28 protein-coding genes (1 of these 28 running past the window's edge) are annotated in these 57671 nt (G+C 73.5%); 19 read left to right on the top strand and 9 right to left on the bottom strand.

Annotation, left to right across the window (positions count from 1 at the left end; translation table 11 throughout):
• From ACIGO6_RS36805 to ACIGO6_RS36845, 9 genes are all read right to left on the bottom strand, one after another.
• The coding region (locus ACIGO6_RS36805) for an SDR family NAD(P)-dependent oxidoreductase (RefSeq protein ID WP_399884256.1) at nucleotides 1-8793 on the bottom strand (8793 nt) is incomplete at its 3' end.
• Nucleotides 8794-8931: 138 nt separating this feature from the next.
• Nucleotides 8932-13770, bottom strand: coding sequence for a type I polyketide synthase (locus ACIGO6_RS36810; protein WP_399884258.1), 4839 nt, complete (start codon nucleotides 13768-13770; stop codon nucleotides 8932-8934).
• 3 nt (nucleotides 13771-13773) lie between these two features.
• Nucleotides 13774-20814, bottom strand: coding sequence for an SDR family NAD(P)-dependent oxidoreductase (locus ACIGO6_RS36815; protein ID WP_399884260.1), 7041 nt, complete (start codon nucleotides 20812-20814; stop codon nucleotides 13774-13776).
• Between the two features lie 183 nt (nucleotides 20815-20997).
• Entirely contained in the window at nucleotides 20998-22410 is a 1413-nt protein-coding gene (locus ACIGO6_RS36820; protein ID WP_399884262.1) for an FAD-dependent oxidoreductase, read from the bottom strand.
• The gene (locus ACIGO6_RS36825) at nucleotides 22407-23612 is read right to left on the bottom strand and encodes a DUF993 family protein (RefSeq protein WP_399884264.1); all 1206 of its coding nucleotides are present in this window, start codon (nucleotides 23610-23612) and stop codon (nucleotides 22407-22409) included. The genes ACIGO6_RS36820 and ACIGO6_RS36825 overlap by 4 nt, the downstream gene beginning before the upstream one ends.
• A gap of 162 nt (nucleotides 23613-23774) precedes the next feature.
• Nucleotides 23775-26318, bottom strand: coding sequence for an FtsX-like permease family protein (locus ACIGO6_RS36830; protein WP_399884265.1), 2544 nt, complete (start codon nucleotides 26316-26318; stop codon nucleotides 23775-23777).
• Nucleotides 26318-27103 carry an ABC transporter ATP-binding protein gene (locus ACIGO6_RS36835; protein ID WP_399884267.1) on the bottom strand — a complete coding sequence of 262 codons (786 nt, stop codon included), beginning with the start codon at nucleotides 27101-27103 and terminating at the stop codon, nucleotides 26318-26320. The genes ACIGO6_RS36830 and ACIGO6_RS36835 overlap by 1 nt, the downstream gene beginning before the upstream one ends.
• Before the next feature lie 51 nt (nucleotides 27104-27154).
• Nucleotides 27155-28759: an MFS transporter gene (locus tag ACIGO6_RS36840; RefSeq protein WP_399884271.1), complete on the bottom strand. Its 1605-nt coding sequence runs from the start codon at nucleotides 28757-28759 to the stop codon at nucleotides 27155-27157.
• A gap of 286 nt (nucleotides 28760-29045) precedes the next feature.
• Nucleotides 29046-29894, bottom strand: coding sequence for a mycofactocin-coupled SDR family oxidoreductase (locus ACIGO6_RS36845; protein WP_399884273.1), 849 nt, complete (start codon nucleotides 29892-29894; stop codon nucleotides 29046-29048).
• 204 nt (nucleotides 29895-30098) lie between these two features.
• Here ACIGO6_RS36845 and mftA point away from each other — a divergent pair, with 204 nt between their 5' ends.
• From mftA to ACIGO6_RS36940, 19 genes are all read left to right on the top strand, one after another.
• The gene (mftA, locus tag ACIGO6_RS36850; protein ID WP_399884275.1) at nucleotides 30099-30221 is read left to right on the top strand and encodes a mycofactocin precursor MftA; all 123 of its coding nucleotides are present in this window, start codon (nucleotides 30099-30101) and stop codon (nucleotides 30219-30221) included.
• A 13-nt stretch (nucleotides 30222-30234) separates the two neighbouring features.
• Nucleotides 30235-30537 carry a mycofactocin biosynthesis chaperone MftB gene (gene mftB / locus ACIGO6_RS36855; RefSeq protein WP_399884278.1) on the top strand — a complete coding sequence of 101 codons (303 nt, stop codon included), beginning with the start codon at nucleotides 30235-30237 and terminating at the stop codon, nucleotides 30535-30537.
• Nucleotides 30534-31769: a mycofactocin radical SAM maturase gene (mftC, locus tag ACIGO6_RS36860; protein ID WP_399884280.1), complete on the top strand. Its 1236-nt coding sequence runs from the start codon at nucleotides 30534-30536 to the stop codon at nucleotides 31767-31769. The genes mftB and mftC overlap by 4 nt, the downstream gene beginning before the upstream one ends.
• A complete protein-coding gene (locus ACIGO6_RS36865) occupies nucleotides 31760-33655 on the top strand; it encodes a mycofactocin system FadH/OYE family oxidoreductase 1 (protein ID WP_399884282.1) in 1896 nt (631 codons plus the stop codon). Before mftC ends, ACIGO6_RS36865 begins: the two co-directional genes overlap by 10 nt.
• Complete coding sequence (locus ACIGO6_RS36870) at nucleotides 33652-35610, top strand: mycofactocin system FadH/OYE family oxidoreductase 2 (protein WP_399884284.1); 1959 nt, start codon at nucleotides 33652-33654, stop codon at nucleotides 35608-35610. Before ACIGO6_RS36865 ends, ACIGO6_RS36870 begins: the two co-directional genes overlap by 4 nt.
• Nucleotides 35607-36575 (top strand): mycofactocin-associated electron transfer flavoprotein alpha subunit, encoded by a 969-nt coding sequence (locus ACIGO6_RS36875; protein ID WP_399884286.1) that lies wholly within the window; start codon nucleotides 35607-35609, stop codon nucleotides 36573-36575. Before ACIGO6_RS36870 ends, ACIGO6_RS36875 begins: the two co-directional genes overlap by 4 nt.
• Nucleotides 36572-37891, top strand: a complete 1320-nt coding sequence (locus tag ACIGO6_RS36880) for an FAD-dependent oxidoreductase (protein ID WP_399884288.1) — start codon at nucleotides 36572-36574, stop codon at nucleotides 37889-37891. The genes ACIGO6_RS36875 and ACIGO6_RS36880 overlap by 4 nt, the downstream gene beginning before the upstream one ends.
• Nucleotides 37888-38205, top strand: coding sequence for a ferredoxin family protein (locus ACIGO6_RS36885; protein WP_399884290.1), 318 nt, complete (start codon nucleotides 37888-37890; stop codon nucleotides 38203-38205). Before ACIGO6_RS36880 ends, ACIGO6_RS36885 begins: the two co-directional genes overlap by 4 nt.
• On the top strand, nucleotides 38202-39035 hold the full coding sequence (locus ACIGO6_RS36890) for a mycofactocin-associated electron transfer flavoprotein beta subunit (protein ID WP_399884292.1): 834 nt from the start codon (nucleotides 38202-38204) through the stop codon (nucleotides 39033-39035). The genes ACIGO6_RS36885 and ACIGO6_RS36890 overlap by 4 nt, the downstream gene beginning before the upstream one ends.
• A complete protein-coding gene (locus ACIGO6_RS36895; protein ID WP_399884294.1) occupies nucleotides 39032-39811 on the top strand; it encodes a mycofactocin-coupled SDR family oxidoreductase in 780 nt (259 codons plus the stop codon). The genes ACIGO6_RS36890 and ACIGO6_RS36895 overlap by 4 nt, the downstream gene beginning before the upstream one ends.
• The gene (gene mftF, locus ACIGO6_RS36900; RefSeq protein WP_399884296.1) at nucleotides 39808-41265 is read left to right on the top strand and encodes a mycofactocin biosynthesis glycosyltransferase MftF; all 1458 of its coding nucleotides are present in this window, start codon (nucleotides 39808-39810) and stop codon (nucleotides 41263-41265) included. Before ACIGO6_RS36895 ends, mftF begins: the two co-directional genes overlap by 4 nt.
• Entirely contained in the window at nucleotides 41262-41993 is a 732-nt protein-coding gene (gene mftE, locus ACIGO6_RS36905; RefSeq protein WP_399884298.1) for a mycofactocin biosynthesis peptidyl-dipeptidase MftE, read from the top strand. The genes mftF and mftE overlap by 4 nt, the downstream gene beginning before the upstream one ends.
• A gap of 2 nt (nucleotides 41994-41995) precedes the next feature.
• The gene (locus ACIGO6_RS36910; RefSeq protein ID WP_399884300.1) at nucleotides 41996-45061 is read left to right on the top strand and encodes a BTAD domain-containing putative transcriptional regulator; all 3066 of its coding nucleotides are present in this window, start codon (nucleotides 41996-41998) and stop codon (nucleotides 45059-45061) included.
• Nucleotides 45062-45130: 69 nt separating this feature from the next.
• Nucleotides 45131-46369, top strand: coding sequence for an FAD-dependent monooxygenase (locus ACIGO6_RS36915; RefSeq protein ID WP_399884302.1), 1239 nt, complete (start codon nucleotides 45131-45133; stop codon nucleotides 46367-46369).
• A 298-nt stretch (nucleotides 46370-46667) separates the two neighbouring features.
• Nucleotides 46668-48197: an AMP-binding protein gene (locus ACIGO6_RS36920; protein ID WP_399884304.1), complete on the top strand. Its 1530-nt coding sequence runs from the start codon at nucleotides 46668-46670 to the stop codon at nucleotides 48195-48197.
• Complete coding sequence (locus ACIGO6_RS36925) at nucleotides 48194-49444, top strand: type III PLP-dependent enzyme (protein ID WP_399884306.1); 1251 nt, start codon at nucleotides 48194-48196, stop codon at nucleotides 49442-49444. The genes ACIGO6_RS36920 and ACIGO6_RS36925 overlap by 4 nt, the downstream gene beginning before the upstream one ends.
• Nucleotides 49437-49946: a cobalamin B12-binding domain-containing protein gene (locus ACIGO6_RS36930; protein ID WP_399884308.1), complete on the top strand. Its 510-nt coding sequence runs from the start codon at nucleotides 49437-49439 to the stop codon at nucleotides 49944-49946. The genes ACIGO6_RS36925 and ACIGO6_RS36930 overlap by 8 nt, the downstream gene beginning before the upstream one ends.
• Complete coding sequence (locus ACIGO6_RS36935; RefSeq protein WP_399884310.1) at nucleotides 49943-51304, top strand: methylaspartate mutase; 1362 nt, start codon at nucleotides 49943-49945, stop codon at nucleotides 51302-51304. The genes ACIGO6_RS36930 and ACIGO6_RS36935 overlap by 4 nt, the downstream gene beginning before the upstream one ends.
• 205 nt (nucleotides 51305-51509) lie before the next feature.
• Nucleotides 51510-57671, top strand: the beginning of a protein-coding gene (locus ACIGO6_RS36940; RefSeq protein WP_399884356.1) for an SDR family NAD(P)-dependent oxidoreductase. The gene runs 9873 nt beyond the window's last position; 6162 of the gene's 16035 nt are visible here — the first part of the coding sequence; the start codon lies at nucleotides 51510-51512; its stop codon lies beyond the right edge, outside the window.

The following is a 57671-nucleotide window of genomic DNA, read 5'->3' on the forward strand; positions in this document are numbered from 1 at the left end:
CAACCGGCCGTCCGCCGACTGCAACTCCGCCAGCACACCCTCCGTCGCCGACCGCACCGCAGCCGCGTCGGCGCCCGGCTCGGGAACGACGACCCGCGCCTCCGGCAGACCGCCGGCGCTCGCAGCGGGCAGCTTCACCCACTCCAGCTGGAACATCGACTCGTGGAAACCGGAACCGGCAACAGCGAGCTGGTCGACGGACACCGCTCGCAGCACGAGTGCGTCCACCGACGCCACCGCACGCCCTTGGTCGTCCGCGATCGCCAACGTAACGCCGTCGGTGCCCTTCCGGGACAGTCGCACACGCACGCGAGCGGCGCCCGTGGCGTGCAGCGAGACTCCGGTCCACGCGAACGGCAGGCGCGCCGAGTCGGCGCCCCCTTCCAGCAGACCGGTCGCGTGCAGGCAGGCGTCCAGCAGCGCGGGATGCACGCCGAAGCCCTCCACCTCCGTCCCCTCGGGCAACGACACCTCGGCATACACGTCGTCACCGGAACGCCAGGCGGCCGTCAGCCCCTGGAACACCGGCCCGTACTCCAGACCGGCCCCCGCCAGATCCTCGTAGAGGCCGGCCAGATCGACCGGCTCCGCACCGGACGGCGGCCACTGGGCCAGGTCGAAGGAAGCGCCGGGAGCACCGGCGGAGACGACGCCCGTGGCATGACGAGTCCAGGACTCCTCCATGTCGTCGGGACGCGCGTACACGTCGACCGGGCGTGTGCCGTCGTCGCCGACGGTGCCGACCACGACCTGTACGGCGACTCCGCCGCGCTCCGGCAGGACGAGCGGCACCTCGAGGGTGAGTTCCTCCAGCGTGCCGTGTCCGACCTGGTCGCCGGCGGCGATGGCCAGGTCCACCAGTCCGGTGCCGGGAAACAGGACCGTGCCGCCCACCGCGTGATCGGCCAGCCACGGCTGCGACGCCGTCGACAGCCGCCCCGTCAGCACCACCCCGTCCGAATCGGGCGACGCCACCACCGCACCCAGCAGCGGATGCTCCGCTCGGCCGAGGCCCACGGACGTGACACCACCGGTGTCCGCACCGGCCCAGGCCTCGGCCCAGTACTCCAGGGAGTCGAGCCAGTAGCGCTGCCGTTGGAAGGCGTAGGTGGGCAGGTCGACGCGGCGGGCGCCGGTGCCGGCGTAGTAGGCGGTCCAGTCGACGGGGGTGCCGGTGGTGTGCAGGTGGGCGAGGGCGGTGACGACCTCGGTGACCTCGCTGCGCTCCCGGCGCAGGGCCGGGACGAACTCGGCGCCCTCGGCGCTCTGGCGGCCCATCGCGGTCAGGACCGCGTCCGGGCCGAGTTCGAGGTACGTGGTGACGCCGGAGTCGGCCAGGGTCCGTACGGCGTCGGCGAAGCGGACGGCTTCGCGGACGTGCCGGACCCAGTAACCGGCGTCGGCCAGCTCTGCCGCGCCGACCACGGAACCGGTGAGGGTGGAGACGATGGGGATCTGGGGTTCGCCGTAGGTCAGGCCCTCCGCGACCGTGCGAAAGTCGGTGAGCATGGGCTCCATCAGCGGGGAGTGGAAGGCGTGGGAGACCTTCAGCCGACTCGTGCGCCGGCCCAGGTCCGCGAAGTGCGCCTTGACCCGCTCCACCTCGTCCTCGGCGCCGGAAACCACCACGGCGGTGGGCCCGTTGACGGCCGCGACACCGACCGCATCCGACAGCAGCGGTACGACCTCGTCCTCGGTCGCTTCCACGGCGGCCATCGCCCCACCGGAGGGGAGGGCCTGCATCAGCCGGCCCCGGGCCGCGACCAGCCTGGCCGCATCCTCCAGCGACAGCACACCCGCCACATGCGCGGCGGCGAACTCACCGATCGAATGCCCGGCCAGATAATCCGGCCGCACACCCCACGACTCCACCAGCCGGAACAGGGCGACCTCGACGGCGAACAGCGCAGGCTGCGTGAACTCCGTGCGGTTCAGCCGCTCCGCGTCCTCACCCCACACCACCTCCCGCAACGGCACGTCCAGCCCGGCCAGCACCTCCAGCACCGCGTCGAAGGCCCCGGCGAACACCGGGAACGCCTCATACAGCTCCCGGCCCATCCCCAGCCGCTGCGCCCCCTGACCCGTGAACAAGAACGCCGTACGTCCCGCACCCCGCGTACTGCCGCGCACCACACCCGCAGCAGGCCGACCGGCCACGAACGCCGACAGACCCGCCAGCAACTCCTCCCGATCCGCACCCACCACGGCAAGGCGGCGGTCCATGGCGGCCCGGTCCGTTGCCAGGGAGTAAGCGACATCAAGGGGGCGGAGGTCGGGGTGAGCCTCGACGCAGGACTTCATGCGCTCGGCCTGGCCACGCAGCGCCTCGTCGGTCTTCGCCGAGAGGAGCCACTGCACGAGAGGTGCGGCGCCGTCGGCCGGGGACTGCGGCGCGGGAGACTCGGGGGCCTGTTCGATGATGACGTGGGCGTTGGTGCCGCTGATGCCGAAGGAGGAGACACCCGCCCGACGCGGACGGCCCGTCTCCGGCCACGACCGCGACTCCGTCAGCAGACGGACGTCGCCTTCCGACCAGTCCACCTGGTGAGTCGGCTCGTCCACGTGCAGGGTCTTCGGCAGCACTCCGTTGCGGATCGCCTCGACCATCTTGATGATGCCGCCGACACCGGCCGCCGCCTGGGTGTGGCCCATGTTCGACTTCAGCGACCCCAGCCACAGCGGCTGGTCCTCGGGGCGGTCCTGGCCGTACGTCGCCAGCAGCGCCTGCGCCTCGATCGGGTCACCCAGCGTCGTCCCCGTACCGTGCGCCTCCACCGCGTCGACATCGGCGGTGGTCAGGCCCGCCGAGGCCAGGGCCTGGCGGATGACCCGGCGCTGCGAGGGACCGTTGGGCGCGGTCAGACCGTTGCTCGCACCGTCCTGGTTGAGGGCGGAGCCGCGCACCACGGCCAGTACCGGGTGTCCGTTGGCCCGGGCGTCCGACAGCCGCTCCACGAGCAGCATGCCCGCGCCCTCGCTCCAGGCGGTGCCGTCCGTGGAGGCCGCGAAGGACTTGCAGCGGCCGTCGGGGGCAAGCCCCCGCTGCCGGCTGAACTCGACGAACGCCTCCGGCGTCGCCATCACCGCCACACCACCGGCCAAGGCGAGGGAGCACTCACCCGACCGCAGCGCCTGCGCCGCAAGATGCAGCGCGACCAGCGACGACGAGCACGCCGTGTCGATGGTGACGGCGGGGCCCTCGAGACCGAAGACGTACGAGACGCGGCCCGAGGCGATGGCACCGGTTCCGCTGTTCCCCGCGTAGTCGTGGTACATCATCCCGGCGAACACGCCGGTGGCCGACCCCTTCAGCGTGGTCGGGTCGATGCCCGCCCGCTCGATCGCCTCCCACGCCGTCTCCAGCAACAGCCGCTGCTGCGGGTCCATGCCGAGGGCCTCGTTCGGTGCGATGCCGAAGAAGGCGGGATCGAAGTCGCCGGCGTCGTGCAGGAACCCGCCGTGCCGGACGTAACTGGTGTTCGGCCGCTCGGAGTCCGGGTCGTACAACTCCTCGATGTTCCAGCCGCGGTTGGTCGGGAACTCCGACACCGCGTCCACCCCGTCGGCCACCAGACGCCACAGGTCCTCCGGCGTCTCCACCCCACCCGGGAACCGGCAGCTCATCCCCACGATCACGATCGGATCGTCATCGGCGGCGACCGCGGTGGGCAGGATGACCGCCCCGTCCGTGTCACCGTCCGAGAGCTCCTCGAGCAGGTAGCGGGCCAGCGCGTCGGGCGTGGGGTAGTCGAAGACGAGTGTGGCGGGCAGCCGCAGTCCGGTGTCCTCGTTGAGGCCGTTGCGCAGTTCCACAGCCGCCAGGGAGTCGACGCCGAGGTCGCGGAAGGCGCGCTCGGCCTCGACCGCGCGTGCATCCGCGAAGCCGAGAACGACTGCCGCCCGGTTGACGACCACGTCGAGCAGCGTGGCGTGCTTCTCCTCGTCCGGCAGCGAAGCCAGCCGCTGTCGCAGCGCACCGGTCTCGACCTGGGGGGCATCGGCACTGCGACGGCGCCGTGCCGCCCCGGGGACCAGTCCTCGGAAGAGCACGGGCAGGTCCGCGCCCTGGGTCCGCAAGGCGGCCAGGTCGAACTTGGCGGGTACGAGAACGGGGTCGGCGCTTCCTTGTGCGGCGTCGAAGAGCGCGGTGCCCTCGTCGGGGGCGAGGGGGCGAACGCCTCCCTGGGACATACGGTCCCGGTCCGCCTCATCGAGGGTGCCGGCCATGCCGCCGGCCCACAGACCCCAGGCGAGGGACTGGGCGGGCAGACCGTTCGCCCGGCGGTGGACCGCCAGACCGTCGAGGAAGGCGTTGGCTGCCGCGTAGTTCCCCTGACCCGGCGCACCGAGCGTGCCGGATCCGGAGGAGAAGAGGACGAACGCGGAGAGGTCCTGCTCGGCGGTCAGTTCGTGCAGGTTCCAGGCGGCGTCCACCTTCGGACGCATCACCCGCTCCAGCCGCTCCGGCGTCAACGAACCGATGACCCCGTCGTCCAGAACACCCGCGACATGCACCACCGCCGACAGATCCACACCCGCCAGCAGCGCCGCCAACGCCTCACGGTCAGCCGCGTCACACGCGGCCACCCGCACCCGCGCACGCAGCCCCGACAACTCCGCCACCAGCTCGGACATCCCCGGAGCCTCATCGCCCCGACGACTGACCAACAGCAGACTGCGCACCCCATGCGCAGCCACCAGATGCCGCGCGAACAGACCACCCAACGTGCCCGACGCACCCGTCACCAACACCGTGCCATCCGCACCGAAACCCGACCCGCGCTGGACGTCCGCCACCGGAGTACGCACCAGACGCGCACCATGGACGACACCCTCACGGATCACGACCTGCGGCTCACCCGACGCCAACGCCGACGACACCGCCGCGGCCGTGTCCGCCGAGTCCGTGTCGACCAGAACGAACCGGCCCGGATCCTCCGACTGCGCCGAACGCACCAGACCCCACACCGCCGCACCCGCGAGATCCGCGACGTCCTCACCCGGCAACGCCACCGCACCCCGCGTCACGAACACCAACCGGCCGTCCGCCGACTGCAACTCCGCCAGCACCGCCGACGTCGCCGACCGCACCGAAGCCGCATCCATCCCCGGCTCCGGGACGGACACAGCCACCTGCGGCGACTCACCGGGCACCGGGGCCGCCGGAACGGGCGTCCACTCGACCCGGAACAGCGCGTCGTGGAAACCGGCGCGAGCCGCGGCAAGCTGGTCCTCCGAGATGGGCCGCAGGACCAGGGACTCGACCGTCGCCACCGGGCGTCCGGACGCGTCGGCGACCGCGAGGGCGACTCCCGACCCGGTGGGCGTCAGCCGCACCCGCACGGTGGCGGCTCCGGAGGCGTGCAGCGTCACCCCCGACCAGGCGAAGGGAAGCGCGGCCTGGCCGCCGGTGACGCCGGTGAAGCTGACGGCGTGCAGGGCGGCATCCAGCACGGCGGGGTGCAGACCCAGACGCTCGGCGTCCTTGTGTCCCCGGTCGGGAAGCGCCACCTCGGCGTACACCGTGTCGCCGGACCGCCACGCCGCCTTGAGTCCCTGGAACACCGGCCCGTACTGAAGACCGAGCCCGGCCAGGTCCGTGTAGAGGCCCTCCACGTCGAGGGCGTCGGCGCCGGCCGGCGGCCACTGGGTCAGGTCGAAGCGGCCCGGCTCGGCGCCCCGCGCCAGCACTCCGGCGGCGTGACGGGTCCAGGGCTCGTCCTGGGAGGCCCGGGAGTGCACGGTGAGCGTACGGGTGCCGGAGCTGTCGGCCGTGCCCACCGCGACCTGCACCTGTACCGCTCCGTGCTCGGGCAGGGCGAGCGGCGCCTCCAGGGTCAGCTCCTCCAGGACGTCGCAACCGACCTGGTCACCGGCACGGACCGCGAGTTCGACGAAGCCGGTGCCGGGGAACAGGACCGTGCCGCCCACCACATGGTCGGCCAGCCACGGCTGCGACGCCGTCGACAGCCGCCCCGTCAGCACCACACCGTCCGTGTCGGCCAGTGTGACTGCCGCACCGAGGAGCGGATGGTCGGCCGCGTCGAGGCCCGCCGATGCGACGTCTCCCGCGCCGTTCTCAGGGGTGATCCAGTAGTGCTCGCGCTGGAAGGCGTAGGTGGGCAGGTCGACCCGGCGGGCGTCACGCCCGGCGAAGACGGACTCCCAGTCCACGGCCACACCGTGTACGTGGAGCTGCCCGGCGGCGGTGAGCACCTCGGTGGCTTCCGCACGGTCGCGGCGCAGGGTGGGGACGAAGACGGCGTCCTCGTTGGTCTGGCGGCCCATCGCGGTCAGGACCGCGTCCGGGCCCAGCTCCAGGAACCGGCTCACCCCCTCCGCCGTCAGCGACTGCACGGCGTCGGCGAAGCGGACGGCCTCGCGGACGTGGCGGACCCAGTAGCCGGCGTCGGCCAGCTCTGCCGCGCCGACCACGGAACCGGTGAGGGTGGAGACGATGGGGATCTGGGGTTCGCCGTAGGTCAGGCCCTCCGCGACCGTGCGGAAGTCGGCGAGCATCGGCTCCATCAGCGGGGAGTGGAAGGCGTGGGAGACCTTCAGCCGGCTCGTGCGCCGGCCCAGGTCCCCGAAGTGCGCCTTGACCCGCTCCACCTCGTCCTCGGCGCCGGAAACCACCACGGCGGTGGGCCCGTTGACGGCCGCGACACCGACCGCATCCGACAGCAGCGGTACGACCTCGTCCTCGGTCGCTTCCACGGCGGCCATCGCCCCACCGGAGGGGAGGGCCTGCATCAGCCGGCCCCGGGCCGCGACCAGCCTGGCCGCATCCTCCAGCGACAGCACACCCGCCACATGCGCGGCGGCGAACTCGCCGATGGAGTGCCCGGCCAGGTAGTCGGGCCGGATGCCCCACGACTCGACCAGTCGGTACAGGGCGACCTCGACGGCGAACAGCGCGGTCTGGGTGAACTCGGTGCGGTTCAGCCGCTCCGCGTCCTCACCCCACACCACCTCCCGCAGCGGCACGTCCAGCGCGGCCAGCACCTCCAGGACCGCGTCGAAGGCCTCCGCGAACACCGGGAACGCCTCGTACAGCTCCCGGCCCATCCCCAGCCGCTGCGCCCCCTGACCCGTGAACAAGAACGCCGTCAGGCCGTCCGAGACGAGACCGCGCAGGACACCGGTGTGGGGCTCGTTGCGGACCAGGGCGTCGAAGGCGGTGGCCGCCGACCGGTGGTCCTCCGCGAGCACCAGGGCACGGTGCTCCAATGCGGCACGGGTGGTCGCCAGAGAATGGCTCAGGTCGAGGGGGCGCAGGTCGGCGTGCTCGCCGACGAACGCGCCGACGCGCTCTGCCTGGGCGCGCAGGCCATCGGCGCTGCGGGCGGAGATCAACCACGGCAGGGGCGTGCCGGCGGGCCAGGGCAACGGGGCGGGTCGGTCCTCGTCGGACTCGCCGGGTTCCGGCGCGGGGGCCTGCTCCAGGATCAGGTGGGCGTTGGTGCCGCTGACGCCGAAGGCGGAGACGGCGGCGCGGCGCGGGTGGCCGCCCTCGGGCCAGGGGCGGGCCTCGGTGAGGAGTTCGACCTGTCCGGCGGACCAGTCGACATGGGTACTGGGCCGGTCGACGTGCAGGGTCTTCGGCATGGTCTCGTGGCGCATCGCCATGACCATCTTGATGATGCCGCCGACACCGGCCGCCGCCTGGGCGTGCCCGATGTTCGACTTCAGCGACCCCAGCCACAGCGGCCGGTCCTCCGGACGGCCCTGCCCGTACGTCGCCAGCAGCGCCTGCGCCTCGATCGGGTCACCCAGCGTCGTCCCCGTACCGTGCCCCTCGACGACGTCGACCTGGGTGGCGGAGATCCGGGCGCTGCCGAGTGCCTCGCGGACGACACGCTGCTGGGAGGGGCCGTTGGGCGCGGTCAGACCGTTGCTGGCACCGTCCTGGTTGATCGCCGAGCCCTTGATGACGGCCAGGACGGGGTGGCCCTTGGCCCGGGCGTCCGACAGGCGTTCCAGGACGAGTACACCGGCGCCCTCGGCCCAGCCGGTGCCGTCGGCCGCGTCGGCGTACGCCTTGGCACGTCCGTCGGCGGCCAGGCCTCCCTGGAGGGCCATGCCGAGGAAGGGACCGGGGGTCGACATCACCATGACGCCGCCGGCCAGGGCGAGCGAGCACTCCCGTTCCCGCAGGGCCTGCGCCGCCAGGTGGACGGCCACCAGCGAGGAGGAGCAGGCGGTGTCCACGGTCACGGACGGGCCTTCGAGGCCGAGCGCGTACGACACACGGCCGGCGATGACGGCGGCCACCGCTGCCGTGCCCATGAACGGGCCGGCCGCCTCGGGCGCGGCGTTGAGCAGGTCGCCGTAGTCCTGGAACCCGGATCCGGCGAAGACGGCGACCTGACCGCCGCGCACCTTGTCGGCGGGGATTCCGGCCCGCTCGAGCGCTTCCCAGGACAGTTCCAGCATCAGCCGCTGCTGCGGGTCCATGGCCACCGCTTCACGCGGCGATATGCCGAAGAACGCGGGGTCGAACTCCCCGGCCCCGTCGATGAAGCCGCCGACGCGCGCGAAGTCGGCGTCGCCGAAGGCGTCCAGGTTCCAGCCGCGGTCGGCCGGGAAGGGGGACACCGCGTCGCGGCCCTCGGCCACCAGGTTCCACAGGCCCTCGGGGGAGCGGACGCCTCCGGGATAGCGGCAGCTCATGGCCACGATCGCGATCGGGTCCTGCTCCCTTGTCTCGTACTCCTGAAGTCGGCGGCGCGTGCGTGCCAAGTCCGCAGTGACCCGCTTGAGGTAGTCAAGGAGCTTCTGATCGTCAGCCATTCCCCGCCTCGCAACGTCCTGTGGAATACGCATGGTTCTGTGGTCTGGGTGCTTCGAGTGGTACTGGTGCCCGGTGGTGCCAGTGCCGGGTGCTACTCGTGTTTCGCTGGTGCTGGTGCTGGTGGGTGCGCGGGACCTTCAGGTCAGGCCCAGTTCCTTGTCGATGAAGTCGAAGACGTCGTCGGCGGTCGCGTCCTCGACGAGCGAACCGGTCGTACCGCCGAGCCGTACCGTCAGGGCCTCGAGGCGGCCGGGGATCCGGTGGCGTTCGAGGTCATCGGTGGGCAGGGCCGCCAGTGCCTCCTCCAGCCGGTCGAGTTCGGCCAGTACGGACATCACCTGGCCACCGCCGTCGGTGTCCGGGCACAGTTCGTCACGCAGATGGGCGGCGAGCGCCTCCGGCGTCGCGTGGTCGAAGACCAGGGTCGCCGGGAGCTTTCGGCCGGTGGCGGCCGACAGGGCGTTCCTCAGGTCGGTGGCGGCCACGGAGTCGAAGCCGAGGTCGGTGAAGGCCCGGGCGGGATCGAGCGTGGCCGGGTCGTCGTAGCCGAGCAGGGCGGCCACGTGGCCCCGGACGAGGTCGAGCAGGGTCCGGCCGCGCTGGGCGGGTGTGAGGTCCTTCAGCCGCCGGGTGAACTCCTCGCCGTCCGCCGTCGGTTCACCGCTGTCCTCGTCGGTGCCGTCGAGAGCCGTGCGCGCTTCCGGTACGGCGTCGAGGAGGGGCCGGGGGCGGGCCAGTGCGTAGACGGGTGCGAAGCGGGACCAGTCGATGTCGGCGACGACGATCCGGTGCTCGTCGTGGTCGAGGATGCGTCCCAGGGTGCCGACGGCGAGCCGCGGCTCCATCGGCGGGGTGCCGATCCGGCTGAGGGCAGCGCCCAGTTCCGCGTCGACCATGCCGCTGTCCCAGGAGCCCCAGGCGACGGAGGTCGCGGTGGCGCCCCGGGCCCGGCGCCGGTCGGCCAGCGCGTCGAGGAAGGCGTTCGCACTGCCGTAGGCGGCCTGGCCGGCACTGCCCCAGACCGCGGATCCGGAGGAGAAGAGCACGAAGGCGTCCAGCGGACGGTCGCCGAGCAGTGCGTCGAGGTGCAGGGCGCCGCCGACCTTCGCGTCGGCGACGGTTCCGAACTCCTGGAGGGTCAGCTCGGACAGCGGTGCGATCCGCTGCATCACGCCGGCGGCGTGCACGACGGCGGTCAGCGGGCGGTCCTCGGGGATCGCGTCGAGCAGCGCGCGCACCGCGTCGCGGTCGGCGACGTCGCACGCCTCGACGCTGACCGTGGTGCCCCGGGCGGCGAGCTCGGCGACCAGGTCGGCGACGCCGTCGGCGTCGGGTCCGCGGCGGCTGGTCAGCAGCAGGTGTTCGGCACCCCGGTCGGCGAGCAGGCGGGCCACATGGGCGCCGAGCCCCCCGGTGCCACCGGTGATCAGGGTCGTACCGCGCGGCCGCCACTCACGGACCGGCGGCTCGGCACCCAAGGGGGCGCGCACCATGCGGCGGCCGAGCACCCGGTCGCCGCGCAGCGCGATCTCGTTCTCGTCACCGGGGGCGGCCAGCACGGCGCAGAGCCTGCGGACCGTCTCGTCGTCGATCGTGCCGGGCAGGTCGATCAGGCCGCCCCAGCGCTCGGGAAGGTCCAGCGCGAGTCCCGAACCCAGGCCCCAGACGGCGGCCTGGAGCGGCGCGGGGACCCCGTCGGTGGGGTCCGCGGTGACCGCCTCGCTGGTGAGGCACCACAGAGGAGCGGTGAGTCCGGCGTCTCCGAGGGCCTGAACCAGGGTCACGGTGGCGGCGGTGCCCCGGGACAGCGCCGGATGGCGGGGGTGCGGGCGGTCGTCGAGGGCGAGCAGCGACAGGGCACCGGCCAGCGCGGTGTGCCCGCGCAGTTCCTCGGTGAGCGCGGCCCGGTCGTGGTCGCCGACTTCGAGGCGTACGGTCCACAGGCCCTGGGCGGCGAGGCCGTCGGCGAGGGCACGGACCCGGGGGTCGTCGGCGCTTCCCTCGGGCACGGCCAGCAGCCAGGTCCCGTCCGGGATGGTGCGGTCCCCGGCGGCGGTCCGAGGACCGACCGGGTGCCAGGCGACGCGGTAGCGCCACGCGTCCGTCCGCGCCTGCTCACGCACGCGCAGCCGCCAGTCCTTCAGCGCGGGCAGTACGTCGTCGAGGGCCTGCGCGGGCGCGCCCGTCCGGGCGGCGAGGGCCGCCCCGTCCTCGCGCTCGATGATCTCCCAGGTGACGGTGTCGGCGGCGTCCGGGGTGACCGGCGCCCCGGCGGTCCCGGGCGTCTCGGGGTCGCGCCAGAACCAGCGGCGCTGGAAGGCGTAGGTGGGCAGGTCGACGCGGCGGGCGCCGCGTCCGGCGAAGTACGCCCGCCAGTCCACGGCGGTGCCACGGCAGTACGCCAGCGCCACCGCGGCCACCAGCTCCCGCTCCTCGCCACGCTCCCGGCGCAGCGACGACACGAATTCGGCGTCCTCGGTATACTGCCGGCCCATCGCCGTCAGCACCGCGTCCGGCCCCAGCTCCAGGAAGGTGATCACACCCTTGTCCTCGAGCGTCCGCACCGCGTCGGCGAAGCGGACGGCTTCGCGGACGTGGCGGACCCAGTAGCCGGCGTCGGCGAGTTCCGTCGCGCCGACCACGGAACCGGTGAGGGTGGAGACGATGGGGATCTGGGGTTCGCCGTAGGTCAGGCCTTCCGCGACCGTGCGGAAGTCGGTGAGCATGGGCTCCATCAGCGGGGAGTGGAAGGCGTGGGAGACCTTCAGCCGGCTCGTGCGCCGGCCCAGGTCCCCGAAGTGCGCCTTGATCCGCTCCACCTCGTCCGCCGTGCCGGAGACGACGACGGCGGTGGGCCCGTTGACGGCGGCGACACCGACCGCATCCGACAGCAGCGGCACGACCTCGTCCTCGGTCGCTTCCACGGCGGCCATCGCCCCACCCTCGGGCAGGGCCTGCATCAGCCGGCCCCGCGCCGCGACCAGCCTGGCCGCGTCCGCGAGTGACAGCACACCCGCCACATGCGCGGCGGCGAACTCCCCGATCGAGTGCCCGGCCAGGTAGTCGGGCCGCACCCCCCACGACTCCACCAGCCGGAACAGCGCAACCTCGACGGCGAACAGCGCAGGCTGCGTGAACTCGGTGCGGTTCAACCGCTCCGCGTCCTCGCCCCACACCACCTCCCGCAGCGGCACGTCCAGCCCGGCCAGCACCTCCAGCACCGCGTCGAAAGCCTCCGCGAACACCGGGAACGCCTCGTACAGCTCCCGGCCCATCCCCAGCCGCTGCGCCCCCTGACCCGTGAACAGGAACGCCGTCAGACCGTTGTCGCGGGCGGTTCCCCTCGCGAGGCCGGGCACGGGCTCCCCTTCGGCCAGCCCTTCGAGCCGGCGGACCAGTTCGGCGTGCCCGTCCGCCACCACCACGGCGCGGTCCGGGAGCGCCGTACGGGTGGTGGCCAGCGAGTAGCCGAGGTCGAGCAGGCTCGGCGCGTCCGCGGACCCGGCGAGCGAGAGCAGGCGTCGGGCCTGGGCGCGCAGGGCGTCCGTTCCCTTGCCGGACAGCGCCAGCGGAACGACCGTTGCGTTTCCGGCCGACGGCCCGGACTCCTCCGGCCGCTCGGCCGGGGGCGCTTCCTCGATGATCACGTGGCCGTTGGTGCCGCTGAAGCCGAAGGAGGAGACACCCGCCCGGCGTGGTTGACCCGTCTGCGGCCACGGCTGCGACTCCGTCAGCAGCCGCACGTTCCCGGCCGTCCAGTCCACCTTGGAAGAGGGCTCGTCGACGTGCAGGGTCTTGGGCAGTACTCCGTTGCGGATCGCCTCGACCATCTTGATGATGCCGCCGACACCGGCCGCCGCCTGGGCGTGCCCGATGTTCGACTTCAGCGACCCCAGCCACAGCGGCCGGTCCTCCGGACGGCCCTGGCCGTACGTGGCCAGCAGCGCCTGCGCCTCGATCGGGTCGCCCAGCGTCGTCCCCGTACCGTGCGCCTCCACCGCGTCGACCTGGTCGGCGGTCAGCTGGGCGCTGACCAGCGCCTGTTCGATCACCCGCTGCTGGGAGGGGCCGTTGGGCGCGGAGATGCCGTTGCTGGCACCGTCCTGGTTCACCGCCGATCCCCTGACGACCGCCAGGACGGGGTGCCCGTTCGCGAGCGCGTCCGACAGCCGCTCCACCAGCAGCATCCCGACGCCTTCCCCCCACCCGGTGCCGTCCGCGGCCGAGGCGAAGGACTTGCAGCGGCCGTCGGGGGACAGACCGCGGTCCTGGCTGAAGCCGACGAAGGAGTGGGGGTGGGCCATGACGGTCGCGCCGCCCGCGAGGGCCAGGGTGCACTCGCCGGAGCGCAGCGCCTGGATCGCCAGGTGCAGCGCCACCAGCGACGAGGAGCACGCGGTGTCCACCGTGACGGCCGGGCCCTCCAGGCCCAGCGTGTAGGCGATGCGTCCGGACGCGACGCTGGCCAGGCTGCCCGTGCCGCCGCCCACGAGGTAGTCGTGGTACACGACGCCGGCGAAGACTCCGGTCCTGGACTTCTTCAGCGAGCCGGGGTCGATGCCCGCTCGTTCCAGGACCTCCCAGGAGGTCTCCAGCAGCAGGCGCTGCTGAGGGTCGGTCTCCCTCGCCTCCTTGGGACTGATCTTGAAGAAGTCGGCGTCGAACTCCCCCGCGTCGTGGAGGAATCCGCCCTCGCGGGCGTAGGTCTTGCCGGGCGTGGCGGGCTTCGGGTCGTAGAGCGCCTCGATGTCCCATCCCCGGTTCTCGGGGAACGACGAGATGGCGTCACGACCGGACTCGACCAGGTTCCACAGCTCCTCCGGGGAGCCGACGCCGCCCGGGAAGCGGCAGCTCATGGCCACGATGGCGATGGGCTCGTGGTTCCTGGCCTCGGCTTCGCGCAACCGCCGCTTCGTCTGCTGGAGATCGGCCGTCGCGCGTTTGAGGTAGTCGCGGAGCTTGTCGTCGTTCCCCATCGCTCATGAACCAATCTCGAGGTTGTCCAGTGCCTGGAAGAGCTCGTCGTCGGTGGCGGAGGCGAAGTCGTCCGACTCGTCGGCGCCCGCACCGTCCCGGGCGTCACGCCAGGAACGCAGGACGGCCTCGAGCCGGGCCGTGATCCTGGAGGTGTCGCCGTTCAGCGCCGGAGCCGCGGCCAGGACGGCTTCGAGCCGGTCGAGCTCGGTGAGAACGGACTGTGCCGGACCGGTGCTGTTCCGCTCCTCTGCGACGAGCAGCAGTTCCGTCACCGCTGACGCGTTGGGATGATCGAACGCGAGGGTGGCGGGCAGCTCCGCGCCGGTGGCCGCCATGAGCCGCTTGCGCAGTTCTCCGGCGGCCACGGAGTCGAAGCCGAGTTCGGTGAAGGCCCGCTCGGGCTCCACCTCGTCGAGGGTTTCGTGGCCCAGTACGGAGGCCACATGCCGGCGGACGAGGGTCAGTGCGGCACGCTCGCGTTCGCCGTTCGGCAGAGCGAGGATCTCCTGCCAGCGCGCGGTGTCCGGTGCGTCCTGCTGGTCGGTGAGCGGTCGGCCGCCCCCGATCACGACCGTCTCACCGGTGACTTCGGCGAGCCAGTAGGAGCGGCGCTGGAAGGCGTAGGTGGGCAGGTCGACGCGGCGGGCGCCGCGTCCGGCGAAGTACGCCCGCCAGTCCACGGCGGCGCCACGGCAGTACGCCAGCGCCACCGCGGCCACCAGCTCCCGCTCCTCGCCGCGCTCCCGGCGCAGCGACGACACGAACTCGGCGTCCTCGGCACACTGCCGGCCCATCGCCGTCAGCACCGCGTCCGGGCCCAGCTCCAGGAAGGTGATCACACCCTTGTCCTCGAGCGTCCGCACCGCGTCGGCGAAGCGGACCGTCGCGCAGACGTGGCGGACCCAGTACTCGGGTGTTCCGATCTCGTCGGCCGGGACCGGCGCAGCGGTGACGGTGGAGACGATGGGGATCTGGGGTTCGCCGTAGGTCAGGCCCTCCGCGACCGTGCGGAAGTCGGCGAGCATCGGCTCCATCAGCGGCGAATGGAAGGCGTGGGAGACCTTCAGCCGGCTCGTGCGCCGGCCCAGGTCCGCGAAGTGCGCCGCGACCCGGTCCACCTCGTCCTCGGCGCCGGAAACCACCACGGCGGTGGGACCGTTGACCGCCGCGACACCGACCGCATCCGACAGCAGGGGTACGACCTCGTCCTCGGTCGCTTCCACCGCCACCATCGCCCCACCGGAGGGGAGGGCCTGCATCAGCCGGCCCCGGGCCGCGACCAGCCTGGCCGCATCCTCCAGCGACAGCACACCCGCCACATGCGCGGCGGCGAACTCCCCGATGGAGTGCCCGGCCAGATAGTCGGGCCGCACACCCCACGACTCCACCAGCCGGAACAGCGCAACCTCGACGGCGAACAGGGCGGGCTGGGTGAACTCGGTGCGGTTCAGCCGCTCCGCGTCCTCGCCCCACACCACGTCCCGCAGCGGCACGTCCAGCGCGGCCAGCACGTCCAGGACCGCGTCGAAGGCCTCCGCGAACACCGGGAACGCCTCGTACAGCTCCCGGCCCATCCCCAGCCGCTGCGCCCCCTGACCCGTGAACAGGAACGCCGACCGGGCGTCCGGCTTGTCCGCGCTGCCGTGCACGGCCGTGGCGGGCCATTCGCCGTCGGCGACGGCCGTGAGCGCGCGAAGCGCCTGGTCGTGGCCGTCCGCGACGATCGCCGTACGGTGCTCGAAAGCGGTACGGACGGTGGCCAGGGAGTACGCGAGGTCCAGGGGCGTGTCCTGTGCCCCGCCGCGCAGATGTGCCGCGAGCTTCGCCGCCTGGGCGCGCAGGGCCTGCGGAGTGCGTGCGGACAGCAGCAGGGGCAGTACGGGAGCGGCGTCCTGGACCGCGGACTGCTCGACCTCGGTGTCGGGGGCCTGCTCGATGACGACGTGGGCGTTGGTGCCGCTGATGCCGAAGGAGGACACACCCGCCCGGCGCGGGCGTCCGGTCTCCGGCCACGGCCGCGACTGCGTCAGCAGGCGGACGTTTCCGGCGGTCCAGTCGACCTGGGGGGAGGGCTCGTCGGCGTGGAGCGTGCCGGGCAGGGTCCCGTGGCGGATCGCCTCGATCATCTTGATGACGCCGGCGACGCCCGCGGCGGCCTGGGTGTGCCCGATGTTCGACTTGATGGAGCCGAGCCACAGCGGCTGGTCCTCGGGGCGGTCCTGGCCGTACGTCGCCAGCAGCGCCTGCGCCTCGATCGGGTCGCCCAGCGTCGTCCCCGTACCGTGCGCCTCCACCGCGTCGACGTCAGCGGCGGTCAGGCCGGCGTTGGCGAGCGCCTGCCGGACGACCCGCTGCTGGGAGGGGCCGTTGGGCGCGGAGAAGCCGTTGCTGGCGCCGTCCTGGTTCACCGCCGAGCCCCTGACGACCGCCAGGACGGGGTGCCCGTTCGCGAGCGCGTCCGAGAGGCGTTCCACCAGCAGCAGGCCCACGCCCTCCGAGAAGCCCGTGCCGTCGGCCCCGGCGCCGAAGGAGCGGCAGCGGCCGTCCGGGGACAGTCCCTGCTGGAGCCCGAACTCGACGAGTACTTCAGGGGTGGCCATGACGGTGACGCCGCCCGCGAGGGCCAGGGTGCACTCGCCGGAGCGCAGCGCCTGTGCCGCCAGGTGCAGCGCCACCAGCGACGACGAGCACGCCGTGTCCACCGTGACGGCCGGGCCCTCCAGTCCGTAGGTGTACGACAGGCGTCCGGAGGCGATGGAGCCGGTGGCGCGGGAGCGGGCGTAGTCGTGGTACATCGCGCCGGTGAAGACGCCGGTGGGGGTGCCCTTGAGGGTCGCGGGGTCGATGCCGGCCCGTTCGAAGACCTCCCAGGAGGTCTCCAGCAGCAGCCGCTGCTGGGGGTCCATGGTGAGGGCCTCGTTGGGGCTGATGCCGAAGAAGGCGGCGTCGAACGCGGCGGCGTCGTGGAGGAATCCCCCGGAGCGGGTGTACGTCTTGCCCGGGGTGCCGGGTTCGGGGTGGTAGACGCCCTCGATGTCCCAGCCACGGTCGGTGGGGAACTCCGTGACGGTCTCGGTGCCTTCCGCGACCACCCGCCACAGGTCCTCGGGGGTTTCGACGTCGCCCGGGAAGCGGCAGGCCATGGCCACGACGGCGATCGGCTCGTCGAGGGCGGCGGCGACGGGTGCGACGGTGGCGACGGGGCTCGAACCGAGCGCCGTCTCCTTGAGGTGCTGGGCGGCGGCGCGGGCGGTCGGGTGGTCGAAGACCAGGGTGGCGGGCAGGCGCAGGCCGGTCGCCGTGGTGAGCCGGTTGCGCAGTTCGACCGCGGTGAGCGAGTCGAAGCCGAGCTCCTTGAAGGCGCGGTCGGGTTCGACGGCGGCGGCGGATTCGTGTCCCAGGACGTCGGCGACGTGGGTACGGACCAGGTCCAGGAGCAGACCGTCCCGTTCGGCCTCGGGGAGCCGGGCCAGCCGGTCCGCCAGCGAGGCGGCTCCCGCGGCGCCCGCGACGGCCGCCGCCTTGCGGGCGGGGACGCGCACCAGGTCACGCAGGATGCCCTGGACCGCTCCGGCGGCCGCCTGGGCCCGCAGCGCGGCGAGCTCGAACCGGAGCAGGAGCAGAAGCGGCTCGGTGGAGGTGAGGGCCTGGTCGAACAGGGCCAGTCCCTCGGCGGTCGCCATGGCGGGGAAGCCCTGGCGGCGCAGTCGTTCGATGTCGGCCTCGTCGAGCTGCCCGGTCATGCCGGTGCCCTCGGCCCACAGGCCCCAGGCCATGGAGATGGCGGGCAGGCCGGCGGCGCGGCGGTGCTGGGCGAGGGCGTCGAGGAAGGTGTTGGCGGCGGCGTAGTTGGCCTGCCCGGCGGCGCCGAGGACGCCTGCCGCGGAGGAGAACAGCGCGAACAGGGCGAGGTCGCGGTCGGCGGTCAGCTCGTGCAGGTGCCAGGCGGCGTCCGCCTTGGGTGCCAGGACGGAGTCCAGCCGTTCGGGGGTGAGCGAGCCGACGACACCGTCGTCGAGGACGCCGGCGGAGTGCACCACGCCGGTGAGCGGGTGCTCCTCGGGGATGGCGTCGAGGAGGGTGGTGAGGGCGTCGCGGTCGGCGGCGTCGCAGGCGGCGAGGGTGACGGTGGCGCCGGCGGCGGTGAGTTCGTCGCGCAGGGTGGTGGCGCCGGGGGCGTCGGGTCCGCGTCGGCTGGTGAGCAGGAGGTGGCGTACGCCGTGTTCGGTGACGAGGTGGCGGGCGACCAGGGCGCCCAGGCCACCGGTGCCGCCGGTGACCAGGACGGTGCCCCGGGGGTCGAGCGCGGGCACGTCGGTGTCGGCGGCCTCGGCGCGGACCAGGCGCGGGACGAGCAGCTCGCCGTCGCGCAGGGCGAGTTCCGCCTCGCCCGTGGCGAGGGCGGCCGGCAGGGCGGCGGCGGAGACGTCGGTGGCGTCGAGATCTGCCAGGACGAACAGGCCGGGGTTCTCCGCCTGGGCGGCGCGGACCAGCCCCCAGGCGGGGGCGAGGGCGGGATCGGGTGCGGGGTCGCCGTCGGCGGCGTGGACGGCGCCCCGGGTGACGACGACGAGGCGCGAGCCGGCGAACCGGTCGTCGGCCAGCCAGGTCTGTACGAGGTCCAGGGCGCGGTGGGCGGTGGTGCGGGCGGCCTCGGGCACGGTGCCGTCGGGCACCGTGAGTTCGACGACCGCGGTGCCGGGCACCGCCTCGGCGGCGCGCAGGGCGTCGGTGTCGGTGAACCACACGGGCGCGTCGTCGGTCCCGGGGGCGGCGTCGAGCGGGGCGGGCTTCCACACGGGCCGGTAGGGCAGCTCGCGGCGTCCGCCCGCGGCGCCGAGCTGGTCGGCGGAGACCGCTCGGGCGACGAGGGAGCCCACGGTGAGGACGGGGGCGCCGGTCTCGTCGGCGGCCTGCAGTTCGGTGTTGCCCCGGCCGTCGCTCAGGAGCCTGACCCGCAGTGCGGTGGCGCCGACCGCGTTCAGCGTGACGCCGGTCCAGGCGAACGGCAGGACGGTCTCGCCGCTCTGCTCGTCGTCGGCGACGAGTTCGGCGTGCAGGGCGGCGTCGAGCAGAGCGGGGTGCAGTCCGAAGCGCTGGGCGTCGGCGTGGGCCTGCTCGGGCAGGGTGACCTCGGCGAAGAGCTCGTCACCACGGCGCCAGGCGGCGGTCAGCCCCTGGAACACGGGGCCGTAGGCGTAGCCGCGGCCGAAGAGCCGCTCGTAGGCGCCGTCCAGGCCGATGGGCTCGGCCCCGGCGGGCGGCCACTGGGCGAGGTCGAAACCGGGTTCGGCGCGCTGGGGGGAGAGCACGCCGACGGCGTGCCGGACCCAGGGCATGTCCTCGCCGTCGGCCCGGGAGTGGATGCTGACGGCGCGCGTGCCGTGCTCGTCGGCCTCGCCGAGCATCACCTGGAGGGCGACGCCGCCGCGCTCGGGCAGGACCAGTGGTGCGTTGAGGGTCAGTTCGTCGAGCGTGCCGCAGCCCGCCTGGTCGCCGGCGCGGATGGCCAGTTCCACGAAGGCGGTTCCGGGCAGCAGTACGGAGCCGAGGGCCTCGTGGTCGGCGAGCCAGGGGTGGGTGCCGAGCGAGAGCCGGCTGGTGAACAGGTGGCCGCCGGTCTCCGCGGGTTCGACCGTGGCTCCCAGCAGGGGGTGGTCGACCGTTTCCTGGCCCAGGCCCGGTACCTCGTCGCCGGGGGTGGGCACGTTCAGCCAGTAACGCCGGCGCTGGAAGGCGTACGTGGGCAGGTCCACGACCTCGGCACCGGTGAAGAACGGGCTCCAGTCCACTCGCGCCCCGCGCACGGCGACCTCGGCGAGCGAGGTGGCGAAGCGGAGGAGGCCGCCCTCGTCGCGGCGCAGGGAGCCGACGACGGCCGTGTCGCGCCCGGCCGCGTCGGCGGTCTCCTGGACTCCGACCCTGAGGATGTGGTGCGGGCTGGACTCGACGAACACACCGATGCCGTCGGCGAGCAGGGCCTGCACGGCTTCCTCGAACCGGACGGTCTGGCGGAGGTTGGTGTACCAGTACTCCGCGTCGCAGGCCGCGGTGTCCAGGGCGGCGCCGGTGACCGTGGAGTAGAAGGGGACGGGGGAGGTCCGTGGCCGGATCGGGGCCAGGACGTCGAGGAGCTGTTCGCGGATGGATTCCACGTAGTGCGAGTGCGAGGCGTAGTCCACGGGGATCCGCCGCACCCGGGCGCCCTCGGCGGTGAGCAGGTCGAAGACCTCGTCGAGGGCCTCGGTCTCGCCGCACACCACGGCCGTGCCGGGTCCGTTGACCGCGGCCAGCTGTATCCGGCCCTCCCAGGGGCGCAGCCGGTCGCGGAGTGCGGCCTCGGGCAGTGCCACGGAGATCATGCCGCCCTGGCCGGCCAGTTCCTCGCGGATGAGCCGGCTGCGCAGGGCGACGACACGGGCCGCGTCGTCGAGGCTGAGGGCGCCCGACACGGCGGCTGCGGCGATCTCCCCCTGGGAGTGGCCCACCACGGCGGCGGGTTCGACGCCGTGGGCCCGCCACAGGGCGGCCAGGGAGACCATCACCGCCCACAGCACCGGCTGGACCACGTCCACGGGGTCCAGCGTGGGGCGGCCCTCCCAGCCGCGCAGGACGCCTTCCAGGTCCCAGTCGACGAAGGGTTCGAGGGCGCGTGCGCACTCGGCCATCCGCTCGGCGAACACCGGTGAGGTGTCGAGGAGTTCGACGCCCATCCGGGCCCACTGCGAGCCCTGGCCGGGGAAGACGAACGCCACTCGGGGCGCCGCGCCGCCGGCCGTCCCGGTGACGACCGTGCCGCCGGTGTCCTCCCGGGCGAGCGCGTCGAGCCCGGCCAGCAGGCTCGGCCGGTCCGACCCGAGGACCACCGCACGGTGCGGCAGGGCGGCCCGCGTGGTGGCCAGCGAGAGGCCGATGTCGGCCGGTCGTTCACCGGGCCTTTCCGTCAGATACGCATGGAGCCTTCCGGCCTGGGCCCGAAGCGCCTGCGCGCTCTTTCCCGAGATCAGCCACGGCACCGCCGGAGGCATTTCCTCACCGCTCACCCAGGACACCCCTCGAATTGGTAAAACGAACGACACGCGCGTTGCGCGGAAGGAGTCGCGCAGAAGGATTCGCTTTTAAATCCTGAGCGCGGCGGATCGGCCCGCCAACCCCTTATTCGGTGCGGCAGCCCCTACAAAAGGGGGGTGCCGCACCGGGCGTTCGGCCAGGCGCGGCCGTGTGTGTCACGCCGCCTGTGCCGTCTCGTTCCCGGAGGACTCCGGGGCGAGCAGGTCCCCGAACTCCGGGTACTGCGCGATCGCCTCCTCGCGCGTCAGCGGCCTTTCGCGGGGGCCGCGGAAGACGGTCAGCAGAGCGGGGAGGGTCATCATGCTGTTGGGCGGCGCCTCCAGCGCGGCCACCTTGAAGGAGGCGTCGGACAGGGCGGCGTTCTCGGTGGTCATCCGGGCGAACCGGGCCGTGAAGCGGCGCAGCAGGTCGGGGCCGCGCTTGATGGTCGACTTGGCGTCGGGGAACCACTGGTCGGTGCCGGTGGCCATCTGCCAGGGGCCGAGGGACGCCTTGGCGATGGCCGCCTGGGCCCGCTTGCCGAGCCCGGGGACCAGGCCGCCGCGCTGGAGTTCGGTGCGCAGCGCGAGGGCGCCGAGCGCAGCGATCGACATGCCGGTCGCGTAGTTGGGGTTGAGCGTGGTGACGGCGTCGCCGATGACGACGAAGCCCTCCGGCAGCGGCAGCTTGTCGTAGTGGCGGCGCCAGTTGGGCAGGCCCCGGTATGCCTGGATGCGACCGGCCGGGGTGGCGCGGGCGATGAGGTCGGCGACGGCGGGGTCGCGCAGGGACCGCGCGAACTCCTCGAAGCCCTGCTCGTCGGTGGGCGGCTGGCCGCCGCGGGTGCCGATGAGGGCAACGATCCAGCGGTTGCCCTCGTTGGGCAGCAGCGCGGCGCCCCGTCCGGGCTCGCCGGTGCCGCTGCGGGCCTGGATGAGCACGCCGGGGAAGTTCTCCGGGGTGCCCGGCGGGGCCTCGTAGAGCCTGCTGGCGTAGGCGAAGCCGGCGTCGACGCGGTCCTCCTGCACCTCGGGCAGGCCGAATCCCGTGAGCCAGTCGGGTGCCTTGGAGCGGCGGCCGGTGGCGTCGACGACGAGGTCGGCGGCCAGCGTGCGCGGCGTGCCGCCGTCCTCTTCGATGCGGGCCCCCGTGACCCGGGTGGCCGAGCCCTCGAGGCCGACGACCTTGGCGGACTCGATCACCTTGATCCGGGGGTCGGCCAGGACCCGGTCGCGCAGCGTGTGGTCGAGCAGTGCCCGGCTGCACAGCAGGACGTGGGAGTCGCCCGTGCGGTGGCGCCGGTACCAGCCCTCGGCGGAGAGGGTGAGCAGGTCGGACGGCATGCCACGACGCTTGGCCCCGGCCGCGTACAGGGCGTCGGACAGCCCCGGCAGCAGGGTGTCGACGGCCTGGACGCCGCCGCTCATGAACATGTGGTTGTGGTATCCCTGCGGCAGGCCCTTGCGCAGGTCGGGCCGGTCGGGGAAACGGTCGCTCTCGACGACGGTGACGTCGTCCACGTGTGCGGCGAGCACGGCGGCGGACAGCATGCCCGCCATACCGCCGCCGAGCACCACTGCGCTGGTCATCGGCCGATGCCTTCCTGGGGGAATCCGGACAGGTCGAGGAAGCGGGCGATCCGGTGGGCCGCCAGCTCGGGGTCGGGGAACAGGCCGAGCTCGTCCGCGAGGCGGTAGGCCTGCGCCAGGTGCGGCACGGACCGTGCTCCGTGCTCGGCCCACACCATGCGGAAATGGCCGATGTGGCCGGAGAGCCAGCTGAGGAAGACGAGCCCGGTCTTGAAGAAGAGGGTGCTGCGGCCCGGCCCCTGGAAGAGGTGCGCGGACAGCTCGTGTGCCTGGCCGAGCTGCTTGCGGAAGGAGTCGGTGTCGCCCGTGTCCAGGGTGCGCAGCGCCTCCGCCGCCAGCGGGGCGATCGGCGTGAACACCGGGGACAGGGCGTCGCTGTGGCCCTGTTCGTCGCCGGCGATCAGGTCGGTGTACGTGTCGTAGTCACCGGTGTAGAACCGGACGCCCGCCGGCAGCCGGCGGCGCAGCGCGACCTCGGCCTCGGGGGACAGCGGCGCCACCTTGACGCCGTCGATCCGGTCGGCGTTGTCGGCGACGACGGCGAGGAACGCCTCGGTGGCCGCCTGCGGGTCCTGGTGCCCCCAGTAGCCGGCGTGTCCGGGCACCCACTCGGGCAGCAGCCAGTGCAGTACGGCGGGCTTGGCGGACCGGCGCAGCAGGCCGGCGTACACCTCGGCGTACTCCTCGGGGCTCTGCACGGCGGCGGCGAGGGGCGTGCCGGCCTGGATGATCGGCTGGGCGCCGGCTTCGTTGACGACGTCCAGCTGCTCCTCGTACGCGGCGACGACGGCGTCGCGGGTGTGCGGGGAGAAGGGGTCGAGCTGGTCGGTCCACACCCCGGCGGCGAACCGGCCGCCCGTCTCGGCGGCGGCGGCCCCGGTCCGCCGGATCAGTTCGGCGGTGGTCGGCCAGTCGAGGCCGGCGCCGCGGTGCGCGGTGTCCAGGCCCTCGGCGACGGTGAACCCGTGGGACCACAGCTCCCGGCGGACGGCGAGGGTGGCGTCCCAGTCGAGGGCCTGCGCCGGCGGCGGACCGAGCGGCGGGCCGAAGGGCTCGTTCGGGGCGAGCGGGTCGCCGACGACCGGAGCGGCGGCCAGGACGGAACGGCTGCGGAAGGGGGTGCTGTCACGGGTGAAAGAGCGCGGTTCTCGGTTCGGCCGATAGCGCGTCACAGTGCCGTCTTCGGCGGGGAGTTCAATCACGGCGTCAGCTCCGGGGTATAAGACCAATGGAAAATTGATGCTAGTGACCCGAAAGACGCCGAAGACCCCTTAGGCGACCCCTAAAAGGACGCTTGCGGCAGCGTAATTCGGGTCCCCGACCGCTAGGCGGAAGGGGACCCGAATCAATGGTTTTCCCGAACTTTATGCGGCGAGTACCGCGCCCTCCAGCGGACGCGCCTTCAGCGCCCGCCAGGTCGGCAGCAGCGTCGCCGCCATGGTCAGTACGAAGGCGAACGCCGCCATGCCGATGTACAGCCACACCGATCCCGCCGGCACGGCCGTACCGGCCCGCGCCAGGCTGAAGGTGATGAAGGTGGCGGGCGCCACCAGCGTGCCGAGGGCGACGCCGATGACGGCGGTGATGCCGCCCTCGATCGCCATCATCCGCATGATCTGCGCCGGGGTGGCCCCGGTCAGGCGCTGCAGTGCGAACTCACGGCGCCGCCTGCTGACGGACAGCCAGAGGCTGTTCAGCACGGAGATGGTGATGTAGCCGAACAGCGTGCCGATCATCATGTAGCTGACCATGGCCTGGGCACCCAGGTGGTGGTTGAACGCCTCGGTCATCTCCTTGCGGTCGACGACCTCGGTACCCGGCAGCGTCTTGGACAGGGTGGTCAGCGCCGCCTTCGCCTTGTCCTCGCTCACGCCGTCGGCGGGCGTCACCACGATGTGCGTCGGCAGTCCGACCGTGGTGTGCTTCGCCAGCAGGTCCACCGGCAGCAGCAGCGACTCGAAGCTCTCCTTGGACTTGAACACCGCGACGATGCGCAGTTCCTGCGGGGCGCCGTCGCCCATGCGCAGCGTCATGGTGTCGCCGACGCCGCCGCTGAACTCCTTGGCGTAGGTGTCGGCGATGGCGACGGTGTTCCCGGTGAGCTGCTTCAGGTCCCCGCTGGTCGCCCGGGCACCGCCGACCTCCGCGACGCTGTCCGCGTTGTAGCCGAGCAGCTGCCAGCCGGCCAGGTCCTTGTTCTTCCAGGGGTCGTCCGGCTTGTCGATGTAGCCGGAACTGGCGACGAACTCCGACGCCGCGCCGACCTCGGGCAGGTCGCGGACCTTCTGGAGGGTTTCGGGGGCGAGACCGTCCGGGCCGCCCTTGAGCACGACGTCGCTCTTGAGCTGCTCGGTGTAGACGCTGCTGACGCTGGACTCGGTGGCGATCAGGTAGAGGTTCGCCGTGGCGATGCCGGTCAGCAGCATCACCGGGGTGACCACCGCGGCCATCCGGACGGCCCTGACCTGCGCGTTGTTCGTGGCCATCATGCCGGGCAGCCCGGAGACCGCCCGGACCACCGGACCGAGGACGCGGGTGAGGCCCTTGGTGATGGCGGGGCCCAGCAGCGCGAGCCCGACGGCGAACATGATGGACGCCCAGGTGGACGGTGTGGCGATGAACGGCCCGGTGACGAAGTTGAACGCGGAGAACACGCAGGCGCCGCACAGCACGAAGCAGAGCACCGCGAACGTGAGCCTGACCTTGCCGATGCGGAACTGCTGTCCCTCGTCGTCGCCCAGTGCCTCGATGGCCCGGGTGCGCACCACGCGCCGGCTGGCGATGGCGGCGGCTCCGACGGAGGTGAGGACGGACACGAGGCCCGCCGCCACGACCGGCAGCCAGCCGCGGTAGTAGACGACGCCCTCGGGCGCGATACCGATGTCGACCAGCCGGTCGAAGATCAGCTCGCCGACGTCCCGGCCGGGCAGCATCGCGATCAGGGTCGCCAGCACCGCCACCACCAGCGTCTCGCCGATGATCATGCGGCGCAGCTGGGCGGGGGTGCCGCCGACGGCCCGCAGCAGGGCCACCTCGCGGTGCCGCTGCTGGAAGGAGAGCGACAGCGTCGAGGCGACACCCAGCAGACCGGCCATGACCGCGAGGCCGCCGAGCAGCGCGGGCACCAGGATGAGGTCGGTCATGTCGATGTCGGAACGCTCGGCCTCGCCGCGGTCGTCGCCCGACAGGACGGAGACCTGCTTGCCCACCTTGTCGGCGATGGCCTGCTCGGTCTTCGCCAGGTCGGCGCCGGGCTCCAGGAAGACACCGATCGCCTCGACCTGACCGGGGTCGTTGGTCAGCCGCTCGGTGTCCGCGGGCGAGAAGAACAGCGCGTGCCGGTCGGTCGAGCGGGAGGCGTCGGCGACACCGCTGATCCTGAAGGTCTCGGTGCCACCGGCCACGGCGACGTCGACGGAGTCGCCCGTGCCCGCGCCGAGGGCCTCGGCCACGTCGGAGTCGACGACGACCTCGCCGGCGGCCTTGGGCTCCGCGCCGTCGCTCAGCCGGTACGGCATGAGCTGGGCCGAGGCCCACCCGTAGCCGAAGGAGTCGTGGTCGGCCTCGGCGACCGTCTCACCGTTCTTCACCGCGCTCGCGGGGAACCAGACGTCGGGCACGGCCTTGGCCACACCGGGCACGGACGCGACGGTGTCCACCAGGCCGGCCTCGACCGGCACCTGCTCGGCCAGGGAGGCGACCGGGCTGTTGTGCTGCTCGTAGTCGGGGCTGCCGGTGACCACGATCGGGGCCGCCGCGAGACGTTCGGCGGGCATCACGGCCCGCACGCCGGTCTCCATCATGCTGCCGGCGGCGGTCATGATGACACCGCACACCAGCAGCGCGACGAAGGTCGCGGCGAAACCCTGCCAGCGGAAACGCAGGGTACGCAGGGACAGTCGGAACATCACACACTCCCGGCCGCGACGGCGACGGGAGCTACCGCGTCGCTGAGGTGGGTCATCTGCTCCGCCACCGCGGCCGCGGTGGGCCGGTGCAGTTCCGAGGCGATCTGGCCGTCCGCGAGGAAGACCACGCGGTCGGCGAAGGAGGCGGCCACCGGGTCGTGCGTGACCATCACGATGGTCTGGCCCGACACGTGCACCGACTCGCGCAGCAGCGTCAGCACATCGCGTGCCGTCCTGGTGTCCAGCGCACCGGTCGGCTCGTCGGCGAAGACCACCGACGGCTGGGTGACCAGGGCGCGGGCGATGGCGACGCGCTGCTGCTGGCCGCCGGAGAGCTCGGACGGGCGGTGGCCCTGGCGGTCGCCGAGGCCCACCCGGCCGATGACCTCGTCGACGAAGGCCTTCTTGGGCTTGCGTCCTGCCAGCTGCAGGGGCAGCACCACGTTCTGACGCACGGTCAGGGCCGGCATCAGGTTGAAGGCCTGGAAGATGAAGCCGATGCGGTCGCGGCGCATCAGGGTGAGCTTCTTCTCGCTGAGCGAGCTCAGATCGGTCCCCTCGAGGAAGACCTGGCCGGACGTCGGCCGGTCCAGGCCGGCCGCGCAGTGCAGCAGCGTGCTCTTACCGGACCCCGAGGGGCCCATCACCGCGGTGAAGGTGCCCTGGTGGAAACCTACGGTGACTCCGGCCAGGGCGGCGACGCTGTTCTCCCCTCGGGTGTAGATCTTGCGGACCGTCTCCAGACGGACCGTCTCGTGTGATGCGCTGCCGTAGGCGTCGACCACGGTGTTCCACCTCGTTTCGATGAGAAGGGCTTGCGGACAGGGGTTTCTCGGTCACTCCGCCGTACGGACCGCGACCTCGGGCCGGGGCACGCTGTGGGTGCCGGCAGCTGCCGGAGAGTTCTCGGAGGTGTTCTCCTCGTTCTGAGTGACCTGGATGTGCCGCAGCCTGAGCACCGAGAGCAGCGCGGCACCGAGAGCGACGACAAGGCCGGTCGCGGCGGTCATGTGCATCGCGTCCACGAACGCGCCGTGGGCGGTGTGCAGGATCTCCTCGGCCTGTGCGGCGGGGAGGTGCGTCGCGGCCTGCGCGGCGCCGCCCAGGGTTTCGCGGGCCGGCTCCAGCGCCGACTGGGCAAAGCCGGAGCCGATGTGGTCGTCGAAGGAACCGCTGTAGGCGCTGGCGCCGATGGTGCCGAGTACCGCGATGCCGAGGGCACCGCCCAGTTCCTGGTGCGTCTGGGTGAGCGCGGAGACCGAACCGGCCTTCTCCGGCGGCGCCGCCGCCACGACCAGGTCGGTGACCATGGTGAGCACGATCGCGGAGCCGACGCCGATGCCCACCACTCCGTAGACCAGCAGCGTCATGTTGCGCTCCAGGCCGATCTGGGTCATGGCGGCGAAGCCGGTGGCGCCGAAGACGAAGCCCGCCGTGATCACGTAGGCGGGACGCACCTTGCGGGCGGCCATCACCGCGAAGGGCACGAGCAGGAAGGTGAGGGCGGGTGACGCCATGGTCCACAGCGCCGCCTCCAGGGGGCGCATGCCGAGCACGCCCATGAGGTACTGGGTGGTGAAGATGCCGTAGCCGATCAGGCAGAAGAAGGCGATCAGGCTGAGCGAGATCGCGGGCGCGAAACCGCGGTTGCGGTACAGCCTCAGGTCGACCATCGGGTGGGCGAGCCGCGACTGGCGGATCAGGAACAGCGCGCCGACCACGACGCCGGCCGCGATGGCGGCCAGCGTCAGGGCGTCGAACCCCTTGGCCGCGCCCTCCTTCAGGCCCCAGATGACGGCGAGGACGGCGGCCAGGGACAGCAGCGCGCTGAGCACGTCGAACTTCTGCGGTGTGGCGGACCGGTACTCGGGCACCAGCAGGGGGGCCGCGATCAGCAGGAGCAGCAGGACGGGGACGTTGATCAGGAAGATCGAACCCCACCAGAAGCTGTTCAGCAGGCTGCCGCTGATCACCGGGCCGATCGCGGCACCGGCGGACAGCCCGATCGACCAGACGGCGATCGCGGTGCTGCGCTGCTTGGGGTCACGGAACATGTTGGTGACCAGCGCCAGGGTCGAGGGCATCAGGGTCGCCCCGCCCAGACCCTGCAGGGCGCGGGCCGCGATGAGCATCTCGGCGCTGCCCGCGAAGGCGGCCGCGACCGAGGCTATGCCGAAGACGGTGGCACCGATCAGCAGCAGTCTGCGGCGGCCGACGACATCACCGACGCTGCCCATCGTGATGAGCATGCCGGCGAGGATGAACCCGTAGATGTCGACCATCCACAGCTGCTGTGTGCTGGTGGTCTCCAGTTCGGCGGCGATCGACGGCACGCCGAAATACAGCACCGTGATGTCCATGGAGACCAGGAGGAGGGGAAGGGTCAGGACAGCGAGTGCGATCCACTCCTTGCGTCCTGCCCGTGTCTGTGTGGGGGTCATGTGTGTGCGTCCTTCGTCGCCGGTTGCTCGGGCATCGCGATGCGTTCCGTTCGGTGCTGCGATCCCTCACGGATGGGGCACCCGCACAGACGCCGTCCGCGTATTCGCATGGATCACCCTGACTGCAGGCATTCGCAGTGCGCAATCCATTCAAGCGGCCACGGGACCATGCATGCCATGATCACACCCCCCTAACAGGTCCCTGACCACCCCTAATTGACGTCGCTTTTATCAGTTGTTTTTCGAGTCGTTCTCAAGCGCATTTCGAGTAATTCTGCGCTCCGGCTCACAGACCCTGTTTGACGGTCGCGCCGGCGTCGACCTTCAGGTGCAGACCGGTGACGTAGCGGGACTCGTCGGAGGCGAGGTAGACCACCGCGTGCGAGACGTCGATGGGGTTCACGAACGGGATCGGCATCGACTGCAGTCCGGTGAAGACGGGGTCGACGTCCTCCCGGGTCGGCTCCTCCAGGTCCGGACGGAAGGTCCGGTACACGGCGTCGTTGAGCAGCATGTCGGTGTCCACGTTCGTCGGGTGGACCGCGTTGACGCGCTGCCCGCTGCCCGCCACGAGCTGCGAGAGCGTGTTGACGTACTCGACCAGCGTGTGCTTGGCGAAGCGGTAGCCCGCGAAGCCGGGGCCGGCCGGCGAGACGTCGCCGTGGCCCGGCTGCAGCCCGGTCATCGAGCCGATGACGACGATCGAGGCGCCCTCGCCCAGGTGCGGCAGCGCGAAGTGCACCGTGTTGACGACGCCGGAGAGGTTGATGTCGACGGTGTCGGTGAAGGCGTCGATCGGGCGTCCGGCGCCGATCGGCAGGATGCCCGCGTTGGGGACCACCACGTCGAGGCGGCCCAGTTCGGCCACGCCCTCGTCGATGGCGGCCTTGAGCGCGTCGCGGTCGCGCACGTCCGCGCGCCGGGCGACGACGCGGCGGCCCGTCTTCTCGACCAGTCGCGCGGTCTCCTCCAGGTCACCGGGGCCCGCCATGGGGTACGGCGCGCTCTCGATGTCCTCGCACAGATCGACGGCGATGATGTCGGCGCCCTCCTCGGCCAGCCGCACGGCGTGGCTGCGGCCCTGCCCTCGGCCGGCCCCGGTTATCAGCGCCACTTTTCCAGCCACCCGGCCCATGGGGACCTCCCTATTCCAATGCTTCGGATTTCACTGGCAGTTCTCGTTCGGCGGTAATCAGCCGCATCAATAGTGAGGCGTCGAGAGGGCCCGGCGGAGTACTCCCGCCCCCCTATCTATCTAGGGGTGGACTCATCTCACGGAAACCGCGCACCATCGAGTCGTAGGCCGTCAAACTCACATTTCCATGAAGGGAGTCGGCCCATGGCCCCGGAGCCGGAGACCGAACAGAACGAGACGGCCGCCCAGCCGGGCGCCGAGGAGCTGGCAGCCGAGGAGCTGCTGGTGGAGGAGGTCTCGATCGACGGCATGTGCGGTGTCTACTAGCCAGGAGTCCGCAGTGTTCGCTCCCGAGCGCCCCCACCGGTGTTCCCCCAGCGTGGCGCTGCGTCCGGAACCCTTCGGCGCGCTCGCCTACGACTTCCGCACCCGTCGGCTGAGCTTCCTCAAGACGCCGGCGCTGGTCGAGGTGGTGCGGACGCTCGGCGACCACCCCGACGTGCACACCGCGCTCACCGGCGCGGGTGTGGCCCGCGAACAGCACGGCGCCTATCTCAGGGCCCTGGCCTCGCTCGCGGACAGCGGAGTGATCGAACCCCGCCCCGAGATCCGTCCCGAACCGTTTGTGGAGCGTGCGGCGTGAGGCTCGTCGACCATTTCGAGACCGGGCTGGACGCCCCGATCTGCCTGACCTGGGAACTGACGTACGGCTGCAATCTGTCGTGCGTGCACTGCCTTTCGTCGTCCGGGCGGCGCGACCCGCGTGAACTGACCACGGCGGAGTGCAAGGCGGTCATCGACGAACTCCAGCGCCTGCAGGTCTTCTACGTGAACATCGGCGGCGGCGAGCCGACCGTGCGACCGGACTTCTGGGAGCTCGTCCAGTACGCCACCGAGCACCAGGTCGGCGTGAAGTTCTCCACCAACGGCGTGCGCCTGACCCCGCAGCGGGCCCGATGGCTGGCCGCCAGTGACTACGTGGACGTCCAGATCTCGCTGGACGGCGCCACCGCCGAGGTCAACGACGCGGTGCGCGGCGCCGGTTCGTACGCGACGGCGACGCGGGCCATGCGCAACCTCGCCGACGCGGGCGTGCGCGACTTCAAGCTCAGCGTGGTGGTGACCCGGCACAACGCCGGGCAGCTCGACGCGTTCAAGGAACTCGCCGACGCGCACGGAGCCCAGCTGCGCCTCACCCGCCTCCGGCCCGCCGGACGCGGCGCGGACGTCTGGGACGAACTGCACCCCACCGCCGAGCAGCAGCGTGCGCTGTACGAGTGGCTGCTGAGGCAGGGCGAGGGCGTGCTGACCGGCGACTCGTTCTTCCACCTCAACGCGCTCGGTTCCGGTTCGCTGCCGGGCCTCAACCTGTGCGGCGCGGGCCGCGTGGTGTGCCTGATCGACCCGGTGGGCGACGTGTACGCCTGCCCGTTCGCCATCCACGACGACTTCCTCGCCGGCAACGTCCGCTCCCCGGGCGGCTTCACGACGGTGTGGCGCGAATCCTCCCTGTTCGCCGAGCTGCGCGCCCCGCAGACCGGCGGCGCGTGCACGGCGTGCTCGGCGTACGACGCGTGCCGCGGCGGCTGCATGGCGGCCAAGTTCTTCACCGGGCTGCCGCTGGACGGCCCCGACCCGGAGTGCGTCAAGGGCAACGCGGAGTCCGCCCTCGCCTCGGCCGGCAGGGGCCGGGCGCCCCGCCCGTCCGGGGACCACTCCCACCGCACCGCCCGTGCCCCGCGCCCGCGGCCGGTCCCGGTCGCCATCGGCTGGGGCCCGCCCGCCGCCGCACCGCCGCCCGACCGGGCCTGCGACACCAGTCCGCTGGCCGGCTTCACGGCCGGGCGCGAGGAGGCCGGCCGGACATGCGCCTGACCGACCCCGTCGCCGTGGGCCCTCGCACGGCTCCCAGCCGGGTGATGTTCGGGCCGCACGAGACCAACCTGGGCCGGGGCCGTGGGCTGTCCGGACGTCATGTCGCCTACTACGAGCGGCGCGCCGCCGGCGGTGCCGGACTGGTCGTGACCGAGACGGCGAGCGTCCACCCCTCGGACTGGCCCTACGAACGGGCCCCGCTGGCCGCCGACTGCGCGGCGGGCTGGGCGGACGTCGCGGCGGCCTGCGCTCCGCACGGCACGCTGGTGCTGGCCTCACTCGGGCATGCCGGTTCGCAGGGCTCCTCCGCCCATCACCAGTCGGCGCTGTGGGCGCCGTCCCGGGTGGCGGACGTGGTGAGCCGCGAGATGCCCATGGAGATGGAGGCGCCCGAGATCGCCGCCCTGACCGACGGATTCGCCGCCTCCGCGACGCTCGCGGCCGGGGCCGGTCTCGCGGGGGTGGAGATCGACGCCGGGCAGCACAGTCTGCTGCGGCAGTTCCTGTCCGGCCTCACCAACCAGCGCACCGACGACTACGGCACCGACCGGGCCAGGCTGCTGCGCGAGGTGCTGCACGCCGTCCGCGCGGTGCTGGGCGACGACCGGGTGCTCGGCCTGCGGCTGTCCTGCGACGAGCTCGCCCCCTGGGCCGGCATCACCCCCGACCACGCCACCGGCCTCGCCCGGGAGCTGGCCGGCGCGCTGGACTACCTCGTGGTGGTCCGCGGCTGCGCCATGGGGGTCTCCGCCACCAGGCCCGACTTCCACACGCCCGCCGGCTTCAACTCCGAGCTGTGCCGCACGGTGCGCACCGCGGTGGACGGCGCGGTGCCCGTGGTGCTCCAGGGCTCGGTGACCGACCCGGAGCAGGCACAGCGGGCCCTGGACGACGCGGTCTGCGACCTGGTGGAGATGACCCGCGCGCAGATCGCCGAGCCCGACCTCGTCTCCCTGGTGCGCGCGGGCCGTCCCGGACGCGTCCGTCCCTGTGTGCTGTGCAACCAGAAGTGCCGGGTGCGCGACAACCGCAATCCCGTGGTCTCCTGCGTCGCGAACCCGGCCGCCGGACACGAGACCGAGGACCGCCCGCTCGACGGGCGGGTGCCGGACCACGCCGCGCTGGACGTCCTCGTGGTCGGCGGCGGGCCCGCCGGTCTGGAAGCGGCCCGGGTCCTGGCCGGGCGGGGCCACCGCGTGGAGCTCGCCGAGCGCGGCGAACGCCTCGGCGGCACGCTGCGCGACGCGGGGGCACGCTGGGCACCGCTCGCCGACTGGCTGGAGGCCGAGGTACGCCGCCTGGGCGTGACGGTCCGCACCGGCACCGGGATCTCCCAGGACCACCTGGCGGACCGCACGGCACTGCTCGCCACCGGTTCCCGCCCGGGGCCGCGGCCGTACGACGTCGAGGGCGGCGAGGTGGTCGAGGCGGCCGACGTCCTGGCCGGGCGGGCCCGGCTGCCGCTCGGCCCGGTCCTCGTGCACGACCCGGTCGGCGACGCCACCGGCACGGCCGTCGCCGAACTCCTGGCCGCGCAGGGCCGCAGCACCCTGATCGTCACCCAGGACCAGGTCGTCGGCACCCAGCTCGCGCTGACCGGCGATCTCGCCGACGCCAACGGCAGACTGCGGCGCGCCGGCGTGACCTTGGTCAAACGCGCCGCCCTGCGTGCCGTGCACGACGGCGCCGTGGTCGTCGAGGACGTCCTCACGGGCGAGCAGCGGAAGCTGGAGTGCGCCGCCGTGGTGCACTGCGGTCACCGGCTGCCCGACACCTCCCTGGAGGGCGGGGCGCGTGCCGGGGACTGCGTGGCGCCGCGGACGGTGCACGAGGCCGTACTGGAGGGACGCCGGGCGGCCCTGGCGCTGGAAGGAGGTGCCCGGTGAGCGCCCTGCGCCATCTGTTCTCGCCGCTGCGCATCGGTCCGCTGACGGTGGCCAACCGCATCGTGTTCTCCGCGCACCTGACCAACTACGCCGAGGACGGGCTGCCCAGCGAACAGCACGCCGCCTACTACGCGGCCCGTGCGGCGGGCGGCGCCGGACTCGTCATCACGGAGGAACACTCCACCCACGCCACGGACTGGCCGTACGAGAAGCTGATCCACGGCTACCGGCCCGAGGCGGTGCCCGGTTACCGCCGTATCACCGAGGCGGTGCACGCCCACGGCACGCCGATCCTCGCCCAGCTCAACCACAACGGCGGCCAGGCGTCGTCGATGTACTCGCGGCTGCCGGTGTGGGCGCCCTCGCCGGTGCCCGATCCACTCTTCCGCGAGGTCCCCAAAGCCGTCACCGTCGCCGAGATCGCCGAGATCACCGCCGGTTACGCCACGGTGGCCGGGCACTGCGCCGAGGGCGGCTTCGACGGGGTGGAGCTCCAGTGCTCGCACTCCTCGATCGTGCGCGGCTTCCTCTCCCCCACGACCAACGTCCGCACCGACGCCTACGGCGGCTCGCTCGCGAACCGCGCGCGCGTCCTGCTGGAGACCGTCGACGCGGTACGGGAGGCACTGGGCCCGGACCGGGCGCTCGGCGTGCGGCTGTGCGGGGACGAACTCGTCGAGGGCGGCACGACCATCGACGAGGCCGTGGAGATCGCCCGGCTCGTGGAGGCGACCGGCAAGGTCGACTACATCAACACCTCCATCGGCGTGGCCACGTCGACGCTCTACATGATCGAGGCGTCGATGACGGTGCCGCCCGGGTACGCCCTGTTCATCTCCAACGCGATCCGGCGCGCCGTCCGGCTCCCCGTCGTCGGCGTCGGCCGGATCAAGGACCCGGTGCAGGCGGAACGGGCGCTGGCCGAGGGGCACTGCGACCTGGTGGGCGTGGTGCGCGGGCAGATCGCCGACCCGGACTTCGCGGCGAAGGCCCGCGCCGGGCGGACCCCCGACATCCGCACCTGCCTGTCCTGCAACCAGGAGTGCGTGGGCCGGATGGGCCTGAACCGCTGGCTCGGCTGCATCGAGAACCCGAGGGCGGGACGTGAGTCGGTCCCGCTGCCCGACCCGGGCCCCCGTCCCCGGCGGGTGCTGGTCGTCGGCGGCGGGCCGGCCGGTCTGCAGGCCGCGGCCACCGCGGCGCGCCGCGGCCATCAGGTGACCCTGTACGAGCGGGCCGCGACGACCGGCGGGCAGGTGCAGGTGGCGGCCTCCGCCCCCGGCCGCGCCGAGTTCCTCGACGTCGTACGCAACCTGCTCGCCGAGTGCCGCAGGCACGGCGTGGAGATCCGTACCGGTGTGGAGGCCACCGAGGAGACGGTGCGGGCCGCCGCGCCGGACGCGGTGGTGCTCGCCACCGGGGCGCGTCCGCAGCCGCCGTACTGGGCGGGCGGTCTGGAGCGGGTCGTCGACGTGCGCGACGTCCTGGAGGGCCGGGCGTCGCCCGGCGCCGGCGAGCGGGTCCTCGTCGTGGACGAACTGGGCTTCCACCAGGCGACCTCCGTGGCGGAGCTGCTGGCGGACCGCGGCTGCCGGGTCCGCGTCGGCACGCCCGGCATGGTCGTCGGGCAGGACCTCGGCATCACCCTCGACCTGGAGACCTACTCGGTGCGGGCCCACGCCAAGGGCATCGAACACGCCACGGACCAGGTGGTGACCGGTGCGCGCCCGGACGGGACGGGAGTGGAGCTGGACGTGCTCACCCACACCACGGGAGAGGTCGCGCAGGAGCGCTACGACTGGGTGGTGTGCGCGGTGCACCAGACCCCGGCCGACGAACTGTGGCACGCCCTGCGGGGAGCGCCGTTCGCCGTGCACCGGGCGGGCGACTGCCTCACCCCGCGCCGGGCGCACGCGGCCGTCGTCGAGGGCCACCGGGCGGGGGTGGCGGTGTGAGCGCGCTGCCCTCCCGGCTCACCGCCGTCGCCGTCGTCGTGGTGCGCGAGGGCGTGCTGCCCGCCGGCGCGGACGAGGCCGTAGCCGAGGCGGGCGGCGCCGTCCTGCTCGCCGGCACGGGCGCCAAGGAGGCCGCCGGGGCGCTGACGTCGGCGCGGTGGGTGTGGGCCGCGGAGACCGGGACCGCCCCCGGGACGCTGGCGGCCGCGGTGGCCCCGCAGCTCGCCCCGGTGCACACGGTGGTGCTGCCCGCCTCGCCCGACGGCCGTGATCTGGCGCCGCGCCTGGCCGCCGAGCTCGGCCGCCCGTTGCTCGCCGGCGCGGTGGAGGTGCTGCCGCACGGGGCCGACGTACTGCGCTGGGACGGCCGGGCCCTGGTGGAGCTGACCGCCGACGGCCCCTTCGTCGCCACGCTGGTGCCGGGGCTGCGCGGCGCCGAACCGGAGCCGGCGGAACCGGAGCTGACCGAGCTCCGGCTCGACGCGCCGCGTCCGGTGCCCGACGCCCGGTGCCTGGCGACGGAGACCGGATCCGCGACCGCGGACGGTCTGGCCGAGGCCCGCAGGATCTTCGGCGCGGGCGGTGGGCTCGGCGGGCGGGAGACGGTGGACGTGCTCGCGCGGGTGGCCGCGGCGCTGGACGCGGCGGTCGGCGCGACCCGGGTGGTCACCGACGCCGGCTGGCTCGGCCACGAGCGGCAGATCGGCACCACCGGTGTCGCCGTCGACCCGGACCTCTACGTCGCCTTCGGTGTCTCCGGCGCTCCCCACCACACCGGCGGTCTGGGTGCCCCGCGCCATGTGGTGAGCGTCAACACCGACCCGCACTGCCCGATGACGGCCATGGCCGATCTGGGCATCGTGGCCGACGCCACGGCCGTACTCACCGAAGTCGCCCGGCAGTTGGGCCTCCCGGACGGCTCCGGGACCCTTGCCGCCCCCGAGGACAACGGAGCGTCGCGATGACCGACCAGCCCGCCTTCGACGTCGTGGTCGTCGGGGCCGGCCCCGCCGGATCGGCCGCCGCGCTGGAGGCCGCCCGCGCCGGACGGTCCGTGGCACTGCTGGAGCGCGGGCCCTACCCGGGCGCCAAGAACGTCTACGGCGGTGTCGTCTACGGCCGCGTCCTCGGCGAACTCGTCCCGGACTGGTGGCGGCACCTGCCGGTGCAGCGCTGGGTGACCCGGCGCTCCACGATGGTGCTCACCGGTCACCAGGCCCTCACCGTCGACTTCCGGACCGAGGACTGGGGATCGGCCCCGTACAACGGCGCGACCGCCCACCGTGCGGAGTTGGACGGCTGGCTCGCCTCCCTCGCCCAGGAGGCGGGGGCGGTCCTGGTGCCGTCGACCACCGTCACCGGCCTGCTGCGCGACGCCTCGGGACGGGTGAGCGGGGTGCGCACCGACCGGCCCGACGGGGACCTCACCGCGCGCGTCGTGATCGCCTGCGACGGCGTCAACTCCTTCCTCGCCAAGGAGGCGGGGCTGTTCGACAAGGTCCCGGGACGGCAGGCCGAGCACACCTCCCTCGGCGTCAAGGAGACCCTCGCGCTGCCTCCCGAAGTGATCGAACAGCGCTTCGGTCTGACCGGCCGGCACGGTCAGGACATCGAGATCCTCGGCTGCACCGGCACCATCCCGGGCGGCGGCTTCCTCTACACCAACTACGACTCCGTCAGCATCGGCGTCGTACTGTCCCTGACCGGGCTCGCGGCGTCCGGCTCCCGGCCCGAGGAGGTGCTCGCCGGCCTCAAGGCGCACCCGGCGGTGGCCCCGCTGATCCGGGGCGCCGGACTCAAGGAGTACTCCGCGCACCTGATCCCCGAGGGCGGCTACGACACCATGCCCGAGCTGGTCGGCGACGGCATCGTGGTGGCGGGGGACGCCGCCGCGATGTGCCTGGCCGCCGGCGTCTGGCTGGAGGGCGTCAACTACGCGCTGGGCTCGGGCATGCACGCCGGGCGCGCCGCGGCGGCGGCCGTGGGCGCGGGCGACACCTCGGCAACCGGCCTGGCCGGCTACCGCCGCGCCCTGGACGACTCGTTCGTCCTCACCGACCTGCGCAGACTGCGCCGGGTGCCGCGGCTGGTCTTCTCCGACCGGGTGCAGCGGTCCTACCCCGGGCTGCTGTGCGACCTCGCGCAGGACTTCTTCACCGTCGACAACCCGCGCCCCAAGCCGGGGCTCGGCGCACTGGCACGGTCCGCCGCCCGCCGGCACGGGGTGAGAGTGCGCCATCTGCTGTCCGACGCGTTCACCGGATGGAGGTCCTTCGGATGACCCGTACGACCGGCGGCGGGCCGGACGGCCCCGCCGACGGCTCCTTCGAGGACCGGATGTCCACCGTGGACTTCCGGCTCTCCGAACGGGCCCACATCACCGTGGACACCGACGTGTGCCGCGGCTGTTCGACCCGGGTCTGTGTGCACGCCTGCCCGGCCCGGCTGTTCGTGCCGACCGACGACGGCTCGATCCTGTTCAACTACGAACAGTGCTTCGAGTGCGGCACCTGCTACCAGGTCTGCGACGCCGACGGCGCCATCACCTGGACCTATCCCGACGGCGGCCACGGCGTCGCCTTCCGGAAGGGGTGAGCGCCGTGCTGGTGGTGGCCGCGCTGCGCCACAGCGACCCGCGGGCCGCGGTGGACCCGCTCTCCGGCCGGGTGAGCACCGATGCCTACGCCGGCGCCGCGTCGGACGCCGACCGCTGCGCGCTGGAGGTCGCCCTGCGGATCGCGGGGGACCTGGGCGGACGCTGTCTGGCCGTCACCGTGGGACCACCCGCGGTCGAGGAGATGCTGCGCGAGGCCGTGGCCGCCGGCGCCGACGGCGTACTGCGCGTCGACGGGCCGGCCGGCGACGGGGCCGCCACCGCGGCGTCCCTGCACGCGGGGCTGGCCGCCCGGGGGCTCGTCCCCGGACTGGTGGTGTGCGGGGACCGCTCGACGGAGCGCGGCACCGGCAGCACCCCGGCGTACCTGGCCGCCTCGCTGGGCGCGGCACAGGCGCTCGGCCTGACCGAACTGACCGCCGACGGCGACGGGCTGCGCGCGGTGCGCCGGCTCGACGGCGGCCGTCGTGAGCTGCTGGGCCTGCCCCTGCCGGCCGTGTGCTCGGTGGAGCCGGGCACGGCCGTGGCACGCCGGGCGCCGCTGGCCGCCGTGCTCGCCGCCCGCACCCGGCCCGTCCCCGCGGTCTCCGTGTCCGCCGCTCCCGTCCCCGCGGTCCGCGCGGGCACCGTCCGCCCCTACCGGCCCCGCCCCCGGGTCCTGCCCGCCCCCGAGGGGGAGCGGCCCCACGAGCGGCTGCTGGCCCTCACCGGAGCGCACACCCCGCCCCGCACGCCGCCCCGGCTGGTCACGCCCGACAGCCCCGAGGAGGCGGCCCGTCTGCTGCTGGAGCACCTGCGGGAGCGGGCGTGAGGACCGCCCTCGTCACGGGGGCCGCCCGGGGCATCGGCGCGGCCGTCGTGGACCGGCTCGCGGCCGACGGCTGGCAGGTCGTCGCGGTCGACGTGTGCGCCGACGTCCCCGGCGCCGGCTATCCGCTGGGCACCGAGGAGCAGCTGAAGGCCCTGGCGGGACGCCGGCCCGGTGCCGTCCTTCCGGTGGTCGCCGACGTACGGGACCCGGAGGCGCTGGAGCGGGCGGTCCGGCTGGCGCACGAGGAGTTCGGCGCCCTGGACGCCGCGGTGGCCGCCGCCGCCGTGATGGCGGGCGGGCGCCCCCTGTGGGAGACCACCGACGACGAGTGGGACGTGCTGTTCGAGACCGGGGTGCGCGGAGTGGCCCGTCTGGCGCGGGCCGCGGTCCCGGCGCTGCTCGCCCGGCCCGCCCCGCGCTCGGGCCGGTTCGTCGCCGTGGCCTCCGCGGCCGCGCACCGCGGTCTGTGGCACCTGGCCGGATACAACGCCGCCAAGCACGCGGTGGTGGGCCTGGTTCGCGGGCTGGCCGCCGACCTGCGCGGCACCGGGGTCACCGCCACCGCCGTCTCGCCGGGGTCCACCCGCACCGCGATGCTCGACGCCAGCGCCGACCTGTACGGGCTGGCCGATCCCGAGGAATTCGCCCGGCACCAGCTGGTGGACCGGCTGCTCGAACCGCAGGAGGTCGCGGCCGCCATCTGCTGGCTGTGCGGCGAGCAGTCCTCCGCGGTGACCGGCACCGTGGTCCACGCGGACGGAGGTTTCACCACATGAACCGCCCCACGGCCCCCACCACGACCAGTCCGGCCGGTCCCCCGCCGGCGGCCCCGTCCGGCCCCGGCGAGCCCGCCGCCCCCGCCGCCGCGCTGCGGCTGGCCGCCGACCCGGGACTGCGTCGTCTGGCGGGCGGCCGGACCCTGCTCGGCGGTGCGCCCTACCGGGTGCTGCGCCTGAGTGAGCGCGGTGCGCGGCTGGTGGAGGGCTGGCTCGCCGGCGAGCCGGTGGCCGGCCACCCGGCCCACCGCCGTCTCGCCGACCAGTTGGTGCGGTGCCAGATGGCCCATCCGGTGCACACCGGCGCCCGGCCGGCCGCCGCCGACGTCACCGTGGTGATCCCGGTCCGGGACGCCCCGGACGCCGGCGACGGCTCACCGGCGGCGGACCGGTGCGCCGCCGTCGTGGTCGTCGACGACGGCTCCGCCGTGCCGCACCCGTCGGCCGCCGTCCGCCACCCGGCCCCGCGCGGCCCCGCCGCCGCCCGCAACACCGGCTGGCGGCTCGCCGGTACGCGGTTCGTGGCCTTCCTGGACGCGGACGTCGTGCCCGAGGAGGGCTGGCTCGAGCCGTTGCTCGCCCACTTCGCGGACCCCACCGTCGCCGCGGTGGCCCCCCGGGTGCGCAGCGTGCCGGGTACCACCGCGCTGGAGCGCTACGAACAGGACCGGTCGCCGCTCGACCTCGGGCCGCTGCCTGCCGTGGTCCGCCCCGGGAGCCGGGTGAGCTACGTGCCGACGGCCGCCCTCGTCGTGCGCGTCGACGCGCTGAAGGAGCACGGGGGGTTCGACGAGCGGCTGCGGTTCGGCGAGGACGTCGACTTCGTGTGGCGGCTGGCCGCCGCGGGCCACCAGGTGCGCTACGAGCCCGCCTCCACGGTCCGGCACGCCCCGCGCGCCACCTGGCCGGCCCTGCTGCGCCAGCGCTTCGGCTACGGAACGTCCGCCGCGCCGCTGGCCCTGCGGCACGGCCGTGCCGTCGCCCCGGTCCGGGCCTCGGCCTGGAGCCTGGCCTCCTGGGCTGCGCTGGCCGCGGGCCGCCCGGGGGTCGCGGCCGCCACCGCGCTGGGCACGGCCGCCCTGCTGCCCCGCAAGCTGAGCGGTGTCGGAGTGCCCGCGAAGGACGCGCTGGAACTGGCCCTGCGCGGCCACTGGGGCGCCGGCCGGCTCCTCGCCGACGCCGCGACCCGCGCGTGGTGGCCCCTCGCGGTGCCCGCCCTGGCCTCCGGGCGCCCAGGGCGTGTGCTGCTGGCCGCCGCGCTGGCACGGCACGTCACCGACTGGCGCCGGCAGCGCCCGGCGCTGGACCTTCCGCGCTGGACGGCCGCCCGGGTCGCCGACGACCTGGCGTACGGCGCGGGCGTGTGGTGGGGGGCGCTGCGGCACCGGACCACCGCGCCGTTGCGCCCGGACGCCGCCGAGTGGCCGGGCCGGGACGGAGTGCGCGTCCTGTGAGCGGTCCGCGCCGGCTCGCCGAACTGACCTGGCCCGAGGTCGCCGCCACCGCCTCGCGCAGCGTACTGGCCGTTCCGGTCGGCTCCACCGAACAGCACGGCCCCCACCTGCCGTTCACCGTGGACACCGACATCGCCGTCGCGCTCGCCGAGCGGCTGGCGTGCGCGCGCGACTGGATCGTGCTGGCGCCACCGGTGCCCTACGGATCCAGCGGCGAGCACGCCGGTTTCCCCGGCACCCTGTCGATCGGCCGGGAGGCGACCGAGCTGCTGCTGACCGAGTTGGTGCGGTCGGCGGACGCCTTCGCCGCCGTCGCCCTGGTCTCCGGTCACGGCGGCAACGCCGTGCCGCTCAGGAGGGCCGTGGCCCGGCTGCTTTCGGAGGGCCGCACCGTGCACTTCTGGGAGCCCTCGGGAGACCCGGCCGACTCGCACGCCGGCCGGGCCGAGACCTCGGCGATGCTGGCGCTGCGGCCCGCGGCCGTGCACCGGGACCGCGCCGCGGCCGGCGAGAGACGGCCTCTGTCCGCGCTGCTGCCCGCCCTGCGCCGCTCGGGGCTGCGTGCCGTGACCCCGAACGGGGTGCTCGGCGACCCGGCCGGCGCGGGTGCCGCCGACGGGCAGCGGCGGCTGGAGGCCTGGACGGAGGACCTGGTGGCGACGAGCTCGACCTGGACCCCCCGCAGGCCGGCGGCCGCGGCCGACGATCAGTCATGGGACACAATCTGACTGTGCAGTTCACGATTCTGGGTCCGATGGAAGTACGGGGCGCCGACGGCGAACCGCTCGAACTCGGTGGTCCCCGGCCGCGTTCGGTCCTCGCGCTGTTGCTGGCGGACCCCGGACGGGTGGTGGGCACCGACCGGCTGATCGACGAGGTCTACGGCGACGACCCGCCGGCCGGCGCGGCCAACGCCCTGCAGTCCCAGATCTCCCGGCTGCGGCGCCGCCTGGGCGTACGGATCGACTCCCTGCCCACCGGGTACCGGCTGGACGTCGACCCCGACGACGTCGACGCCCACCGCTTCGCGCGCCTCGCGCGCCAGGGCAGGCAGGCGCTGGCGGCCGCGGACCACGCGCGCGCCGCCGACCTGCTGCGGGAGGCCCTGGGGCTGTGGCGCGGTCCGGCGCAGGTTCCCCAGGCCCAGCGGCTGGAGGAGCTGCGCCTCGCCGCGGCCGAGGACCGCTTCGAGGCGGAACTCGCCCTGGGCGAGACGGCGTCGCTGGTGCCCGAGCTGCACCAGCTCCACGAGGCGCACCCGCTGCGGGAGCGGCTGTGCGGGCAGCTGATGCGGGCGCTGCACGGCAGCGGCCGGCAGGCCGAGGCGCTGAGCCTGTACGAGCGGACCCGGTCCACCCTCGCCGAGGAGCTGGGCACCGACCCCTCGCCCGAGCTGGCCGCGGTGCACCTGGAGTTGCTGCGGGCGGACCACACGCCCGCGCAGGCCGCACCGCGCGGGGTGCCCGCGCAGTTCACCAGCTTCGTGGGCCGCGAGACGGAACTGGCCCGGATCCGTGAACTGCTCGGCACGGCCCGGCTGGTGACCCTCATCGGGCCGGGCGGAGTGGGCAAGACCCGGCTCGCCGTGGAGGCCGCGGCGCTCGAGAGCGGCGACGTGTGCTTCGTGGAGCTGGCCCCGCTGGCGGACGGCGCGCAGCTCGCGGGGACGGTGCTGGGCTCACTGGGCCTGCGGTCCTCCTCCGGGGCCGGCAAGGACTCCGAGGAGCGGCTGGTCAGCGCGCTCGCCGAACGCCGGCTGCTGCTGGTGCTGGACAACTGCGAACACGTCCTGGAGGACACCGCCCGGCTGGTGCGCCGGCTGCTCGGCGCGTGTCCGGGCGTGCGGGTGCTGGCGACGGGGCGGGAGGCGCTGGGGCTGACCGGTGAGGCGCTGTGCCCGCTGTCGCCGCTGGAGCCCCGGTCGGCGGTCCGGCTGTTCCGGGACCGGGCCGCGGCCGTGTCCCCCGCGTTCGCGGCGGAGACCGGGCAGGACGGCGAGGGGCGGGCCGGGGTGGTGGAGCGGATCTGCGCCGCGCTGGACGGGCTGCCGCTCGCCCTGGAGCTGGCGGCGGCCCGGCTGCGGACCCTGTCCGTCGAGGACGTCGCCACCCGCCTGGACGACCGGTTCCGGCTGCTGTCGCGCGGGGACCGCACGGCCGCGCCCCGGCATCAGACGCTGCGCGCGGTGGTCGAGTGGAGCTGGGACCTGCTGGACGAGGACGAGCGGGCGATGGCCCGTCGGCTGACCGTCTTCGCGGGCGGTGCCACCGTCGAGGCCGCCGAGGAGGTCTGCGCGCTGCCCGACGCCGAGGAACTGGTCGAGTCACTGGTGGGCAAGTCGCTGCTGGAGCTGCGGGACGGGCGGCTGCGCATGTTCGAGACGGTGCGCGCGTTCGGCGCCGAGCGGCTGGCCGAGTCGGGCGAGCAGGAGCGCTTCCGCGCGGCCCACGCGGCGTACTTCCTGCAGCTGGCGGAGCGTGCGGAGCCGTGTCTGCGCCGCACCGAGCAGGTGGAGTGGCTGGCCCGGCTCACCGCCGAACAGGACAACTTCCAGGCGGCGCTGCGCTGGTCGGTGGGCGCGGACACGGCGGCCGGACTGCGGTTGCTGTCGGCGCTGACCTGGTACTGGTGGCTGCGCGGGCTGCACGGCGAGACCGCGCCGCTGGCCGCGGCGCTGCTGGCGGCCACCGGTGAGGAGCCGCCCGGGGACCTGGCGGAGGAGTACGTGCTGTGCGTGCTCAACGCGCACGCCAAGGACGTCTCCTCCCCGTCGGCGGCGGCCCGGCTGGACCGGGTGGAGGCGCTGCTGAAGACCATCGACCGCCCGCTGCGCCGCCCGGTCCTGACCGTGCTGTGGGCGGTGATCGGCGGTCCGGGCCGGGCGTCCGACGACGCCGGCCGGCGCCGCCAGATCGGTTCGGACACCTGGTCCCGGGCGGTCAGTCTGATGGGCAGCGGGTTCGAACCGTGGTTCGAGGGCCGGCCGGACGAGGCGGAGCAGCGGTTCGCCACCGCGCTGGCGGGTTTCCGGGAGACCGGGGACCGCTGGGGGATGGCCAACTGCCTCGACCCGCTGGCGATGTTCGCCGACTGGCGCGGGGACCGCGAACTCGCCCTGGCCCGGCTGGACGAGGCCCTGACGCTGGTGGGCCAGCTGGGCTCGCCGGAGGAGCGGGCCGATCTGCTGCGCCGCCGCGCCGACGTCCTGCTGCACGTCGGGGACCTGGCGCAGGCCAGGACGCACTACGAGCAGGTGGCCGAGCTCGCCCGGCGCATCGGCAGCCCGGACAAGGTGGCCGCGGCCCAGCGCGGGCTCGGCGACGTGGCACGGCTGGCGGGCGGGAGCGCCGAGGCCCGCCGCTGGTACGAGCTCGCGATGGCGTCGGTCGCGGCCGGCTGGTCGGGGACCGCGGAGATACGGCAGGTCTGCACCGGCCTCGGCCGGACCGCCGAGTCCGAGGGGCTGGTCGACGAGGCCCGGTCCTGGCACGAGCGCGCCCTGGACCTGGCTCTGCGGCACAGGACCCCGGCCGACCTGGCCGACGCGGCGGAGGGGCTGGCCGGACTGGCCGTCCTGGAGGGCGCGGGAGAGCGGGCGGCGCTGCTGCTCGGGGCCGGTGTCGCCCTGCGCGGCATGCCGGTGGCCGGGGACCCCGACGTCACGCGGATCGCCGCCGCGGCGGCGGAACTGACCGGGGCCGAGGCCTATGACCGGGCCCATCGGCGGGGCCTGGCGCTGACCCAGGACGAGGCGCTGACCGCTCTCGGTCAGGGACGGTCAGCGGACGGTACCTGACCGGTAAACACCGGCGGACATGCTCTTGTCCAGAGACGGAGAACACCCCGACCGGACGAGGAGCACACCATGGACACCACCTCCCGCAAGCCGCTGCGGAACACGACGGTACTGATCTCGGGCGCCAGCGTCGCGGGCCCGGCGCTGGCCTACTGGCTCAGCCGTTACGGCGCCACGGTGACCGTGGTCGAGAAGGCCCCGGCGCTGCGCGAGGGCGGTTTCGCGGTGGACTTCCGCGGCGACGCCCACCGCACGGTGCTCCAGCGGATGGGCGTGTGGGAGGACATCCACCGCCGTCAGACCCACATGGGCGGGCAGGTGATGCTCGACGAGGACGGCCGCGAGCAGGTGAGTCTGCCGGCGGAGTTCATGAGCGGTGAGGTGGAGATCTTCCGGGGCGAACTGTCGAAGATCTTCTACGAGCGGACCAGGGAGCGGGTCGAGTACGTCTTCGGCGACTCCATCACCACGCTCGACGAGACCGCCGACGAGGTGCGGGTCGGCTTCCGGCACGCGGCGCCGCGCAGCTTCGACCTCCTGGTGGGCGCCGACGGACTGCACTCGAACGTGCGGCGGCTGGCCTTCGGGGACGAGTCGCGGTTCATCCACCACCTCGGCCACTACGTCGCCGGGTTCGACGCCCCCAACCACCTCGGCCTGGACCGCACCGCCCGCTGGTTCAACGCCCCGGGCCGGGCGCTGAGCCTGTCCAACTACGACGGCGACCCGCACCGCGCGAACGTCTCCATGGTCTTCGTCTCGCCGCAGCTGTCCTACGACCGGCACGACACCGCGCAGATCAAGCGGATCCTCGCCGAGCGGTACGCCGGTCTGGGCTGGGAGGTCCCCCGGGCCCTCGCCGCCCTGGACGCCGCCGAGGACGTGTACTTCGACGCGATCGCCCAGGTCCGCATGGACCGGTACCACCAGGGCCGTGTCGTCCTGCTGGGCGACGCCGGGTACGGCGCCACCATGGGCGGCATGGGCACCGGGCTGGCCGTCGTCGCCGCCTACGTCCTGGCCGGCGAACTGGCCGTGCACCGCGACCACCGCACCGCGTTCGACGCCTACGAGGCCGCGATCCGGGAGTTCGTCGAGGGCTGCCAGAAGACCGCCAACGGTGCGGGCGGCTTCCTCGCCCCGCCGACGCGGGCGAAGATCCGCAGCCGCAACCGCATGTACCGGATGCTCAGCTCCCGACTGATGTCGGGGCTGTTCGAGCGGCTGTCGGTGAAGGCGGCGGACAACATCCGGCTGAAGGACTACCCCGTCCTGGCCGAGCGGGAGCAGGTGCGGGTCGCCACCTGACCCCGGTGCCGGCCGCGGCCGGCGCACGACCGTCCCCGTCCGGGCCGCCGAGCCCGGACGGGGCTTTCCCTTTTCCGGTCGCTGACTTTCTTTTCCGGGGTTTCTCAAGCGATTGTCGAGTTCGGACCGCAGGAACCGGGTCGTCGGCGCAATTGTGCGGGGGCACACATTTGATAGGGGGAGTTAGGGGTGGGACCGGCCCTGCGCCGAACCTAACGTGGTCGTCGAGGTTTCGATCCGGTACTTTCTCGCCGGTGTTTCCACGAACCGAGCCACAACTCGAGGCAGGAGTGCGGCCTTGGTCAGCCACTCGTATTCGGCACAAGAAGAAGCTGGAAAACTCGTCCACGGTCTGTTGGACGATGCCGCCGCCGAGGTGCCCGACGCCCCCGCGATCCGTGACTCGTCCGGGTCGTGGACGTATCGGCAACTGAGCGAGTACAGCCGGGCCTTCGCCCACTGGCTGCGCGCACAGGGCATCGGCCGGGGCGACCGCATCGTCCTCCAGCTGCCGACCGGACGGGAACTGGCAGCCATGTTCTATGGCGCGTCCCGGTGCGGGGCGGTCTTCGTGCCGGTCAACCCGAAGATGAAGCCCTACCACCTGCGTCACGTGGTCGCCAACGCCGAGCCCGGGCTCCTGATCGGCGACGCGACGACCGCGGGGACGCTGCGCGAGGTCGCCAGCCCGGTGCACCTGCTGGACGGCCTGTGGGCCGAGGTGGAGACGCTGCGCGCGGCCGACGACCCGTTCGAAACCGAGCAGGTGCGTCCCGACGACGTGGCCACACTGATCTACACGTCCGGCAGCACGGCGGCCCCCAAGGCAGTGGTCTGCCCGCACGCGCAGGTGACCTTCGCCTCCCGCGCGCTGACCGAGGCGCTCGGCTACCGGGCCGACGACGTGGTGTTCTGCCGCTTCCCGATGTCCTGGGACTACGGCCTGTACAAGGTCGTGATGACGTGCGTCGCCCGCTGCGAGATCGTGCTCGCCGACCGGGAGTCCGACCTGCTGCTGCTGCGCCGGATGCGGGAGACCGGGGCCACCGTGGTGCCCATCGTGCCCTCGTTCGCCTCGATGCTGCTCATGCTGTCGCGGCGGGCCGACGGCGATCCCCCGCCGGTGCGCATGTTCACCAACACCGGTGCCGCGCTGCCCCAGGCGACGATCGACGGGCTGCGCGAGTACTTCCCGGGCGCGCGGGTGGTCCGCCAGTACGGCCAGACCGAGGCCAAGCGCATCACGGTGATGCCGCCCGAGGAGGACCGGGAGCGCCCCGACGCGGTCGGCCTGCCGCTGCCCGGCACCCGGGTGCTGATCCTGGACGCCGACGGCCGGGAGGTACCCACCGGGGAGACCGGGGAGATCGTCGCCGTGGGCCCGCACGTCATGCCGGGCTACTGGCGCACCCCGGAGACCACCGCGAAGTCCTTCCGGCGGCTGCCCGGCACCGGCGAACCGTGCCTGCACACCGGCGACTACGGCTTCCTGGACTCCGACGGCTACCTGTACTTCCGGGGCCGCCGGGACGACATGTTCAAACGCAAGGGCTTCCGCATGAGCACCCTGGAGATCGAGGGCGCCGCGATGGACATCCCCGGCGTCCGCGCGGCCGCCGCGCTGCCCCCGGGCGAGAAGCACGACCTGGCCCTGTTCGTGGAGAGCGAGCTGCCCCCGGCCACGGTCCTCAAGGAGATGGCCATCCGCCTGGAGCCCGCCAAGGTTCCCGCGGTCTGCCGCGTCCTGAGCGACTTCCCGCTCACCCAGCACGGAAAGAACGCCCGGCAGGAGCTGGCCGGCCTGCTGCTCGACGGGAGTGGAAAATGACCGACCGGTCCACCGAACCCACCGATCTCGCCCGGCGCTACGGCACCCCGCTGTACGTGTACGACCTCGACCGGGCCCGCGCCGCCCGACGCGACCTGTTCGGCTGGCTGCCGGAGGGCTTCGAGGTCTTCTACGCCTTCAAGGCCAATCCACACGTCGACCTGGTGCGCGCGCTGCGCGACGGCGACGGCCCGGCCTGCAAGGCGGAGATCAGCTCGACGGGCGAGCTGGCGGCGGCGCTGGAGGCGGGATACGCCGGCTCCGACATCCTCTACACCGGCCCCGGAAAGACCCCCGGGGAACTGCGCGAAGCGATCGCGAGCGGGGTCCGCACCTTCTCCGCCGAGTCCCTGACCGACCTGGAGCACATCGGCGAGGCCGCCGTCCGGCACGGGGTCGTCGCCGACTGCCTGCTGCGCGTCAACAGTGCCAAGGCTGGCGCCACCACCAGCATCCGGATGACCGGCACCCCCACCCAGTTCGGCATCGACAGCGAGACGATCGCGGGCCTCGCCCGGGAACTGCGCGAGGTGCCGGGCACCTCGATCGCCGGGCTCCACCTCTTCTCCCAGAGCAACGCCCGCGACGAGGCCGCGCTGATCGGTGAGCTCACCCACACCATCGAGGTGGCGGCCACCGTCGAGCAGGAGCTGGGCGTGCCCCTGCGCCTGCTCGACATCGGCGGCGGCTTCTCCGTGCCGTACGCGCAGGCCGGCGAGCGGGCCCGCTACCCGAAGCTCCGGACCGAGCTCGAGGCCGCGCTCGACGTGCACTTCCCGCGCTGGCGCGAGGGCGCCCCGCGGCTCGCGGTGGAGTCCGGCCGCTATCTGGCCGGCGACAGCGGGACCCTGGTGGCGCGGGTGAGCAACGTGAAGGTCAGCCGGGGCAAGAAGTTCGTCATCCTCGACGCCGGCATCAACACCTTCGGCGGCATGTCGGGCCTGGGGCGGCTGCTGCCGGTGTCGGTGCACATCGACGCGGACGGCGAGCGCGAACGGGCGAGCCTGGTCGGACCGCTGTGCACGCCGGGCGACGTCCTGGGCCGGCAGATCGAGGTACCGGTCCTGTCCCCGGGCGACCTGGTCCGCATCCCCAACACGGGCGCGTACGGACCGACGTCCAGCCTGCTGATGTTCCTGGGCCGCCCCGCGCCCACCGAGGTGGCCGTCCAGGGCGGCGAGGTCGTCTCCGTCTCCCGCATCGAGCACGTACGCACCCCCCTGACCGGGGAGCGCGGCGATGGCTGAGCGCGCGGCCGTCGAGGCGACGGGCCCCGCCCGCCTCTCCCCGTCCAAGCCGAAGGGGACCGTGGTCGTCACCTCGCTCGCTTCCGACTCGCACACCTGGAACCTGGTCTTCCTGCAACTGCTCATCGAGGAGTGCGGCTACGAGGTGGTCAACCTCGGCCCGTGCGTGCCCGACGCCCTGCTGGTGGAGCAGTGCAGCGCGCTGCGCCCGCAGATGATCGTCATCAGCAGTGTCAACGGTCACGGCTACCAGGACGGCATGCGGGTCATCGAACAGCTCAGGGACTGCGTTCCGCTCGCGGCGACCCCCGTGGTGATCGGCGGCAAGCTCGCCACGGACGGCGGTGAGGACCGGAGCCGGGCGGCCGCCCTGGTCGCCGCCGGCTTCGACGCCGTCTTCGAGGACGGCAAGGACCCGGTCTCCGCCTTCCAGTCCTTCCTGGCGGCCCTGCCCGGCCCCGAGCGGCGCCGGCTCCCGGACCAGGCCCGGGTCTCGGCATGATCGGCATCGAACCGACGCGCGGACTGCGGCCCGTCCGCCAGGCCCCCACCCCGGTGGACTTCGGGGAGTTCGTCCGCCGGGAGGGCGGTGGCGGCCGTCTCGTCGTACAGCCCCGTATGGGCTTCGGCGACCCGGTGCGGATGCGGGAGGGTCTGCTGGCCACCAAGGAGGCGGACGCCACCACGGTGGGCACCGTCACCCTCGACAGCTACACCAGGGTCGGCGATCTGGCGGCCGTGGAGAGCGCCCTGCGCCAGGGCATCGACCTCAACGGCTACCCGGTGGTGAGCCATCCGCCCTCCACCACCGCCGCGGTGCTGGAGGGCGTGCGCGACGCCACCTTCCCCGTGCAGATCAGGCACGGCTCGGCCACCCCCATCGACATCTTCTGGACGATGATGCGGCTGAGGCTCAACGCGACCGAGGGCGGCCCCGTGTCGTACTGCCTGCCCTACGGACGCACGCCGCTCAACGAGGCCGTCCGGAACTGGGCGGGCTGCTGCGAGCTGTACGGGCGGCTGCGGCAGGTGGGCATCGAACCGCACCTGGAGACCTTCGGCGGCTGCATGATGGGGCAGCTGTGCCCGCCCAGCCAGCTGGTCGCCATCAGCCTCCTGGAGGCCCTGTTCTTCGCCCAGCACGGCATCCGGTCGCTGTCGCTCAGCTACGCGCAGCAGACCCACATGGGACAGGACCAGGAGGCGGTGCGCGCCCTGCGCCGGCTCTGTGCCGAACTGCTGCCGACCGGCAACTGGCACATCGTCGTCTACGCCTACATGGGGGTGTACCCGGAGAGTTCCCGGGGGGCCTACCGGCTGCTGGGCCAGGCGGCGGAACTGGCCGTGAGCACCGGCGCGGAGCGGCTCATCGTCAAGACGGCCGCCGAGGCCCGTCGCATTCCGACGATCTACGAGAACGTCCTGGCCCTCGAGTACGCCGGCCGGACGGCCGAACTGGCGGCCCGCCGGGGCGCCGCGGACGACCGGACGGCGACCGGGCACGAGAGCGCCGACTCCCAGACCTACGCCGAGGCGCGCGCCCTGGTGGAGCGCGTGCTCGACCTGGACGGGGACATCGGCCGGGCCCTGCTCGCCGCCTTCCGGCACGGCTACCTCGACGTGCCCTACTGCGTGCACCCCGACAACGCGGGGCGCACCCGCAGCCGTATCGGCGCGGACGGCAGACTCCGCTGGGCCGACATCGGGAATCTCCCGTTGTCGAAAATCGCGGAACTGAGCGGTTCGGGCAGGATCACTTCGACGGATCTGATGAACGACCTGCACCACATTCGCCGCAGGTTCGACGAACCACCTCGGGAACTGGGCGAATCGATCGACGGGGAACTGGTCCGGGTTTAGTGGACCGGTAGGGGCTTATAGGGGTGTGGGCGGACTGTGCGCCAACCCTAGAGTTCCAACTCCGGGTGTTTCTCGGAGATATCGAAATTTACTGGTGTGGCAACAGCAAATTTAGGTGTGGAGTGTGCAGATGAGCGGGTCCGGAAGCTTCATTTCTGACACCCAGCACGAGCCGGGCGACGCGCCGGACACGCGCTCCGCTCTGGTGGACCGGCTGCGGCCGCTGCCGGCCACCGAGCAGGTACGCGTCCTGCTCGACCTGGTACGCGCCGAAGCCCTCGAGGTTCTGCGCGCGATCCGCCCCGAGCCGCCGGCCGCGGTACGCCCCGACGCGCCGTTCAAGGAGCAGGGGCTGGACTCCCTCGGCCTGGTCGCCCTGCACGCCCGGGTGAACGCGGCCACCGGGCTCGCGCTGCCGCCCACCGTCGGTTTCGACCACCCCACGCCGGCCGCGCTCGCCGCCTTCCTGCGCGGGGAACTCCTCGGCACGGACATCGCCGTGGACACCGTGGACACCGTCGAGCCCGTTCCCAGGAACGCGGCCGACGACGACGACCCGATCGTCGTCGTCGGCATCGGCTGCCGCTTCCCCGGTGGCGTGGAGAACGCCGACGACCTGTGGCGGCTGGTCGACGAGGGCCGCACCGTGCTCTCCGACTTCCCCACGGACCGGGACTGGGACCTGGACAACCTCTTCGACCCGGACCCGACCGCACCGCGCAAGAGCTATGTGACCAAGGGCGGCTTCCTGGAGACCGCCGCGCAGTTCGACGCCGACTTCTTCGGCATCAGCCCGCGCGAGGCGCTCGCCATGGACCCGCAGCAGCGGATCGCCCTGGAGACCGCCTGGGAGGCACTGGAGGACGCCGGTATCGCACCGGACTCCCTGCGCGGCAGCCGCACCGGCGTGTTCATCGGCGCCGAGGTGCACGACTACGGCGTCAAGGCGGGCGAGGCCCCCGAGGGGCTCGACGGCTACCTCATGATCGGCACCGCGCCGAGCGTCGCCTCGGGCCGCATCTCCTACACGCTGGGCCTGGAGGGCCCGGCGATGACGCTGGACACCGCCTGCTCCGGTGCCGTCGTCTCGCTGCACCTGGCCGCGCAGGCGCTGCGCCGGGGCGAGTGCTCGCTGGCGCTCGTCGGTGGCGTGACGGTGATGGGCAGTCCCAGCATCTTCACCTCCTTCAGCCGCCAGCAGGGGCTGGCCCCCGACGGCCGGGTCAAGGCGTTCGCGGCGGCGGCCGACGGCACCGGCTTCTCCGAGGGCGTCGGCCTGCTCGTGGTCGAGCGGCTCTCCGACGCACGCCGGCTCGGCCACACCGTGCGCGCGCTGGTCCGCGGTACGTCCGTCAACCAGGACGGCGCCAGCAACGGCCTGACCGCGCCCAGCGGCATCGCGCAGCAGCGTCTGATCCGGCAGGCGCTCGCCGACGGGTCACTGACCGCGGCGGACGTGGACGCCGTCGACGCCCACGGCACCGGCACCAGGCTGGGCGACCCCATCGAGGCCCAGGCCGTCCTCGCCACCTACGGCCAGGACCGCCCGGAGGACGAGCCGCTGTGGCTCGGCTCGGTGAAGACCAACCTCGGGCACACCCAGGCGGCCGGCGGTGCGGCCAGCATGATCAAGATGATCATGGCGATGCGGCACAACCGCCTGCCCAGGACCCTGCACGTCGACGAGCCCTCCCCCAACATCCGCTGGGAGGACGGCAACGTACGCCTGCTGACCGAACCCCGGGCGTGGGAGCCCGGCGACCGCCCCCGCCGGGCGGGCGTCTCCGCGTTCGGCATCAGCGGCACCAACGCCCACGTCATCCTGGAGGAACCGCCGGCGTCCGAGGAGCCCGAGGTCACCGCGGAGCGGACCCAGGGCCCCGCGCGAACCCTGCCGGTGGTCGTCTCCGCCCGCACCGCCCCGGCCCTGCGCGCCCAGGCCGAGCGCCTGCTCGGCTTCCTGGCCGAGCGGCCCGCCGCCGAACTCGCGGACATCGGTCACTCGCTGGCCACCACCCGCGCGAAGCTGCCCCACCGCGCGGTCGTCCTGACCGACGACCGCGGCGGCCTCGAACGGGCCCTGCGCGCCGTGGTGGAGGAGAGCACGGCACCCGGGCTGGTCCTCCACCCGCAGGGCCGTGGCGCCGACACCGCGGGCCGGGTGGCGTTCCTCTTCACCGGACAGGGCAGCCAGCGGCTCGCCATGGGCCGCGAACTGTGCCGGACCTATCCGGTCTTCGCCAAGGCGCTCGAGGACGCCGTCGGCCACCTCGACCTCCAGCTCGACCACTCGCTGTGGGACGTGCTGTTCGCCCCCGAGGGCAGCGAGCGGGCCGAACTGCTGCACCAGACGCGCTACGCGCAGTGCGCGCTGTTCGCCGTCGAGGTGGCGCTGTACCGCCTCGTCGAGTCCTGGGGGGTCCGCCCGGACTACCTGGCCGGGCACTCCGTGGGTGAACTGGCCGCCGCGCACGTGGCCGGGGTGCTGGACCTGGAGGACGCCGCGACGCTGGTCGCGGCCCGGGGCCGGCTGATGCAGGCCCTGCCCGCGGACGGTGCCATGGTGGCGGTGCAGGCCGCCGAGGACGAGGTGGTGCCCCTGCTCACCGAGCGGGTCAGCATCGCCGCGATCAACGGCCCCACCTCCGTCGTCGTCTCCGGCGACGAGGACGCCGTACTGGCCGTCAAGGCGCACTTCGACGAGCGGGGCCACAAGACCAAGCGGCTCAGGGTCAGTCACGCGTTCCACTCCCCGCTGATGGAACCGATGCTCGCCGAGTTCCGCCGGGTCGCCCGGGTCATGACCTACCGGGCCCCGCACATCCCGGTCGTCTCCAACGTGACGGGGCGACTGGCCACCGCGGAGCAGCTCTGCTCACCCGACTACTGGGTCGAGCACGTCCGCGAGGCAGTCCGCTTCGCCGACGGCATCCGCTTCCTGGAGGACGCCGGGGTCACCGGATACCTCGAACTGGGTCCGGACGCGGTGCTGTCGGCGATGGGCCAGGAGTGCGTCACCGACTCCGGCGCCACCTTCGTCCCTGCGCTGCGCCGCGACCGGGACGAGCAGCGCGAACTGCTCTCCGCCCTGGCCCTGCTGCACACCGGTGGCACGGACGTCGACTGGGCGGCCTGCTACGAGGGCCTCGACGCGCGGCGGATCCCGCTGCCCACCTACGCCTTCCAGCGCCGCCGCTACTGGCTGAGCGCCCCGGACTCGGGCGGTGACCCGGCCGGCCTCGGTCAGATCGCGGCCGGCCACCCCCTGCTCGGCTCGGTCGTGAAGCTGGCCGCGGACGACGGCGGCACCGGCGGCGTGGTGCTGACCGGACGCATTTCGCTGCGTTCCCACCCGTGGCTGGCCGACCACGTCATCGCCGGCGTCCCGCTGCTGCCCGGCACCGCCTTCGTGGAGCTCGCGGTCCGCGCGGGCGACGAGGTGGGGTGCGAGACCGTCGAGGAGCTGACCCTCCAGGCCCCGCTGGTCCTCCCGGCGGTCGGCGGTGTCGTGCTGCAGGTGGTCGTGGGCGCCCCGGACGCCGAGGGCCGGCGCACGGTCGACTTCTTCTCCCGTCCCGAGGACGACGCGGACGGCGACCCGTGGACCCGGCACGCGACGGGCCTGCTGGCCCCGTCCGCCGCGCCGGCGGACACCGCGTCCTTCGCCGCGGCCCCGTGGCCGCCGGCCGGTGCCGAACCGGTCGACATCGACTCGCTGTACCCCGACATGGCGGCGAACGGCTACGGCTACGGCCCCGCCTTCCACGGCCTGAAGACGGTGTGGCGGCACGGCGGCGAGGTGTACGCCGAGGTCGCCCTGGACGGCGACACCGCCTCCCGGGCCGACGCCTTCGGCCTGCACCCGGCGCTGCTCGACGCCGCGCTGCACGCCACGGACTTCGCCTCGCCCGACCCGCTCCCGGAGGGCACGCGGCTGCCGTTCGCATGGACCGGGGTGTCGCTGTACTCCTCCGGCGCATCGGCGATCCGGGTGCGGATCACGGCGACGGGCACCGACTCGGTGGCCCTGTCGATCGCCGACCCGGCCGGCGCACCGGTCGCCCGGATCGACTCCTTCGTCCTGCGCCCGGTCGACCCCGGGCAGTTGCGCGCCGCGCAGGGCGGCGCCGCCCCCCTGCGGGTGGAGTGGTCCTCGGTCACGGCCCCGGCCACCACCGGTGGCACGGACGGCTGGACCGTACTGCGTCTGGACGCCGCCGACGGCGACGTCCTCGACGCGGTGCGCGTCAACACGGGCCGGGCCCTGTCGTTCCTTCAGACATGGCTGGGCGACGAAGCCGCGGCCGGCTCCCGGCTCGCCGTCCTCACCCGGGGCGCGGTCGCCGCGACGGCGGGCGACACCGCCGACCTCGGGCTCGCTCCCGTATGGGGGCTGGTGCGGGCGGCGCAGGCGGAGAACCCGGGCCGGATCGTCCTGGTCGACACCGACACGGAGCTCGGTCCCGACGACCGGCTGCTGTCCTCGGCCCTGGCCACGGACGAGCCCGAACTGGCCCTGCGCGGCGGGGAGATACGCGTTCCGCGCCTCGCCAGGACCACCGCCCCGGACGAGGACGCGCCCACGCCGTGGGACGCGGAGTCGACGGTGCTGATCACCGGTGGCACCGGTGGCCTGGGCGCCCTGGTCGCCCGCCACCTCGTCACCGAACACGGCGTACGCCACCTCCTGCTCACCAGCCGACGAGGACCCGACGCCCCCGGCGCCACCACCCTGCGCGACGAACTCACCGCCGCCGGCGCCACCGTCACCCTCGCCGCCTGCGACGCCGCCGACCGCGACGCCCTCACCACCCTCCTCACCACCGTCCCCGACACCCACCCCCTGCGCGGCATCGTCCACGCCGCCGGCATCATCGACGACGCACTCATCGCCTCCCTCACCCCCGACCGCCTCGACACCGTCCTGCGCCCCAAGGCCGACGCCGCCTGGCACCTCCACGAACTCAGCATCGAACTCGGCCTGGACCTCACCGCGTTCGTCCTCTTCTCCTCGACCGCCGGGTTCCTGGACAACGGCGGGCAGGCCAACTACGCCGCCGCCAACACCTTCCTCGACGCCCTCGCCCACCACCGCCGCGCCACCGGCCTCACCGCCACCTCACTCGCCTGGGGCCTGTGGACCGGTGACGTCGGCATGGGCGCGGCCCTGGATGCCGCAGCGCTCCAGCGCATCGCGAAGCTGGGCCTCGAACCGCTGTCGGCCGAGGACAACCTCGCGCTGCTGGACAGTGCGCTGCGCGGCGACGCCCCGGCCCTCGTCCCGGTCCGGATCGACGGCAACGCGCTGCGGGACCGCGCCGACGGCGTCCCCGCCGTCCTGCGTGCCCTGGTCCCGCACCGCGTGTCCCGGCGTACGGCGGGAACGGCGCCCGCGGCGGGCGCGGCGGTCTCCGTCGCCGACTCGCTCGCCGACCGGCTGGCCGGGCTGTCCGGAGCCGACCGGACCGAGGCGCTGCTCGACCTGGTCCGTGTCCATGTGGCGGCGGTGCTCGGGCACGACGGCGCGGACGCGGTCGACCCGGACCGCGCCTTCAGCGAGAGCGGCTTCGACTCGCTCGCCGCGGTCGAGTTGCGCAACGCCCTCAACGCGGCGACCGGACTGCGGCTGACCGCCACGCTGGTCTTCGACTACCCGACCCCGCAGGTCCTGGCCGAGCACATCGCGGACAAGCTGGCCCCCCGGCAGGAGGAGCAGGCCGCGCCCCGGAGCGCGCCGGCCACCGTCACCAACGGCGAGGACGAGGACGACCCGATCGTCATCGTGGGCATGAGCTGCCGCTACCCGGGTGCGGTGTCCTCGCCCGAGGACCTGTGGACTCTGGTCGCCGAGGGCCGCGACGCGGTGTCCGGCTTCCCCACCGACCGCGGCTGGGACGTCGACGGCCTGTACGACCCGGAGCCGGGCGTCTCGGGCAGGTCCTCCACCCGGGAGGGCGGTTTCCTCTACGACGCGGCCGCGTTCGACCCGGAGTTCTTCGGCATCAGCCCCCGTGAGGCCCAGGCCATGGACCCGCAGCAGCGGCTGCTGCTCGAGGTGTCCTGGGAGGCCTTCGAGCGGGCCGGTATCGATCCGCTGTCGGTCCGGGGCACCGGCACGGGTGTCTTCGCCGGCGTGATGTACCACGACTGGGGCACCAGGCTCGGCGGCCGGGTCGCCGAGGAACACGCGGGTTACCTGGGCAACGGCAGCCTCGCCAGTGTGGTCTCGGGCCGGGTGGCCTACGCCCTCGGCCTGGAGGGCCCGGCCGTCACCGTCGACACCGCCTGCTCCTCGTCGCTGGTCGCCCTCCACTGGGCGGCACAGGCCCTGCGGGCCGGCGAGTGCTCGCTGGCGCTGGCGGGCGGC

The sequence above is a fragment of the Streptomyces sp. NPDC053750 genome, assembly GCF_044544295.1.
Taxonomy (GTDB): domain Bacteria; phylum Actinomycetota; class Actinomycetes; order Streptomycetales; family Streptomycetaceae; genus Streptomyces.

Coding starts and splice junctions, on each gene's coding strand:
- ACIGO6_RS36810 (WP_399884258.1), bottom strand. CDS start 13,770: ATGGGGAACGACGACAAGCTCCGCGACTACCTCAAACGCGCGACGGCC.
- ACIGO6_RS36820 (WP_399884262.1), bottom strand. CDS start 22,410: ATGACCAGCGCAGTGGTGCTCGGCGGCGGTATGGCGGGCATGCTGTCC.
- ACIGO6_RS36830 (WP_399884265.1), bottom strand. CDS start 26,318: ATGTTCCGACTGTCCCTGCGTACCCTGCGTTTCCGCTGGCAGGGTTTC.
- ACIGO6_RS36840 (WP_399884271.1), bottom strand. CDS start 28,759: ATGACCCCCACACAGACACGGGCAGGACGCAAGGAGTGGATCGCACTC.
- ACIGO6_RS36845 (WP_399884273.1), bottom strand. CDS start 29,894: ATGGGCCGGGTGGCTGGAAAAGTGGCGCTGATAACCGGGGCCGGCCGA.
- mftA (WP_399884275.1), top strand. CDS start 30,099: ATGGCCCCGGAGCCGGAGACCGAACAGAACGAGACGGCCGCCCAGCCG.
- ACIGO6_RS36865 (WP_399884282.1), top strand. CDS start 31,760: ATGCGCCTGACCGACCCCGTCGCCGTGGGCCCTCGCACGGCTCCCAGC.
- ACIGO6_RS36880 (WP_399884288.1), top strand. CDS start 36,572: ATGACCGACCAGCCCGCCTTCGACGTCGTGGTCGTCGGGGCCGGCCCC.
- ACIGO6_RS36885 (WP_399884290.1), top strand. CDS start 37,888: ATGACCCGTACGACCGGCGGCGGGCCGGACGGCCCCGCCGACGGCTCC.
- mftF (WP_399884296.1), top strand. CDS start 39,808: ATGAACCGCCCCACGGCCCCCACCACGACCAGTCCGGCCGGTCCCCCG.
- ACIGO6_RS36915 (WP_399884302.1), top strand. CDS start 45,131: ATGGACACCACCTCCCGCAAGCCGCTGCGGAACACGACGGTACTGATC.
- ACIGO6_RS36925 (WP_399884306.1), top strand. CDS start 48,194: ATGACCGACCGGTCCACCGAACCCACCGATCTCGCCCGGCGCTACGGC.
- ACIGO6_RS36930 (WP_399884308.1), top strand. CDS start 49,437: ATGGCTGAGCGCGCGGCCGTCGAGGCGACGGGCCCCGCCCGCCTCTCC.
- ACIGO6_RS36935 (WP_399884310.1), top strand. CDS start 49,943: ATGATCGGCATCGAACCGACGCGCGGACTGCGGCCCGTCCGCCAGGCC.